Raw genomic sequence first — 53,217 nt, 5'->3', positions numbered from 1 at the left:
AAAATTAGAGGAAGAATATCCAAAGTTACAAATTGCTAAAATTGATGAGATTTTGGCAGAACAACAAAGACAGGCTGAAGAAGCTGCAAGATTGGCAGCAGAGAAGAAAGCATTGGATGAGAAATATGCTTCATTAATTACTTTGGCCAATTCACAATTTGAATCAAAAGATTATAGCTCTGCGAAAACCTCTTATTCGGATGCTTTGAAATTGAAAGCAACGGAGCAATATCCAAAATCACAGATTGTAAAAATTGAAGAGTTGTTGGCAGAACAGCAACGACAGGCTGATGAAGCAGCAAGGTTAGCTGCAGAAAAGAAAGCTTTGGATGAGAAGTATGCTTCATTGATCAGCTTGGCAGATTCTCAATTTGAAACAAAAGATTATAGCTCAGCGAAAACCTCTTATTCAGAAGCTTTGGCATTGAAAGCAACGGAGCAATATCCAAAATCACAGATTGTAAAAATTGAAGAGTTGTTGGCAGAACAGCAAAGGCAGGCTGAAGAAGCAGCAAGGTTAGCTGCAGAAAAGAAAGCTTTGGATGAGAAGTATGCTTCATTGATCAGCTTGGCAGATTCTCAATTCGAATCCAAAGATTATACAGGTGCGAAAACATCATATTCGGATGCTTTGGCATTGAAAGGGGAGGAAGAATATCCAAAGTCGCAGATTGTAAAAATTGATGAGTTGTTGGCAGAACAGCAAAGACAAACAGAAGAAGCTGCAAGATTAGCTGCAGAACAGCAACGACAAGCAGCAGAACAAAAAGCATTGGATGAGAAGTATGCCTCTATCATTTCTATGGCAGATTCTCAGTTCGAATCCAAAGGTTATGCAATTGCGAAAAGTTCTTATTCAGATGCATTGGCATTGAAAGCAGAGGAGCAATATCCAAAATCACAGATTGTAAAAATTGATGATTTGCTGGCGAAACAGAAAAGACAGGAAGAGGAATCTGCACGCTTGGCCGCAGAACAGACAGCCTTTGACGAGAAATATGATTCCGTGATTGCTATGGCAGACTCTCAATTTGAAAATCAGGAATTCAATTTGTCGCGTGAAAGCTATAAAGACGCTCTAAATATGAAACCTGCTGAGCTTTATCCAAGGGAACAATTAAAGAAGATTTCGGAAATATTTACTGAGCAAGAACGAAAAGCAGAAGAGGAGGCGAAATTATTGGCTCAAAAACAATTGAATGAAAACAAGTATCTGAAATTGATTAAATCTGCAGATGAATATTTTGAATCTGAGAAGTGGAATTCTGCATCAAAAGATTATCATGGAGCATTGAAGCTAAAACCAGAAGAGCAATATCCACAAAGTAAAATTGATGAAATTGAAGCAATTTTAGCTGAATTGGAAAGAAAAGCGAATGCAAAATCAGAACTGAAAACTCAGTATGACAAACTAATTGAAATAGCGGATAAGCAATTTACCAATGAGGAATATGATTTTGCAGTATTGAAATATCAGGAGGCTTTAGATTTAATGCCAAAAGAGTCGTATCCAAAAACTCAAATCAAGAGAATTGAAGTGATTCTAGAGCGAAGAGCAATAGCGGAAAGAAAACAACAGGAGTTGAATTTAAGATATAGTGAGGAGTTAGAGAAGGCAGAGGATTTCTTTAAAAAGGAGCAGTTCAGTGTTGCCAGACATCATTACAAAGCAGCATTGGAAATTAAGCCTAAGGAAGAATATCCAAAAGAGAAGTTGGAGGAAATCAATGAAAGATTACAGGCATTAAAAAATGCAGAGCAAGAAGCCATTGCAAACAATCCAACCAACTTTGAGAAGAAACTTTCTATCATCAAAGAAAGAGAATATGCAGATTTGATTCAAAAGGCAGACAATGCTTTTCAAACCTCTCAATACACAGTTTCGAAAGTGATGTATGAAAGAGCCTTGAGCATGTTTGATAGAGAATATCCAAAGAAACAATTGAAGGAAATTGACAAATTAATTCGAGATGGGAAGAATTCTGCTTTATCGGAAGAATACAAACAACTAATTGCAAAAGGAGACAAGGAGTTGTCTGCGAATCATTATTCGGTGGCCAAATTTTATTACAATAAGGCCATAGCTCTGAACAAAAAGGAGAAATATCCTAAAAATCAACTGAAGAAGATTGATGAGTTGTTGAAATCGAATAAAAACCAGAAGTTGAATAAAGAGTATGCTGAAACCATTGAAAAAGCTGATTCTGCCTTTGATAAAGGAAACTTAACGGTAGCTAGATTTTATTACAAGAAAGCACTTCAATTAAAATCAGGTGAAGATTATCCAAAAGAAAGGCTTAAAATGATTCAATCTAAACGAAGCAAAAAGTAATTTTGTATTTTATTCTATTTAAGAACACAGTATGGCATTAAACTATCTCTTTATTTTCTTTTTTCTGATCGCCTTTGTAGTAGGTTTAATCAAGCTTATTTTCTGGGGAGACTTGGATGTATTCCCGGCAATGATCGATTCAACTTTTAGCATGGCTAAAACAGGATTCGATATTTCACTAGGATTAACTGGTGTGTTAACCCTATGGTTAGGAATCATGAAAATAGGGGAGAATGGAGGCATTGTAAGAGTATTTTCCAGATTGATAGGACCATTCTTTAACAAGCTGTTCCCTGAATTGCCTAAAGGTCATCCGGCTCATGGATCAATCATGATGAATTTGGCGGCCAATATGCTGGGTTTGGATAATGCAGCTACACCCCTTGGTTTAAAGGCCATGAAAGAAATGCAAGAAGCTAACCCCGATAAGGACAAGGCTTCTAATGCTCAAATCATGTTCTTGGTTCTTAATACCTCGGGACTGACGATTATTCCAATATCTATCATGGTATATCGTGCTCAATTGGGAGCAGCGAACCCATCGGATATATTTATCCCAATATTACTGGCTACCTATTTTTCTACCATTGCAGGTTTAATCAGTGTATCAATCGTGCAAAAAATCAAATTGTGGGACCGAACCATATTGTCTTATTTGGGAGGATTGACTGCCATCATTATAGGAATCATAGCATATTTCTCTAGTCTGGAAAAAGAACAAATCACAACAGTTTCAACGGTCGTAAGTAATGTGTTCCTGTTTGGGATAATTATTTCATTTATTCTACTGGCAGCTAAAAATAAGGTGAATGTATATGAAAGCTTCATCGATGGTGCCAAAGAGGGATTCAATATTGCAGTGAAGATCATACCGTATTTGATTGCCATATTGGTTGCAATTGGTGTTTTCAGAGCATCAGGAACAATGGACCTTTTGGTGGAAGGCATGAGAAGACTTTGTTTGTTGCTTTCGGTAGATCCTGATTTTGTTGAAGCCCTACCGACGGCCATGATGAAACCATTGAGTGGAAGTGGAGCAAGAGGTATGATGGTGGATGCAATGACCACTCATGGGGCAGACAGCTTTGTGGGAAGATTGGCATCCACTTTGCAGGGAGCAACCGATACAACTTTTTATATTATTGCAGTTTATTTTGGTGCGGTTGGTATCAAGAATACAAGATATGCGGTTACTTGTGGTTTAATTGCTGATTTTGCAGGAATTATTGCAGCCATATTAATTGCTTATTTGTTCTTTCATTAGAAAATGATTTGACTTACTTTTGTTGCTCTAAAAAATAAAAAGCATGATTACATTTAAAATAGATACAGAATACATCGAATTGATTAAGCTTCTAAAAGCAACTCGAGTGAGTGAAAGTGGGGCGCAAGCAAAAATATTTGTAGAAGACGGAATTGTGATGCGAAATGGTGAAGTGGAAACCAGAAAGCGTGCAAAGATTCGTCCTGGAGATAAAATTGAGATATTCGATGAGGTAATTATCGTAGAGTAATATCTCAAACTGATATAAAAAAAAGCGCAAGAACCATTTAAGTTCTTGCGCTTTTTTTTAGCTAAAGGCCTATAGCCAAAAGCTAAAAACCATTAATAGAATTCAAGAAAGTTCTTCACTGAATCCAGATAATATTCCTTCCAACCTTCTACAATCTCTTCATAAGCATCAGCTGGAATATTTGTATGTGTTAATTCAATACGAGTATCTTTTCCTGCTTTTTTCAAGATCATGCTAACAATTGATGGGTTTTCAGTTTCTCCAAAAAACCATTCCTGAACGATCTTATAATCTTTAACCATCTCTAAATTACATCCCGAGATATCTCCTTCCCAAAGAGAAAAAACAGTTCCAACTTTATCATCCATTGTGGCAGGATATCCAGTCCACAATTCAATCTGAAAAGAATTGGTTAAAGCATTATAAACTTCTTCCTGGCTTGCGCTAATATTAAATTGATAGGTAAAATCTTTCATGAGTTTCTGATTTGTGAATGCAAAATTAACTCAAAATGCTAACAATTCCTTTAGTTAATTGTAATTAATTCTAAAGGGCTTAAAAGTCCGGGAATCGGTAGCAAATACAGACTTGTCAGATTTAAAGAGCTTTGCGAATTTATAAAATCAATATGCTGATAAAAAATTGTAATGTAGAGATTACAAAATATTTAATCTTAAACAAGTCTAAATAAGAATAAAATTTTATATTTGTATCGATACATTTAAATATGAGTATAAATATTAAACGATAAGTTATATGTCTAGCTTTGAAATTCTAATGCCCAAGATGGGTGAGAGTGTGCAAGAGGCTACTATCACAAAAATGTTCGTGAAACTAAACGATCAGGTGGAAGAAGATGATGTGCTTTTTGAAATTGCAACAGACAAAGTTGATTCTGAAATACCTTCTCCCGTTGAAGGGAAAATAGTTGAAATTCGCTTCAAAGAGGATGATTTGGTTCCTGTTGGAGAAGTTGTTGCAGTAATTGCAATGGGTGATGCAGATGATGTTGCAGATAGTCCTGTTGAAGAACAAAGTGCCAAGGAAGAGGTTCTTGTCGAAGAAACTGTTGTAGAAGAGGTTGTAGATGATTTTAAATCAGAAAGTGGTCGCTTTTATTCTCCATTGGTGAAGAGTATTGCGAAAAATGAAAATATTTCCATTCAAGAATTAGATTCGATTCAAGGAAAGGGTAAGGATGGTAGAGTACAAAAGCAAGATGTATTAAATTACTTGTCTCAGAGAAATGGATCGGTTACTGCTCCTGTTGAACAAGCGATGCAAGAAGTACAAGCTCCAAAACCAGCGGCACAGCAAATTGAAAAGCCAAAAGTATCCATGTCAGTTGGAGCTCAGGATCAGATTGTGGAGATGGATCGTATGAGAAGAATTATTGCGGATCATATGGTAATGTCGAAGCAAACATCACCACATGTTACTGCCATGGTTGAAGCTGATGTTACCGATATGGTGAATTGGAGAAGTAAAGTAAAAGATGAGTTCTTTAAGAAAGAGAAGACCAAATTGACTTTCATGCCAATTATTATTGAAGCAGTTGCCAAGGCATTAAGAGAGTTCCCAGGAATTAATGCATCGGTGGATGGTTACAATGTAATCCTTAAGAAAGATATAAATATTGGTGTTGCAGTTGCATTGCCAAGTAACAACCTAATTGTGCCGGTAATTAAAAATGCTGATCACAAGAACCTGATTGGTTTGGCAAATGACATGAACCAGCTGGCAGATGATGCAAGAAATAATAATCTAAACCCGGATGACATTCAAGGTGGAACATTCACCATTTCGAACTTTGGATCGTTTAAGAATGTAATGGGTACGCCAATTATTAACCAGCCACAGGTAGCGATACTTGCTGTAGGTACCATTGAAAAGAAACCGGCGGTAATGGAAACTCCGGCAGGAGATGTTATTGTGCCGCGCCAAAAGATGTTCCTGTCTCTATCATACGATCACAGAGTTGTAGATGGAGCTTTAGGAGGAGCATTCCTAAGAAAAATTGCAGACTACCTTGAAGAATTTGATATCAACAGATCTATTTAATTATGGAAACATTAGAATTAACCTCAGTTGAGAAAGAAAAGAATAAGAAGATGACCGAGACGAAAAAATTTAGCATTAAGAACACTTCGAAAGAATTGTTGGGTCGTTGGTATCATTTAATGACTCTAGGTAGAGCATTAGACGAAAAAGCACCTAACTATCTGAAGCAGGCGATTGGATGGTCATATCATGCACCTTATGCAGGACATGATGGAATTCAGTTGGCCATTGGTCAGGTGTTCGACAAAGAAACAGATCATTTGTTCCCTTATTATAGAGATATGCTTACCTCAATTTCAGCTGGATTAACAGCCGAAGAGGTAATCTTTAACGGAATTTCGAAAGATACAGATGTTGCAGGTGGTGGACGACACATGTCGAATCACTTTGCAAAACCAGAGTGGAACATTCACAATGTATCATCATGTACGGGAAACCATACACTGCATGCAGTAGGTGTTGGTCGTGCCATGAAGAAGTACAAGCATGAAGGTGTGGTGTTTAGTTCACAGGGAGAATCATCGGTATCGGAAGGATATGTGTACGAAGCCATTAATGGAGCAACCAATGAGCAATTACCTGTTGTATTTGTTTTCCAGGATAATGGGTATGGAATTTCAGTTCCTAAGAAAGATCAAACTGCAAACCGTAAGGTAGCAGACAACTTCCGAGGAATGAAATACCTGAAAATCATTCACTGTAATGGTAAAGATGTGTTTGATTCGATGAACGCAGTTTTGGAAGCCAAAGAATATGCATTGGCAAATTCAACTCCTGTAATTGTACAGGCCAACTGTGTGAGAATGGGTTCACACTCGAACTCAGATCGTCATGAGCTGTATCGCGATAACGCAGAATTGAACTATGTACAGGAATATGACCCATTGGCTAAGTACCGCAGAATGTTGGTTCGCTACAAGCGATTTACCGAAGAGGAACTTCAGGCCATTGAGGCAGAGGTGAAGCAGGAAGTTAAAAAAGCGCACAAAGCAGGTTTAACTGCACCAGATCCAGATCCGGCATCTATCTATGATTTCGTATTGCCTGAGGCTTATGTGTCAGAAAAGTATCCGGAAGGAACACATGACTTTACAGGAAATGAGAAAAAGCTGATTGAAGGTTTGAACGAAACCCTGAAAGCAGAATTCCGACACAATCCAGACACATACATTTGGGGACAGGATATCGCCAACAAAGACAAAGGTGGAATCTTTAACGTTTCGAAAGGAATGCAGCAGGAGTTTGGTAAGGAAAGAGTATTTAATGCTCCGATTGCCGAAGACTTTATCATGGGAACAGCCAATGGTATGAGCCGTTTCAACGATAAGATCAGAGTTGTAGTTGAAGGTGCTGAGTTTGCGGATTACTTCTGGCCGGCAATGGAACAGTTCGTGGATACGACACACGATTACTGGAGATCGAAAGGTCAGTTCTCGCCAAACATTACCGTTCGTTTGGCATCAGGTGGATACATTGGTGGAGGATTGTATCACTCACAAAATATTGAGGGTGCTTTAACAACTTTCCCTGGTGTTCGAATTGTTTACCCATCTTATGCCGATGATGCAGCAGGATTGCTAAGAACCAGTATGCGTTCGAGAGGTATGACGGTATTCATGGAACCAAAGGCTCTTTACAACGATCCTAAGGCAGCCACTCCGGTACCTGAAGATTTCGAAGTACCTTTTGGTAAGGCACGCATAAGAAGAGATGGTTCTGATTTGACAATCGTTACTTACGGAAACACCACTCACATGTGTGTTGAAGTTGCAGATAAACTGGCAGAAGAATCAGGCAAGCAGGTGGAAGTTATCGATCTTCGTTCCTTAATTCCTTTGGATAAAGAAACGGTATTGAAATCGGTAGGGAAAACCAATAAAGTACTTGTTGTTCACGAAGACAAAGTATTCTCAGGATTTGGAGCAGAAATCTCAGCAATGATTACTGAAGAGGCATTTGAAAAGTTAGATGCGCCAGTAAAACGTGTGGGATCAACATTTACTCCTGTAGGATTTAATAGAATTCTGGAAAGAGCGATTCTTCCAAACAACGATAAGATTTACGCAGCAGTCAAAGATCTGTTGGAATATTAGAAAGTAAAAGAGTAAAAAAGTGAAAGAGTAAAAAAGTCTTCATGAAAAACTCTACGAGTAGAAGCTATTAAATGATTTCACTCTTATTCAATATTATTAATTTACGGAGCTGTATATAGTCTTGAGACTTGCTACTCTGTACTTGATACTTTTAAAGATGAAAAAAATAGGATTATTCTATAGTTTCAATACAATAAAGACAGCGAAGAATGCAGAGAAAATTAAGAATGCATTTGGTGATGCTGCAGATATCGACAATGTAAATGTTGAAGAAATAGACGAGGAAACATTCCTTAGCTACGACAATATGGTATTGGGTGTTCCTACCTGGTTCGATGGAGAATTGCCAAACTATTGGGATGAATTCATGCCAGCCATTGAAGACCTGAAACTGAAAGGCAAAACAGTTGCTTTGTTTGGATTGGGTGATCAGGTTGGGTATCCAGAGAATTTTGTGGATGCGATTGGAATTCTTGCCAATGCTCTGGAAGAAAGAGGAGCCAAAGTGATTGGATTGACATCAACAGAAGGCTTCACATTCGAACGATCAGCAGCTTTGCGTGATGGAAAATTCTTAGGTCTTGCACTGGATATCGAAAATCAGGCAGCATTGAGCAACGATAGAATCAAAGATTGGGTTGAACAATTGAAAGGAGAGTTCAACTAGCAATGAACAATTAAGAATTATCAATTAACAGTGAACGGTAAATAGTTATCAATATTTTGGTGGCTTGATCAGATAAAAAGAGGTGCTTGATGTGCCTCTTTTGTTTTTTATAGCTTGTACCTCATTCCCTTTTAAGGAAACGCTCTTAAGGAGAAGGAATAATAAGAATTAACGACAACTGAAACATTTAGCAGTTGCCAATTCCCTCTCCTAGAGGAGAGGGCTAGGGTGAGGTGCCAGTATGATAAATTAATTAGAATCATTATAAATCCATTACAGTACAAAAAGCAATGGAATCTAGAATGCTGAAAAATTTATAGATTTACCGATACTTATGCACGACATTACAATCATACTACAAAACAGATCGTACAAAGGTCTTTACGAATGCTGGATTTGTTGATACAGCAACACCTCTCCATCTCTACACAGAGATAGATTAGCCTTGTATGGCTAATTCCCAACTTATAGAATATAAAATACAGTGGGTAATCAATAAAATTGCAAACAAGAAGAGTGCTTTTATTATTTATTGCCTAAACGATGCTTTGCTCAAGCCGCATGGCTTTTACTTTCTCCATTGATGAGAAAGTAAACAAAGAATCTAGGGCGTGTAAGCTCAAACTATTTATACTTGAAAACTTTAAGTGCGGCGAGGTGATCTTCGAACAAGTTCTCAGCTTCCTCGTCTTACTAAAAACTTTTCCGCGTCTAATTAGCGTGACCTTCCAATGCCCACAATGGTTACTGGAACAAAGTAAAGATCGATAATGATAAACTTAAAGAATTAGCTATTCTAAATTATACAGAGCCAAAAATAGAAACTAAGACTTACAAAGAATAAAACAGATGAACAAACTAACATTACTATTACTTGCCTTTTTGTGCGTATTTGGTGTGCAGGCACAAAAAAGCTTTCAGTTGGAAGATATCACCAACAAAGGAACATTCTATGCCCGATCGGTTTATGGATTAAGATCGATGAAAAGTGGCGCAAGCTATACGGTATTAAAGCAGGGACAAAAAATTGAGCAATATGCTTATGCTACCGGTGAAATGGAAGAGGTAATTTTCGATTTGAAGGCCTTGAGCAAGGAGGACATCAAAAGAATTGATGGTTACCAATTCTCGGCAGACGAAAGAAAAATCTTGATTACAACGAATCGTGAAGACATCTATCGTCATTCATTCTCGGCAGAGTTTTTTGTGTATGACAGAGACAAGAAAACACTGGAAAAACTATCGGAAGGAAGACAGCAATTGGCAGATTTCTCTCCATCAGGAGAAATGGTGTGTTTCTTTAGAAAGAACAATCTGTTCGTTAAGGATTTGAAATCTGGAAAAGAGACACAGTTTACTTTCGATGGAAAATACAATCACATTATTAATGGTGCGCCAGACTGGGTATACGAAGAGGAGTTCTCGTTTTGGCAGGCATACCAATGGTCGCCTGATGGCAAAAGAATTGCCTACATGCGCTTTGATGAGAGTGAAGTGAAACAGTTTAATATGACTGTGTTTAAGGGGATGAATCCTGAAAAGAAAGCAAACGCACTTTATCCTGAAAACTATACTTTCAAATACCCAAAAGCGGGAGAGAAGAATTCGGTAGTAAGCGTGCATGTTTACGATTTGGAAAGCAAGAAAACCACTACGGTTGATGTGGGAGAAGAAAGCGATCAGTACATTCCAAGAATCAAGTGGACACAAGATCCGAAGGTTTTGAGTTTGGTGAGAATGAATCGTCATCAGAATCATTACGAGTTGTTGCTGGCAAATGCTGATAACGGACAAACCAACTTGTTGTACGAAGAAAAGAACAAGGCTTGGGTTGATGTGAATGATGATTTGACTTTTTTGAAGGACAACAAACACTTTATTGTAACCAGCGAGAAATCGGGATTCAACCACATCTATTTGTACAATATGGATGGTGAATTGGTTCGCCAGGTAACCAAAGGCGATTGGGAAGTGAGCAAGTACCTTGGATATGATGAAGACAAGAAATTGTTCTATTACCAGGCTGCAGCGGTTTCTCCATTGCAAAGAGAAATCTACTCGATAGATATCAAAGGAAAGAAAACCCATAAATTGAGTGAGCAGGAGGGTACAAACTCTGCGAACTTCAGCAAGGGATTCAAATACTTCATCAACTACTATTCGGCCAATGGAGTGCCAACCGTAGTTACACTGCACAATGCCATAGGCAAGTTGATTCGTACCTTGGAAGATAACAAAGATTTGAAAAAGAGGTTGCAGGAGTACGAGATTCCAAAGCGTGAGTTCTTCTCCTTCGAAACATCGGAAGGTGTGAAGTTGAATGCCTGGATGATGAAGCCGGTAGGTTTTGATAAGAACAAGGAATATCCTGCATTGTTGCACTTTTATGGCGGACCAGGATCGCAAAAGGTGTTGGATCGTTACCAGTTCGATTGGTTGGAGTATTTGGCACAGGAAGGTTTTGTGGTTGTGGTAGTGGATAACCGTGGAACTGGCGGACGCGGAGAGGCATTCAAGAAATGTACCTACATGCAGATTCAGAACCTGGAAGCCATCGACTTGATTGAAACCGGAAAGTACATGGCAAAGCAGTCATTCATTGCTGCCGATAAAATTGGTGTGTATGGATGGAGTTTTGGCGGACAAATGTCTTCGCTTTGTATGTTCCGCGGAGCAGATGTGTTTGCAGCAGGAATCGCGGTGGCACCGGTAACTACCTACCGTTATTACGATAGCATTTACTCGGAACGTTACCTGAGAACACCACAGGAAAATCCGGAAGGATACGATGATTATGCACCAATCAATTTTGCAGATCAGTTAAAAGGAAAGTTCCTGTTGATTCACGGAACATCGGATGATAATGTTCATGTACAGAATACTTTGGAATTGTCGGAGGTGTTGGTACAGCACAACAAGAAATTCGAGATGTTCTTGTATACCAATCGTAATCATGGCATTTACGGGGGACAAACCAGATTGCATTTGTTTACCAAGATGGTGGATTTTTTGAAGGAAAACTTGTAACAATTAGCAATTAACAATGATCAATTAAGAATTATCAGTTACCAATATTGGAATTGTTGGTAGATCAGATAAAAGGGGGGAAGGGGCGCTTGATGCGCCTCTTTTTTTTTGTGCTTGTTTCTAGAATGATTACCTCATCCCCCTGTCGGGACCTTCTCCACAAGGAGAAGGAATTTAAAATTTGAGGATAGTATATATATGCAGCAGCCCTTTCCCTCTCCTCAAGGAGAGGATTGAGGTGAGGTGACTTGAAATGGATTATATCGAATTGACCCAATGAACAAAAAATACCTCATTCTATCTTTCTTCCCGATTAATCGGGACAGGCTCTTAAGGAGAAAAGAACACGTGATGTAAAAAAATAGAAATGCATTAGTACAATATAATTAAATTGCCTGAAGGGCATACATCATTCTAGCCCAGGGGAAGGGAGAGAATGCGACCGCCGCCCTGGGTTAATAGCACCGCCATGAAATCGTCGCAACTGCAAATCTTAATAGGTCTGGAATAATAACTGCGACGAAATAAAATTGGGATTTAATTTGTCCTCACTCTAAAAAAAATACTTCCGCCTCTAACCTTCTCCTTAGTTTGAAAACACTAATACCTCGCATAGTTACGAACGGATGTATTTATCTGATAAACAAGCAAAATTAAAATATTACTAACGCTTTTATTTGGAAATTAAAGACATAATTCTCTAAATTAATCTAACAATTCAACCAAGAAACTACTAAAGTAGTAAAGCATAAGTGAAATAGATTCTACTACATACTTTAAATACAGAAAAGACCATCGGGTCGAAGTATTTTACATTTGCTGAATGACTCCCTCGATATCGAATGGCAACGGTACTTTGCAGTTAACAAAACTTAAGCTCCTATTTATTGGACCTGCATGATCTGCACATTGGTGTAAATGCGCAAGAAATAGAAGAATACACTTCCATAGAGCAGGAAAACCAAAAATTACCAGAGGTAAACCCTTCCGGAATGGAAATAGGAAGTCCATAAGTGGAAATAGATCCTCCGAGAACAGAAATAGATCCAACAAAAAAGGAAATAGACTTTACGGAAATGAAAATAAATCGAACCAGAATGGAAGAAAATCAATCCAGAATGGAAGAAAATCAATCCAGAATGGAAGAAAATCGATTCAGAATGAAAGAAAATCGATTCAGAATGAAGGAAAATCAATTCAGAATGAAAGAAAATCGATTGGGAATGGAAGAAAATCCATTGGGATTGAAGGAAAATTGATTGGGAATGGAAGAAAATTGATTGGGAATGAAGGAAATTCGATTGGGATTGAAAGAAATTCGATTGGGATTGAAGGTAATTCGATCGGGATTGAATGAAAATCAATTCAGAATGGAAACTAACCCATTCCGATCATTGGCAAATGGAAGAAGTCAGCTGCTGATTCGAAAAATGTGTAAGGAATTAAAAACGAAACAATTGACTATTGTCTTGCCTAAACTTTAAAGCTGCCAAGTAATTGGTGGCTTTTTGTTTGGGATGTATATAGATGTGAAAGATGGTACGATAAATAGTTTACAAATTTATTAATTATTTATAATGAATCTATGTATTATTAGGATAGATAGATTGATAGGGAATGGTTAAATTAGAGCTTGCTTATTGCTAAGCGTTACATGATTTGTTTCTTGCAAAAAGAAAAATGGAGTTTTATTAGGAAATCCCACATAAAGACCTGTGTGTTAATAATAAAAAGAAATGAGTAGGTAGGGGGTGTAACGTGCATTGTACTTTAGCTATACGTTGTGTGGCATTAGAAAGAACAAAATAGAACAACTAAAAAATAATTATTGAACTATGAGTTGGGAAAACGGATTACCAAAATGGACTACTAATATCTTTGTCAATGGACCGATTGAAGTTGATAAAGAAATATCATTCCGCAGTAGAAAAGATATCGAGTTTGGAGATCCTTTGTATTCCAATGTTAAAATTAAAAAGGATAGAGATGGAATTAAGTTATCTGTTAACTCATTTGCACCAGATATTGAATTTGGAAAAAAAGCTGCATTAATATTTAGTGGATTAGCTCTTGATGTTTTAAGTGTAAAAACGAAATGTCCACTTTATGTAAGTATTCATGAGCAAAGACCAAGATACAGCTTCAATGAATATGAAATTCTAAGGACAGTAACTGAAGAAGAATGGAAGTTTGCCTTCCAAGAAGCGAGACTTCTGACATTAACAGAATCGACATTTTTAAGAGCTTTAGGCTGGTATAGAAAAGGCTTGAATAGTGATGATCCTTTTGATAAGTTTCTTGCATTTTGGAATTCAATAGAAGTCGTTGCAGGTAAGTATCATACACCTACTGAAAGAACAACTCAAGGAGTTAAAAATCAGATTTGGCAATGTTTTTTAGACCTTTGGGGAGAATGTGAAAATTGGAAAATTATTGCAGGACAAACAGATTGGATCGATAAAAATTACGAAGACCGTAAAAATGTAGCGCATGGAATTATTTCAATTGATGTTGCCTCAATAGAAGAAGTATCGAATAAGCTAAATGTAATTGAAAAACTTGCAAATATATTCTTAGTTGAATGGAGAATTAACAAACTTAATCCAGAGAGTCAGATAACAGAAGAAATTCAAGGGAAACTTGACGAACGGGATTGGATTAAAATAGAATAACGCCACACAACAATGGTTCATAAAGCATAGCTTGCCGCAGGCACAACACAAGCTACGCTTCATAGTCTCGAATATTAGCAACAAGGCAACGAACGATATTACAACATAAATAAGTAATGGAAAACAAAAGAATAAAATTCACAGAAAATCAAAAGTTGCATTTATTTGCGGAAGTGAATGCTGTATGTCCACTTTGCCCAAGCTTATTAATGTATGAGAAAAAGGGCAAAAAGGAAAAGGAATTTGAAATAGCTCATATTTATCCTTTAAACCCAAAGCCTGATGAGAAAATTTTACTAGAAAATGAAGAAAAGTTAAGTACCGACCCAAATCATCTTGATAATCTAATTTGTTTATGTGTTAGTTGTCATACAAAATTTGATAAACCAAGAACGGTTGAAGAATACAGGGATTTGATATTAGTTAAGAAAAAACTGATTTCTCAGTTTAATGAAAAAGAACTTTGGAAAAATTCAAAAGTTGAAGATGAGATATACCAAATAATTAATTTTTTATCGGAAAATGATTTGAATTTAATGGATAACATTGAACTAAATTACGACCCTAAGAAAATTGATGATAAAACGGATGATTCAATAACTTTCCTTACTAAAAGATTAATCAAACTTAATGTTCAGGATTATTATCATTTAATCAAGGAGAAGTTTTCTGAAATTGATTTAGAAATACCGTTAACTACAGAAACAATTTCATCACAAATAAAATCTCATTATCTGACTCTTAGAAAACAAAATGTTAATTCCACTCAAAAGATGATTTTTGATGGTATGGTTTCCTGGTTATATAAAATGACCAATCAAACTTCATTTGCTGCATCAGAGATTATAATATCCTATTTTGTACAAAACTGCGAGGTATTCGAATGATTTATCCAAATAAACATATTAGGCTTGAAGATTCAATCATATTCAAGATGATTGAAATACTTGAAACAGGCAGCGAAAAAGAAATTGGAATACATGAATTGTATTCAAAGACAAAAAAGAAATTTAAAAACATTGATGAATTCATTTTTTCCCTAGATGTTTTATATATCATGGATATGATAACTATGGATTTTGACAACGAAATTATCAAATATGCTAAAAGAGATTAAATGTGATAAGTTCATTGAAAGCCCTATTATATTTGGTAAGGGATTGAATGTAGTTTTAGGAGATAACTTTTCTACGAATTCAATAGGGAAATCAATGTTTCTTATGATTACAGACTTTGTATTCGGTGGGAATAGTTATTCTACAATTGATTCAGGTGCTCAAAAGAATATCGGTCATCAAACATTTTATTTTAAATTTGAGTTTAAGCATGATTCGAAATATTATTCACGCAACACAGAAAATCCAGAAATAATAACGGTATGCGACAAGGATTATAATGCTCTTTCAGAAATTGATAAAGCAGAATATACATCTCAATTAAAAATGGATTATGAGATTGATTGCAGTCTTTCTTTTCGGCAAATAGTAAATCCCTTTTCTCGAATATGGGGAAAAGAGAATTACAATGTTAATGAGCCTTTGCGCAATTCTATAAAAGAATCTCCTTCTGCACCTGTTGTGAATATTATTAAATTATTTAAGTTATATCAAACGCTTGAAGAGTTAAATAATGAAATAAAAACTAAAGTAGAATCAAAAAGGATTCTGAATGGTGCCCAAAAAAAGGAATACATTGCTAAAACAACAAAAACGGAATTCAAAAAGAACGCCCTAGAGATTGAACGTATTAATCAAGAAATCGCTGACATCAAAAATAATCTTCTAAAATATACGGTTAATATAGAAGAGTTGACTAGCAAAGAATTGATAGAGCTTAAAACTCAAAAAAGTAGATTATTAAAGAGTCAAAGCTTAATTCTAAATAAGATTAAAAGGCTTGATTTAAACTTGAGTAGTAAGAGTGTTAAAAGTAAATATTTCACAAAGCTTTCTACCTTTTTTGAGAACCCTAATGAGGAGAAAATAAATGAAATTGAAAGTTTTCACAATAAAATTTCTAAAATATTGGAAAGGGAACTTTTGGCAGCAAAGGCAGTTTTAGTTACAGAAAATGAGGGTTTTCAAGCTGAACTAAAAAAACTAGATTTAAAAATAGCGGCATTACTTGAAAATGTAAATAGTCCAAAGTTTATCGTTGATAAGATTTATGAACTTACAATAGAAGCCAGCAAATTAAATACAGCAAATAAGTTCTATGAAGAGAAACAGGGTGTTGCAAAGAGTATAAAAGACTTAAATGAAAACCTTGATGATACTATTGCTGACATCCTTAAAGAAATTGAAGAAAAGATTAATGGAGAGCTAATTAGAATAAACAACGAAATTCATCCTGGAAAAAAGAAAATACCTGTTTTTAAGTTAAATCGTAAATCATATTCATTTGACCACTCGGGCAATACGGGGACAGGTAAGTCATTTGCCGACTTGATAGAATTTGATTTATCAATACTCAAGCTAACTGAATTGCCATTTGTAATTCATGATAGTGTGCTATTTAAAAACATTGAGGACATGTCAATTGATAAAATCATAGAACAATATCAAATCTTCGATAAACAGATATTTATGGCATTAGATGGTATTAATAAATTTGATGACGCGACACAAAGCATATTGAAGGATAAAGCTGTGTTAAGTTTAACTGAAGAAAGAAAACTATTTAATAAAGACTGGAGATAAAGGCCCCCGCTAGCGCGAGCTTTGCAGCTCGTGCTTTGTGAAAGCAAAAACTAGCAATTACAACGAAAGATTGTAAACATGAGAATTCTATCACAATTCATACTCCTATTGATCCTAAGTTTATTATTCTCTTGTCAGAATAAAGCAAGTCAGGAAAAGGAAGCAGAACCCATGCCCAAATTAATTGACTTTCAGCTTGACAAGTATGAGAGTATCATTGATGAAAAAGTTAGTCAGTATAAGAGTCAATCAAGGGTTAAAGAAAATCCACTGATTGTGTTGGATGGTAAGCCGTATCGATATGATGATTTGAAAAAAGAAAAGACACTTAAAGTGTACGCAGATACAATAGTAAGCATTGGTTCTTTGCCATGGGAAACGGGTAAGGCTTTGTATGGTAATCGTGCTGAAGATGGGGTGATCATCATATCAACAACAAGGTGAAAATTTAATGAGTATTACAGCAAGTAGTTATATGTTAAACATGTGTATGGTTCCGCTAGGTGGCAACACTTGATGCTCTCACTCAAAGTGAGGGTATCAATATATAATGAATGAGAGCCTCACTTGAAGTGAGATCCTCATGGTACATGCAAGATGAATCTCTCTGCTGGTGCGAGTATTTTATTTGAGTCCTATTGAAGAGTTTCTAAAATTAAAACAAAAAGAATGGAATTAGTAACGTACAAAAAATTTAAAACAGAGGAAGAAGCAATTCCATTGCTTGAAATTTTAAAATTGAATGTGATTCCCTATGAGACCGAAAATATTGCATCGGCTGTAGATATTACGTTTACAGGGGGAACGGAACTGGAAGATAAAATTGCAATAAAACTGAAAGTGGCGGACTTTGAAAGAGTAGATGCATTGTTTCATAAAATAGCCGTTGACAACCTGAATTTGGTAGACAAAGAACATTACCTGTTTGACTTTACAAATGAGGAGCTTTATGACGTTTTGGAAAACTACAACGAATGGAGCAAGACGGATTTTTTATTGGCACAAAAACTTCTAAATGATAGAGGGCAAGCAGTTTCGAATGAGGAAGTTCAAGAATTAAGAAACAAAAAGATAGAGAAGCTACGACAAGCAGAAAAAGGTCATAGAGGGTGGTTGATATTTGGTTTCATTAGTGCAGTTTTCGGTGGGATTCTAGGTATTTTTATTGGTTATCATCATTTTAAATTCAAGAAAACCATTCCAACTGGAGAAAGAGTGTATGCTTACGACGTACAAACAAGAAAAAAAGGACTTCAGATTTTCTATGTTGGTGTTGTAGCATTTGTTTTTTGGCTATTTGTTTGGTTTTTGGATTTGAAATAGAGCTATCTGCAATCCTTATGAGATGAATGTTTTGGTTTCGCTAAATGGAAACACTTGATGCTCTCACTCAAAGTGAGGGTATCAATATATAATGAATGAGAGCCTCACTTGAAGTGAGACCCTCATGGTACATGCAGGATGAATCCCTCTGCTGGAAATTTCTAAAATAAAACCACACGAGAGGACTTGTGTAGTAGCGAGGAGTAACTGTAGTTTAAGTGAACGAATATAACTATGAACTAAATATGAATTCAAAAATCACAAGTTATGAAGTATACAATCATATTATTGATAGTCATTTTAGTAATAGGCTGTGGCGATTATTATAAAAATAGAGTTGAACCACTTGAGATTAATGGAGTTGTTTTAGAAAAGTATCGTGATAAGAATAGGGATTATCCACGTTTGATAATAAATAACAATAATAGTGAGATTTTGTTGACTTTATATGATTACGAAACAAGTGGCTTATGGAATTATTTACAAAAGGGTGATAGTATATACAAAAGTAAAGGAGAACTGGTGTTTTTTGTGAGTAGGAATGGAACAAAGAAGAAATTTACTTTGCAATATTAGTTGTATTTACCCCCCCGCTAGCGCAAACTTGCAGCTCGTGCTTTGCGAAAGCAAAAGGGATCACATGAAAGCATCTAAACCAAGAATAGAAAAGTTTTAATTACTGCCAAGGCAGAGTACGAGTTGCAAACTCGCATTAGCAAGAGATGTTTTACATTGGGCAAGTTCAGAATTGCAAACTAGAACCAGCTAGGATAAATGAATAAAAATTAAATAATCAGTACACAATGGAAAAGAAGGTATTCTTAGCATTTATTGGAATTATTTTATCATTTGCAGGCATCAGGGCGCAAAGCACTGCTGATTTGTATAGCAAAGACATCAAGGCTAAAAACTTGAAAGAGCATGTTTACATTTTAGCATCGGATTCGTGTGCTGGTAGAGATGTCGGAACATTGGGAATTAAAATTGCTCGAGACTATATTGTTTCTCAGTGGGAAGAGAATGCCGTGCTTCGAAGCTATTTTGAAGAGACTTGGCTACAAGCTTTCCCCTTGCTCACATTTGAAGAGAGAACACCTCGATTGCAAAGCAAGAATACAAAGTTTTTCTCAGATCAAGACTTTATGTATTCAGGCATGCTTGATCGCTTCGATAAAGAACTTCCGCTGGTATTTGCCGGATATGGAAGAGAGGAAGACTACAAAAACCTAGATGTAAAAGGAAAGGCGGTATTTACATTGAGTGGTAACCTGAGGGCAGCAGTGAGAAATGCCAGAATCGCTAAAGAAAATGGTGCTGAACTAACATTAGTAGCCAATCCGAAAAGCAGCAATCAATTTGAAAGCATTGTCTTGCAATTCGAAGATTTTAGCAAATTCAAGAACTACAGATTGGTTAATGAAGTTGCCATAGATAGTTTTATGGTAGATATGCCAAGCTACAGGTATATGACCCTTAGCTCGAAAAGTGTAAAGAAACTAACAGGTAAAAACTTACAGTATTGGAAGAATAAAGCCATAGAAGGAAATGAGCCGATAGGGGAAATCAAATTTGTGGTTGAACCATTGAAAGCGGATACCATTATTGAGAATAATGTTGTGGCTTATATACCGGGAAGCAATGCAAATGAGTCGATTGTTGTTGGTGCTCACTATGATCATTTGGGCACGGTAGATGGTAAAATATACAATGGTGCTGATGACAATGCTTCGGGGGTATCAGCATTGATAGAACTTTCGAAAGCATTTGCGAAAGCTTATCAGGATGGGTACAAGCCTGAGAAGAATATCATATTTGCGGCATTCTCGGCAGAAGAAGGTGGGATATGGGGCTCGAAGTATTTTGCGGATCAGCTTGAAAACAAAGAGCAGGTAAAGCTGATGATCAATATCGATATGATCGGACGTGCGGATTATCATCATGAGAATGATCCGGGCTACTTCTATTTTATTGGGAAACATTTGGCAGATTCTCTTTATACCCAAGAGAAGCAGCTAAGTAAAAAGTACAAGCTAACTTCTAACTATTCAGCAATTACCGATTATTCGGATAATAAATCATTCTCGGACATCGGAATCCCAAGCATTTTCTTTTTCGATGGTAAAAATCATGACTTGCACAAGCCAACGGATACAGCCAATAAGGTCAATTACAAAAGGATGGAGAAAATCAGCAGAATGATTTTTGAAACCATATGGCGAAATGCGGCTGTTGGTAAGAATTAGAATACAAATGTTTTGATGCTCTTAATCAGAGTGAGGGTAACCATATATAATGAATGAGAGCCTCACTTGAAGTGAGACCCTCATGTTACATGCAGGATGAATCCTCCTGCTGGTGCGTGATTCTATCGCGTTCCATTTAATAGAACCACACGAGAGGACTCGTGCGGTAGTGATGACAAAATGAATGAAGTTATGGATAGTGAAAAAATAGCCTTGTTTGATATGGACGGAACCATTTGTGACTATGTTGGTTCTATGAATTTGGAGTTGGAAAAATTGAGAGCACCCAATGAGCCAATTGTAGATCCGTTTATGGTGGGTGATGCACCCGAATATCAGTATCTATGGGATAGGATGGAGTTGATCAAATCGGATGAGAAGTGGTGGGCCAATTTGCCTAAATACCAATTGGGCTTTGATATTTTTAAGCTGACCAAAGAGTTGGGCTATCACAATGAAATCTTGACCCAGGCACCAAAGAAGAATCCGGCAGCCTTGGCGGGTAAGCTACAATGGATCATCAACAACATAGATGGAGAAATAGAGTTTACCATGACCCGAAATAAAAGCAGGCATTATGGAAAAATATTGGTGGATGACTATCCTGGTTACATCATACCATGGCTAAAGCACCGCCCAAGAGGGCTGGTTGTAATGCCTTTGAATGAATACAACAAGGGATTCACCCATGAGAATGTGGTGGTGTATGATGGCAGCAATATTGATGAGGTGAAGGAGATTATATTGGAGCGAATTGGGTGATTGCTGTTGGGAAATAAATAAAAACTACATATGAGAAGAATAATTGCTTTAAGCATTTTGCTGATTACATCTTGCTTTGTGAAAGCACAGCATGTTGATGTGCCTGCATCGTTCAAATATTTAAAATACATAGAGGTGGATGATGGAATGGGGAATTGTGGTTGGGATCATAACCCAATGTTGTTCTACAATGAGAACATTACCCATTTGATACAAAAACAAGTATTGAAAGGGCATCCATTGTACTACGAAAACGCTGAATATTTTTTCATAACCGATGTAGCAAGAAGCAAGATTGATTACAAGAAGGATGAGTATTTCAGAATTGTTTATGATGGAGGTCCAAGTTGTGATCCAGTGTATTCGATTTATAAGGAAGTGGGTGATAGTTTGATTCGGATTGGAAGCATTCCCTGTTTGGATTTATTTGTTCCTGGCAATGGATATCTGTATTGCAGAGGGCATGCCAATACAACCTATAACAAGCGAAAGAAATACAAGTTGGTAGGCGATCAACTGGAAGAGGTAAAACAACCCTATTATCATGTTGGGATACGAAGTGAGATTGTAGAAAGTATAGTTTTGTATACGGATAAAACACTAAAGGAAGAATTGGCAAAATTGCCAAAAGGAGCAGAGGTTGAGGTGCTATTGAATGAGGATGAAATGTTCCTGGTGAAAACTTCATTTGGTTTGGTTGGCTGGTGGAAACCTGAATCGCTTTATCCTAAAAGTCCGGTGCCTGGTTTGTATTTTCGTGGGGATTAGGAAGTTGAAGTGTTGAATAAAGATTCAATTATCAGTTAAGATTGGATGTTGTGTTCCTACCTCATCCCCCTATTAGGACAGGCTCTCAAGGAGAAGGAAATGGTGAGGTCTTTACATGATGGAATCTAGAAAATTAAAATTCAAGAGTAATTACTGAATGAGTAGAAGTTTAGAAAATATATTAAGAAAGAATCTGGTTAAAGGAAGAGTTTCGAAGGGGAATAAAAAGCTTGATAACCTTATTGTATTCCTGTTTATTCTGGGGATTGCTCTGCTAACCTGCGAAATATACATTTACAGAAAGACATTGATTGAATTGAAAATTCCTTTGATGATTTGGTTAACACCTGGAATTGTTCTAACACCGATATTTTACAACAAGCTGAATGATATCGATGGAATGAAAGCACATTGGAGTCTTCACTACATTTTACATAGCTGCATGACAGGTGCATTCGTATTATTTAGCTTTATGGCAGTGAACTATTTCTTTGCCGATGAGGAAGTTGTAAGCAAGGAGTTTAAAGTGCAAGAAACCGGGAGTTTAGCTGGTGGAAAAGGAAATAGAAACAAAAGATCGCCATACGTAGTCATAAACTATGAAGGAATGGAAAAGCAACTTGTCTTTTCAAATTCGCAAATGGATAAGGTAATGAACTCAAAGTCGGCAGTGCTTAAAGTAAGGAAAGGAAGGTTAGGATTTGATGTGTTGGAAAACTACACGGTGAAATAGGTTGATACAGAATGGTGCAAGTGCTTGGTTGGTGTTTTTACAGAGTTAGAATAGATTTAGTATGTAAATTGAAAATAATTAATAGATGATATGGAATTTAGACAAGAAAATTTTATAACATTTATAAAGAATACAAAGTTGCCTTTTGTGTTTAACTGGCCTTTAAATATTGGATTCCTTATAATTCTTATGATACTCATATTTCAAATTTCTGCAACAAATTTAGCTCAAGATTTGGTCGCAATTTTATTTGTAACCATAGGGTTTGTTGGTATGAAAGTGTTTGTATATGGAATGAATTATAAAATGTTTTCAGCTGGAGGAAAAGCCATAAAACAGCTTAAGGAAAATGAAAACATACTTCTTCAAGATGTGGCTGTATATATCAGGAATTTTGATTTTTACAGCCAGAATAACAAGATGGATATCAGGATTAATAAAGTCATTTATGATTTTAATAGTTCAGATATCGTACTGACAGAAAATACAATAATATTGATGGGGAAAGGATTTGGGATTGGTTTTGTGGGGTATGCGTATCCTGTTGAACTGGTAGTGAATCAATCATTAACTAGTTTGCCACAGGCAAAAATTATTAACTATTTTGAAAGAGGTTCCAGAGTTGAGGTTCATATTAAAGATCGAACCTATAAGAAAATTATAAAAATAGAATTTAAAGAGAAGGTTGAAGTATTAAGCCAATGGCTTTCAAATTTTAAAGATATTATTGGTGATAATGCTAGCTAGTTTAAGTTGAGCAGGTAACTATAAATGGAATAGATTACGTTTTTATATTGGGTAAGTCTGTATTTTTGATACGCTAAGCATGTTTAGCTATCCTTTAAACTTAATCAATGGTAAAGGGAAGTGAATAACATCATCCTGTTTTTTGTGCTATCTTGTAGATAAAGAATCAAACCTAAGATCAAATGCACATTCCCAAACAAATCATATCAGGAGGTCAAACCGGGGTTGATCGTGGAGCTTTATTGGCAGCGAAGGAATTGGGTATTTCCATTGGAGGATGGTGTTCGCCCAATCGGGAAGCGGAAGATGGAAAGATTCCATTGGAATTTGATTTGAAGGAAAGTCCATACGAACGCAGCAATGCAGCAAGTCATGTAGCACGTTCTCTGCGAACCGAATGGAATGTACGTGATTCGGATGCCACACTGATTTTGATGCCCGAAACACATCATCTTGATCCAGGAACGAAGTGGACCATTGATTGTTGTATTGCAATGAACAAGGCTTATTTGATTTGTGATCCGCACGAAAAGGAGAGCAAGTACAATATTCAAAACTGGCTGAAAGAACATGGGCCATCTATACTGAATGTAGCAGGGCCGAGTGAGTCTAATGCTCCGGGAATTCAGAATGCCACAAAGGAACTCTTGAAATTAATTCTTTCTGAGTAAACCAAAACTTAAAATAGATTTCACAATAAGCAAACATCATCAAACTGAAGAAAATAGATATTTGCAATGTACTTATGTCTGATTGAAACAGATAAATCATTAATTAGGTTATTGTTGTTGTAGGAGCTCTCGTTGGGGGCTCTTTTTTTGAGTCGAATAGTTCAACAGTTCAACAGTTCAACAGTCAAAGAGTCGAACAGTCGAATAGTCTAAATAGGGGAATGATTGAAGAGTTTGGGGAGGAGTGTAAAAACCTGTGTTGGAATATCAAAAGTGCTGAAAACCGTACAGTTTAGTGTTCGTTGGTGAACATGTTTGGAGTGATGATTGGAAGGCTGTATTTTACAAATTGTTGATATTTAATGCTAAGTGAAGGCTGGTGTGGTATTTGATAAGAATTACGAATCAAAAACCAAACTTATGATACGAAACTATTTCCTGATTGCCTGGCGCAATTTGCTTAAGCACCGTGCGTTCTCTGTGGTAAATATACTTGGACTTGCCATTGGTATAGCCGCTTGTTTGTTTATTTCCTTGTATGTGAATTATCACAGCAGCTACGACAACTTCTATGATAATGTGGATGACATCTACCGCGTAAGATGGGAACGACACTCTCAGAAAGGTGATGAGATTCGTTTTGCATCTGCTTGTCCTGCTGTAGGAGAAACTTTTCAGGAGGCATTTCCAGAGATTGAATCCGTTGCGCACTGTTACAATGCTCATGGTATTTTTAGCTATAAGGATAAGGTATTTCAGGAAGACAGAGCATATTGGGTAGACAATGAATACCTGAACCTATTTTCCTTTGAGTTTGTAAAGGGAGACAGAGCGAAAGCATTAACTACAGAAAATGCAGTGGTGATTTCGGAAAGTACTGCACGAAAGTATTTTCAAAGAGAGGATCCTGTTGGTAAACTTCTGAAGATGAACAAAGATTTGGCTTTGGAAGTGAAAGGGGTATTTAAGGATAGACCTTCGAATGTACACTGTAAAACCGATGTTTTGATTTCTTACGCAACTTTGTCTCGTCATTATGGTCCGAGGGTTATGAAATCGTGGTTGTACAGTGGTTTCTATACTTACGTAAGATTAAAAAAAGGAAGCGATCCGAAGCTCATCGAGGAAAAGGTGCCGGCACTGCTCGAGAATAAAATCAGTGAAGTGCTGAAGCGATTCCAATTGGAAATGTTTTTTTACTTGCAACCAGTTAAGGACATTCACCTGACCTCTCACTACATGCAGGAGCTGGAAACCAATGGAGATAAAAAGACAGTAAGTTTTCTATACATCATTGCTTACTTCATCATACTGATTGCCTGGGTAAACTTCCTAAACTTGTCAACCATATCCTACATCGGAAGAGCCAAGGAGGTAGGTCTCCGAAAAGTAGTTGGAGCTTCAAGAAGCAAGGTGATCCTGCAGTTTTTATTGGAGTCTTTGCTCATCAATTTGATTGCAGTAGGTCTGGCTGTGATCTTCATAGAGTCGTTCATGTCTGGATTTAAAAACCTAACTGCCATTCCTGTAAAATATAGCATTTGGAATCAAAGCTGGTTTTACTGGAACTTACTGTCCATGCTCTTTATTGGGGTATTCATATCAGGAATGTATCCGGTTTGGGGATTGAACTTTACGGATATGAATAAGATGCTGAAGGGAGAATACCAGGGAAGCAAGTCTGGATTGGTACTTCGAAAAGGACTGGTATTGTTGCAATTTGTGATTTCGATTGTATTGATTGCCGGTACCTTTAGTGTGATGATGCAGTTGAACCACATGCACAAGTTAGATCCGGGTTTCAATAAGGATGATATCATTGTATTAAGTACGCCAATGGTTGGCGATTCCACTTTAATTCACCGAAGAGATGCCTTTCGCGAAGAGTTGAGTCGTCATCCACAGATTAAGTCAGTTTCCTATTCTTCTTATGTACCGGGTGAGGATATCAAATCGAACTTGGGAAGTATTTACCGCGAAGGGGATGAACCAACAGCTAGTAAAAACTACAGGTTGATACAGGTAAACGAGGAGTTCCTGGATTTGTACGAAATGAAAATGCTAAAAGGGAGAAACTTCTCTAAGCTTCATCTTTCGGACAACAAGGCCGTAGTGATAAATGAGAAAGCGGCTTATCATTTGGGATACAAAGATCCAGCGGATGCTGTTGGAGACAATATATTCCTGAGCAGAGAAAAGAAAAAAGTGATTGGTGTGATCAGGGATTATGCACATCAAACTCCAAAGGAAGAACATGAACCTATTATTTTCCATACCCAACCTGGTTTGTTGGGAAGCCTGTCTGTAAAACTGGAAAGTCCGGTTTCCAAGAAACTGATCCATTTTATTGAGGAGAAGTACCAGGATTTATTTGATGGGAACCCTTTTAACTACTATGTGTTGAATGAAGCTTACGAAGCACAATATCAGGATGATATCAGGTTTGGGAAAGTGTTTGGAATATTTGCCTTACTGGGGATCATCATTACTACTTTGGGATTGTTAAGCTTGTCAGCCTTTACAGCCAACCAACGCAAAAAAGAGATCGGAGTTCGTAAGGTTTTAGGCGCAAGTGTTAAAACCATACTGCTGATGCTATCGAAGGAATATTTTAGACTCCTGATTATTGCAACAGTGGTAATGTTGCCATTGTTCTACTTTGGCATCAGCTATTGGTTGAATGGCTTTGCTTCACAAATGGAAATATCAGTATTGCTGTTTGTAGTACCTGTGTTTATTGTGGGAATTATTGCCATTTTAACAGTAAGCTACCAGTCCTACAGAACAGCCAATCTAAATCCGGTTGATTCGATTAAATATGAATGAACAGTCGAATAGTCGAATAGTCGAATAGTCGAATAGTCAAAAGGTAGAATAGTAGCAAGGTAATGTGGTGCAGAAAGCTATTCTCAATCTGTAAAATACAAATAGCAAGCACATAAGTTTGCACGCTTATTATTGTTTTGTACTTTTGAGGCTTGAAATGAGTATATTCTCATTTTGTAGTAGTTAATCAAAAGAAAATAAACGAATGAAGATTGCAGTACCAGTTACCAGTAGCAAACAAGTTGATGGCCATTTCGGACATTGTGAGTTTTATAATATCTATACAATTTCTGAGCAGAACGAGATTGTAGGAAGTGAAATCATGGATTCGCCACAAGGTTGTGGTTGTAAGTCGAACATTGCTCCATTATTGGCAGAAGCTGGCGTTAAGGTAATGCTTGCTGGAGGAATTGGTCAAGGTGCCATTAATGTACTTTACAACAATGGAATTGAGGTAGTTCGCGGATGTTCGGGTAATGCTGATGAATTGGTACAACAATTTATTTCAGGATTGGTACAAGATAGCGGAGAAACATGCAACCACCAGCATGGAGCTGATGGACATTCATGTAATCACTAAAAGAATAAAAGCGAAAATTTGAAGTGTTAATATGTTCGAATCGAACATTGGAAACATGAAAAAATAGTAGTGAATTGCTCCTTTTTTATTCATTTTGTATGAAAAATCATCAGCGCAAAGCTTTGCGAAAAATAAGTTTTGCACGATAAAATTGAATTGAAGCTTACATTTTCATAAAAAACCTGTAAAAATAATAGTGTCAGAAAATCAAGGTGTTATGAAAGTTGTTTAGAATTTAAATTTCGTAAAAACAGGAATTGGGAATCGTAGGATTTGGAAAAAAAAGATTTTTTCACATACATTTGTCGCATAGATTTGTCAGCGTAATCAGATCGAAAGAAAGATTGTAAATGTTCGTTGACAAAATTAAAAACAAACAAAAAAAATTACAACATGCGTTTAAGCACAGTCATTATTATTAACGTCATTATTCTTGTCCTTCTAGGACACAGAACGGGGCTTTGCATGTTTAAGTAAACGAATTTAATTGTTACAAAATATCTAAAGCCTCTTCAAAACGAAGGGGCTTTTTTTTGATCAGGTTATTGTATGTTATCATTTAACGTAGTCATTATCGTCATTATTATTTCTATCGTCATTATTAGAATGAGGATCAGGGAAGACGTGCACACACAATAACTTCGAAGCAAACGAATTTATGAGCGCTCTTCCCAAAAGGAAGGGCGTTTTTTTTTGCTTCGACTGCGCTCAGCACAAGTTTGAAAGCGCTACAAGCAAGAGATTAAGTGAGAACAAACACAAGATAAACGATTTAACTATTAACCGAAATGTATAAGAAACCGTTACGAAGTAATCAAACCACACAGGGCCGAAGAATGGCAGGAGCCAGAAGCCTTTGGCGTGCCAACGGAATGAAAGAAGAGATGTTTGGCAAACCTGTTATTGCTGTAGTAAACTCTTTTACACAATTTGTTCCCGGACACGTTCATTTAAAGGATGTTGGGCAAATGGTAAAGCAGGAGATTGAGAAGTCGGGCTGCTTTGCTGCTGAGTTTAACACCATAGCCATCGACGATGGGATTGCCATGGGACATGACGGCATGTTGTATTCACTTCCATCAAGAGAAGTTATTGCTGATAGTGTGGAGTATGTGTGTAATGCGCACAAGGTAGATGCCATGATCTGTATCTCGAATTGTGATAAAATTACGCCAGGAATGATGATGGCTGCAATGAGGCTGAACATTCCAACTGTGTTTGTATCAGGAGGTCCAATGGAAGCTGGTGAATCGAAAGGTGAAAAGCTTGATTTGGTTGACGCCATGGTAAAAGCCGGAGACGACAGCGTAAGCGATGAGAGATTGCAAGAGATTGAAGAATCTGCTTGTCCAACTTGTGGATCGTGCTCGGGAATGTTCACAGCCAATTCGATGAACTGTTTGAACGAAGCATTGGGATTGGCATTGCCAGGAAACGGAACTGTTTTGGCAACTCATGTGAATCGCAAGCGCCTGTTTATGGATGCTGCAAAGTGTGTTGTTGAGATTACAAATGCCTACTACAAGGATGGAGATGAGAGTGTTTTGCCTAGATCAATCGCAACATTTGAAGCCTTTAAGAATGCGATGACTTTGGATATTGCAATGGGTGGATCAACCAATACAGTTCTTCACTTGTTGGCAATTGCAAGCGAGGCAGAGGTTGAGTTTACCATGAAGCACATGGATGAGCTATCGCGTAAGACACCAAACCTTTGTAAGGTAGCACCAAACTCGGATAAATACTACATCGAAGATGTGAATCGCGCTGGTGGAATCATGAGTATTCTTGGTGAATTGGCAGATGGTGGATTGTTGAATACCAGTGTTGGTAGAGTGGATTACCCGACATTACAGGAAGCCTTGAATGATTACAATCTAAACTCGAAAACGGTTAGCGATAAAGCATTGTCGACTTATCATTCAAGCCCAGGTAGAAAGGGAAGAAACTTGAGTTTTGCATCTCAGGATGAATTCTATACCGATTTGGACGACGACAGAGAAAATGGATGTATTCGAAGCATGGAACATGCTTACACCAAGGATGGTGGACTGGCTGTATTGTTTGGAAATATTGCACCTGACGGTTGTGTTGTGAAGACAGCAGGTGTTGCCGAAGAGGTATTCAATTTTACTGGAACGGCAAAAGTTTTTCAATCGCAAAGAGATGCATGTGAGGCAATTCTTACTAAAAAGATAAATGCTGGAGATGTAGTGGTGATTCGATATGAAGGGCCATCGGGAGGACCAGGTATGCAAGAGATGCTGTACCCAACGTCCTATTTAAAATCCATGGGATTGGGAGCCAAATGTGCACTCATTACCGATGGAAGGTTTTCAGGAGGAACCTCAGGCTTATCCATTGGGCATGTTTCTCCGGAAGCAGCAGCGGGAGGAGCTATCGCACTCATTAAAGATGGAGATCAAATTGAAATCAGTATCCCAAACAGAAGTATCAATGTTTGTATTTCGGATAAGGAACTGCAAGAAAGAAGAGCCGAAGAGGAAGCATTCGGAAAAGAGGCTTATCAGCCAAGAGGCCGAGGCCGAGTTGTTTCGAAAGCACTGCAGGCTTATTCAAAACTAGTCTCCTCGGCAGACAAAGGAGCGATACGACAACTATAAGTTTAAAGGTAAAAGGTAAAAATAAAAGGTAAAAGAATAAAGGAGAATGTCAATCGCATCAGATTCTCCCTTTTAGGGGAGATGTCCGATAGGACAGAGGGGTGTTTTTGGATAAAATAAATACTTTTTATTAAAAGCAAGCAATATGGAAACAGCAGCAAAAGCAGAAAATATCAAGGAGATGAATAATACAGGTGAAACCTTATCTGGGGCAGAAATATTGGTTCGTAGTTTAATACAAGAAGGTGTTGATACCATGTTTGGATACATAGGTGGCGCCATCATGCCTGTTTACGATGCTCTATACGATTATCAGAAAGAACTAAAACATTATATGTCGCGCCATGAGCAAGGAGCAACTCACAGTGCACAAGCTTATGCCAGATTGACTAAAAAACCAGGTGTTTGTTTTACCACTTCGGGACCGGGAGCAACAAATCTTTTGACTGGTTTGGCTGATGCTTATTTGGATTCAACTCCAATGGTTGTAATTACAGGACAGGTTCATAGTGGTTTATTGGGATCGGATGCATTCCAGGAAACCAATATGGTTGGACTTTCGATGCCAGTTACCAAATGGAATTTCCAAATCACAAAAGTGGAAGAGATTGCAGAGGTAATGGCAAAAGCCTTTTACATTGCACGCACAGGACGTCCAGGACCTGTATTGATTGATATCACTAAGGATGCACAGGTTCAGAAAACTGAATACAAGTATGAAAGATGTAAAGGGATTCGTTCGTATCAGCCGGTACCAAAGCTAAATATGGATGAGATATCAGCGGCAGCTGAGTTGATTAATTCTGCCAAGAAACCAATGATACTTGCAGGGCAAGGAATTTTATTGTCGGGAGCAGAGCAGGAGTTGATGGAGTTTGCTGAAAAGACACAAACACCTGTTGCCTGTACCTTATTGGGTTTGTCATCATTCCCTACTGATCATCCATTGTATGTGGGAATGTTGGGAATGCACGGGAACTACGGTCCTAATATGAATACCAATCAATGTGATGTTTTGATTGCCATTGGGATGCGTTTCGATGATCGTGTAACTGGAGATACCTCGAAATATGCCAAGCAGGCAAAAATTGTTCATATCGATATTGATAGATCTGAGCACAACAAAAATATAAGTGTTGATATTCCGGTATTGGCAGACGCCAAGCAGGCATTAACGGAATTGAATAAAGTGGTAAGTGGTTCGGAACGTGAAGAGTGGATGCAGACCTTCAAAGATTATTACCAATTGGAGTATGAAAAGGTAATTGAAAAGCAAACGCACTCCTCTCGTGAGAGAATTAATATGGCTGAGGTAATTGATTGCCTGTCTGAAAAAACCAATGGTGAGGCAGTACTTTGTACAGATGTAGGGCAGCACCAAATGACAAGTGCAAGGTATTACAAGTTCAAGAATCCGAATACACAGGTTACCTCTGGTGGATTGGGTACCATGGGTTTTGGAATGCCAGCAGCAATTGGAGCTCAAATTGCAGATCCAAATGCAACCGTTGTTTCGGTTTCGGGTGATGGAGGTTTCCAGATGACCATTCAGGAATTGGCAGTAATTCGCCAGTACAAATTGCCGGTGAAGTCGATTGTATTGAACAACTCGTTCCTTGGAATGGTACGCCAGTGGCAAGATTTATTCTTTGAACAGCGATTCTCATACACTGAGATGGACAATCCTGATTTTGTGAAAATTGTAGAAGGATATGGAATTAAGGCAAAAAGAGTTAGCAAGCGTGAAGAGTTGCAGGATGCGATTCAGGAGATGCTTGACTTCCCAGGAGCTTTCTTCCTTGAAGTGGTTGTAGAAACAGAAAGTAATGTATTGCCAATGATCGCTCCAGGAGCTGCGGTATCTGAAATGAGACTGGAATAATTAGTAATTAAGAATTAATAATGAGTAATAAAAGAGTGATTATACATCCAACTATTTAATACTAGTTACTAAATGCTAAAGAAAATGAAAGAATATACAATAACGGTTTTTTCCGAAAATAATATAGGATTGTTGAATGAGGTAACCATAGTTTTCTCTCGTCGCAAAATAAATATTGAAAGTCTTACGGTTTCAGAATCTGAAGTTAAGGGAGTGTCTCGATATACCATCGTTGTTTTTTCTGATGAAAAGAAAATTGAGAATGTGGTTCGACAACTGGAAAAAATTATAGGCGTATTTAAGGCGCTTTATTTCGAAGCGGAAGAAATCGTTCATCAGGAAGTGGCACTATTCAAGATTGCCAATTCTCCAAAGTTGAATGGAAATCTTGAAGCTTTGATCAGAAGACAAAATGCAAAGATACTTACAGTAAATCCTGACTTTTTAGTAATCGAGCGAGTTGGATACAAAGCAGAGAATCAGGAATTGTTCAATGAGTTGGAACAATATGGCGTACTGCAGTTTGCAAGATCAGGAAGAGTAGCAGTTTCTTGTCAGAAAAAAGAGTTTACAAGTTATTTGAAAGAGTTATCACACTAATTAAAGCAGGTATAAACCCCTGTAGCATATAGAATATCTAATATTATTTAACCAGAATAAAAAATTAAAAAAATGGCAACAATTAATTTTGGCGGCACAGAAGAACAAGTAGTAACTCGTGAAGAATTTCCATTGGAAAAAGCTCGCGAAGTATTAAAAGAGGAAACCATTGCAATTATTGGTTATGGTGTACAAGGGCCAGGTCAGTCATTAAACCTAAAAGATAACGGCTTTAATGTAATCATTGGTCAGCGTAAAGAATCAAAAACTTGGGATAAGGCCGTAGCCGACGGTTGGGTTCCAGGTGAAACGCTTTTCGAAATTGAGGAAGCTTTAGAGAAGGCAACTATCATTCAATATTTACTATCGGATGCTGGTCAGATTGCTGTTTGGCCAACTGTTAAGAAATATTTGACTCCAGGGAAAGCATTGTATTTCTCGCACGGATTTGGAATCACATATAAAGAACGTACAGGAATTGTTCCTCCTGCAGATGTTGATGTAATCTTGGTTGCACCAAAAGGTTCAGGAACCAGTTTGAGAAGAATGTTCCTGGAAGGTAGAGGTTTGAATTCATCTTATGCAATTTTCCAGGATGCAACAGGAAAAGCTTTCGATAGAGTTGTTGCTTTGGGTATTGGTGTTGGTTCAGGTTACCTGTTCGAGACTACATTCAAAAGAGAGGTGTACTCAGATCTTACGGGTGAGCGTGGTACTTTGATGGGATGTATTCAGGGTATTTTTGCTGCTCAGTATGAAGTTCTTCGTGCCAATGGTCACTCTCCATCTGAAGCTTTCAATGAAACGGTTGAGGAATTGACTCAAAGTTTGATGCCATTGGTTGCAGAGAACGGTATGGACTGGATGTATGCAAATACTTCAACTACAGCACAACGTGGAGCATTGGATTGGTGGAAGCCTTTCCGTGATGCTACCAAGCCAGTTTTCGAAAAACTATACAAAGAAGTTGCTGCTGGTAACGAGGCTCAACGTTCTATCGACTCTAATAGTGAAGAAAACTATCGTGTGAAGTTGGAAGAAGAATTGAAGGAATTACGCGAAAGTGAAATGTGGCAAGCAGGAACTGCTGTTCGTAAACTTCGCCCAGAAAATAATTAGTACAGTTAGTTAGGTAAAGTAGTTATTGTGTGAATGGGAGGGTAAAATGAATTGTTTTTTTACTTTTTCCATTCACATGATCACTCAAAACCAACTCTTTAAAACAGCTTGAAGATCCCATATTTAGACTTGTTGAAATAAGGTTTAATTTAAAGTAAATGAGATGGATATGACTGAAGGTTTAGCGAAAAAAATAAAATTGGATCGCTTTGAATATCGTAGCTTGTTGAGATAAATTGTTTTCTCTCATTCTTATAAGTTCTTAGGTTTGTTGCAGAATAAAAACAACAACTAAAACATTAACACAGAAACAAAAAGATGATGTACGCAAGTTCATTAATTATTGGTTTAATTCTCATTCTTGATCTCATTATTATTAAAAGATCGAGTAGGAAGACTGTGTTATAATCTGAGAAAAATAAAATGATCATAATGCAAAGTTCTTCCAAGATGGAGGAACTTTTTTTTTACAACAAAAACTAACGAAACGGGTGAAAGATTATTGATAGAATAATTTTTTAACAGTTTCACTATTAACCAAGTTATCAAAACACGAAAGAAATGAGTGATAAGTTATTTATTTTCGACACAACATTGCGCGATGGTGAGCAAGTGCCAGGTTGCCAATTGAATACTATTGAAAAGATTGAAGTGGCAAAAACACTTGAGGCATTGGGTGTTGATGTAATCGAAGCTGGCTTTCCGGTTTCAAGTCCTGGGGATTTTCAGTCGGTCGTCGAGATCGCTAAAGCAGTAAGTAATCCAACCATTTGTGCATTAACACGTGCGGTTGAAAAAGATATAGATGTTGCTGCTGAGGCGCTCAAGTTTGCAAAAAGAGGAAGAATCCACACAGGAATTGGAACTTCACCATATCATATCAAATCAAAATTAAATTCGAATCCAGATGAAATCCTTGAACGTGCAGTTCGTGCGGTAAAATACGCAAAGCGATATGTTGAGGATGTTGAGTTCTATGCAGAAGATGCAGGTAGATCGGACAATGAGTATTTGGCAAGAGTGGTTGAGGCAGTAATTGCTGCTGGAGCTACGGTAATTAATATACCAGATACTACGGGCTACTGTTTGCCAGCTGAATATGGAGCCAAAATCAAATACTTGATGGAGAATGTGTCTAACGTTCACAAGGCGATTTTATCAACTCACTGTCACAACGATTTGGGAATGGCAACAGCCAATTCATTGAGTGGTGTAATTAATGGAGCTCGACAGGTTGAGGTAACCATCAACGGTATTGGTGAACGTGCTGGAAATACTTCTTTGGAAGAAGTTGTGATGGCTGTAAAAACACATCATGATTTGCCACTGCATACCGAGATCAATACCAAAGAGATTTATGGAGCAAGTCGTTTGGTATCCTCATTAATGAACATGCCAGTACAGGCCAACAAGGCCATTGTAGGCAGAAATGCTTTTGCTCACTCTTCAGGAATCCACCAGGATGGTGTTTTGAAAAACAGGGAGAACTACGAAATTATTGATCCCGTTGAAGTGGGGATTCAGGAATCAGCAATTGTATTGACAGCTCGTAGTGGTCGTGCAGCTTTGAACCACCACTTGGAGCAAATGGGTTACAATTTGTCGAAGGAAGAATTGGATGATGCCTACTCAAGATTCTTGAACATGGCTGACCAGCGCAAGAATTTGAGTGAGAAAGATCTTGCTGAATTGATGGGCGAGAAGGAGAACCTGGATAAAACGGTAGAGTTGGAATTGTTGCAGGTGGTTTCTGGTAAATCTACTATTCCAATGGCAACGGTTCACCTTAAAATTAAGGGAGAAAGTTGTGCAGCTACTGCCGAAGGAAATGGACCAATCGATGCTTGTTTCAATGCAGTGAAGAAGTTGATCAAACAAAAATTTACACTAGGAGAGTTCTTGGTGCAGGCATTGACTCGTGGAAGTGATGACCTTGGAAAAGTTCACGTTCAGTTGGAACACAATGGTAGGGTAGTATACGGTTTTGGTGCCAATGTAGACATCATTACAGCTTCGGTTGAGGCCTTGGTAGATGCACTTTCGAAAGTGGTATACTAAATCAAATTTCCATGAGATTCCCACTTGAAGTGAGGCTCTCATTAAATAATTTATTAAGCAATGATGAATTAGGAGTATTGCTATCGAGATGAGCTTTTCCCTTTGTAAGGGAACCGGAGCGAAGCGGAGTTCGTGAACACAATTTTAAATTGAGTTTAAGGTGAACAAAATGCCGATAGGCAAAAGGGTGAGTTGTAAAAGCACCCCTCTGACTGTCGCCATCTCCCCTAGAAGGGGAGAAGTCCCAAATCGAACTATTACTATTTGATTCTGTTGTTTTAGAAAATATTAGACAATTGGCAATCTCACCTAAAGTGAGAATACCAAACCCAGAATGAAAAAATAAAATAATAAGCCAATAGCAATCCCGATTACTATCGGGAGCTAAAGGCTAAGAGCTAAAAAGAAATGGAACCAAAAACATTATTTGATAAAGTTTGGGATGCTCACGTGGTTGAGAAGATCGATGGAGGTCCTAGTGTATTGTATATCGATAAACACCTGATACATGAGGTAACAAGTCCGCAGGCATTTGCTGGTCTTGAGGCTCGAGGATTAAAGGTTTTTCGACCAGAAAAAACTGTAGCTACTCCTGATCACAATATTCCAACGGTTAATCAGCACTTGAAAATCGAGGACGACTTATCGAGAAATCAGATAGAAACTTTAACTGCAAACTGTAAGAAGAATGACATTACCCTTTACGGATTGAATCATCCGAAGAATGGTATTGTTCACGTGGTTGGTCCTGAATTGGGGCACACGCAGCCAGGTATGACCATGGTTTGTGGAGATAGCCATACTTCTACACACGGTGCTTTTGGAGCTGTTGCCTTTGGTATTGGTACTTCGGAAGTTGAAATGGTTTTGGCTACCCAGTGTATTCTTCAGCCTAAACCTAAGAAAATGCGCATTACCATTGATGGTGAATTACAAAAAGGTGTTACTGCTAAAGATCTGACCCTATATGTGATTGCTCAATTGGGAACAGGTGGAGCAACCGGATATTTTGTGGAGTATGCAGGATCTGCAGTGCGCAACTTGACTATGGAAGGTAGAATGACGGTTTGTAACATGAGTATTGAAATGGGTGCTCGTGGTGGAATGATTGCACCAGATGAAACCACTTTCGAATATGTAAAAGGTCGTGAGTTTGCCCCTAAAGGTGAAGATTGGGACAAAGCCGTTGCCAAATGGAAAGAATTGAAATCCGATGAAGGTGCTGTATTCGATAAGGAATACACATACAAAGCAGAGGATATTGAACCAATGCTGACTTACGGTACAAATCCAGGAATGGGAACAGGAATCTCTGGTAACATTCCAACAGCAGATGAAGTTGAAGCATCGGAATTGCCTACGTTCAAAAAATCATTGGAATACATGGGCTTTGGATTGGGTGATAAGCTGCTAGGTAAAAAGGTAGACTACGTATTTGTTGGAAGTTGTACCAATGGTAGAATCGAAGATTTAAGAATGTTGGCATCTCTTGTTAAAGGCAAGAAAAAAGCTGATTCGGTAATCGCATGGATTGTTCCGGGTTCTAAGCAAGTGGAAAAGCAAGCTCAGGAAGAAGGATTGGTTGAAGTATTGGAAGAAGCTGGATTTGAATTGCGTCAGCCAGGATGCTCGGCATGTTTGGCCATGAACGATGATAAGATTCCTGCAGGAAAATACAGTGTTTCTACATCGAACAGAAATTTTGAGGGAAGACAAGGCCCGGGATCAAGAACTCTTTTGGCGAGTCCGCTAACAGCGGCAGCAGCTGCAGTTACAGGTGTAATCACCGATCCTAGAGAATTGTTTTAATAAAATATTTACAAATATTTTTTAGCTGAAGGCTTGTGGCTGGAAGCTAATCGCTTAAAAGATAAAAAAATGCCAATAGATAAATTTACCGTATTAGAGTCGACATATGTACCTCTTCCAATCGAGAATGTAGATACGGATCAGATTATTCCTGCACGATTTCTTAAAGCAACCAGCCGTGAAGGATTTGGAGAAAACTTGTTTAGAGACTGGAGATTTAATCCTGATGGATCAGCAAATGAGGATTTTGTTCTAAACGATTCAAAATACTCAGGTCAGATCCTTGTAGCAGGTAAAAACTTCGGAAGTGGTTCTTCAAGAGAACACGCAGCCTGGGCTGTTCACGATTATGGATTCAAGGTAGTAGTTAGCAGTTTTTTTGCTGACATTTTTAGAAACAATGCACTAAACAATGGAGTGTTGCCAGTAGTGGTATCTCCTGAGTTTTTAAGCAAAGTGTTTGCAGCAGTTGAAGCAGACAACGGTCAGAAACTGGTGGTAGATCTTGAAGAACAAAGTATATCACTTAATGGTGAGAAAGAGGAATTTGAAATTAATCCTTACAAGAAAAACTGCTTGCTAAATGGATTCGATGACATCGATTACCTCTTAAATAAAAAAGAAAACATAGAAGAATTTGAACAAGAGTAATTGGCCAAAGGCTGATTGCTCATCAAATAGAATACACAATCACAGATAAAATGAACGAACTGCGTAGCTTAGAGATAATGGATACCACCCTTAGGGATGGTGAGCAGACTTCGGGAGTTAGTTTCAATGCCGACGAAAAGTTGGGCGTGGCTAAGCTCTTGCTGCAATCCGTTAAAGTAGATCGATTGGAAGTTGCTTCCGCGAGAGTATCAGAAGGAGAATTTCAGGCGGTAAAACGAATTACCAAATGGGCCGAAGAACATGGTATGATTGATAAAATCGAGGTGCTTGGATTTATTGATGGGAAAGCTTCGCTGGATTGGATTTATAAGAGTGGTGCACGTGTAGTGAACTTGCTGTCGAAAGGCTCATTGAAGCATTTGCAGGGGCAGTTGCGAAAAACTCCTGGGCAGCATGTTCAGGATGTAAAGGATGCCGTTGCTTACGCAGAGAAACTAGGCATAAAGGTGAATCTTTACCTGGAAGACTGGTCGAATGGGATGCTGACTTCCAGAGATTACGTTTGGTACCTTTTGGATGAATTGCAAAATGAGAACATACAAAGATTCATGTTGCCTGATACTTTGGGAGTAATGAACCAGGTTCAGGCTTTCGATTTTTGCTATGCTTGTCGCGAAAGGTATCCAAAACTACATTTCGATTTTCATGCTCATAACGATTATGATTTGGCTCTGGCTAATGTTTACTCATCAGTGCTTGCTGGGGTAAATGGTATACATACAACTGTTAATGGATTAGGAGAAAGAGCAGGAAATGCTCCTTTGGCCTCTGTTGTTGGTGTGATAAAAGATCACTTGTCACGACAAATCAATGTTAATGAGGAAAAGATCAATACGGTAAGTCGTATTGTTGAAACTTTTTCAGGAGTAAGAATTCCGGCCAACAAACCATTGGTTGGAGAGAATGTATTTACTCAAACCTGTGGTGTTCATGCCGATGGTGACTCCAAAGACGACTTGTACTTTAACCGATTAATGCCAGAGCGTTTTGGTCGCGAACGAAAGTATGCTTTGGGGAAAACATCAGGTAAGGCGAATATCAAGAAAAACCTGGAAGAGCTTGGGATGACACTGGAAGAGGAAACCATGAAAAAGGTGACTCAGAAAGTAATTGAGCTTGGTGATAAGAAGGAAACCGTTACCACAGAGGATCTTCCTTACATTGTTTCTGATGTTTTGAATCAGAGCATGGAAGAAATGCCAATCGTAATCAAGCATTATTCCTTGTCTTTATCGAAAGGAATGAGGCCTTTTGCATCTGTGAACCTTGAAATTAACGGACAAATGCACGAAGGAACCGCATCGGGCGATGGACAGTACGATGCTTTCATGAATGCAATTTGGTCTGTGTATGAACAGTTGGGAAAAGATAGACCGGTACTGAAGGATTATTTCGTGAGGATTCCTCCTGGAGGTAAAACCGATGCACTGGTAGAAACTTTAATTACCTGGGATTTTAATGGAAGAGAGTTTAAAACTCGTGGATTGGATCCCGATCAGGTTGAGGCAGCGATTAAAGCTACAGCTAGAATGTTGAACCTTTTGGAACAGCAATACAGTAAAGTGAACGAGAAAGATGCTTGTTAAAATGCATTCTTGAGTACCCTTAGTTTGATGTTAAGAAGGGTTCAAACAAGCTTGCAAGAAGCCATCTTACAATCATGGAAGCCTCTAGCGGATATGTGTATTGTCTTCCGAAGATTGTGGAGAGTTCATGCAAATGTGTTAGATGTCTTTTAAAGATAACGGAGGCTTCAAACAGGCGTGTGGATTACCTAAAAAAGATTAAGGAATGAGCAAACAAGAGTGCGAGGCATCTCCTGAAGAACAAAGATAGAGCAAACATGTATGCGAGATGTCTCTTGAAGAGCAAGGGAGGAGTAAACAAGTATGCGAGATGCTTACCGAAGATCACGAAGGGAATAAACAAGCATGCGAGATGCTTCTTGAAGATCACGGAAGGAGGAAACAAGCTTGCGAGAATCTTCTTGAAGATCACGAACAGAACAAACAAGTATGCAGGATATCATCCAGCAAACAATGAATAAGAAAATAATAAAAACAGAATAACTTAATAACAATGGCTTACAAAATAGCAGTATTACCCGGAGATGGAATTGGTCCTGAAATTGTAGCGCAGGCAAAGAAAGTGTGTGATGCAATTACAAAAAAGTTTGGACACGAATTTGAATATACCGAGGCTTTGGTAGGAGCTACGGCAATCGATCAGGTGGGAGATCCTTATCCTGCCGATACTCATGAATTGTGTATGAATTCAGACGCGGTACTTTTTGGTGCAATCGGTCATCCAAAGTTCGATAACGATCCTTCGGCTAAGGTTCGTCCGGAGCAGGGGTTGTTGAAAATGAGAAAGACCTTGGGCTTGTATGCGAATCTTCGTCCGGTGAATACTTTCAAATCATTAATTCACAAATCACCATTGAAAACCGAGTTGGTTGATGGTGCTGATTTTATGTGCATTCGTGAGTTGACAGGTGGAATTTACTTTGGTCGTCCACAAGGAAGAAGCGAAGATGGACAAACTGCTTACGATTCTTGCGTGTATACAGCAGAAGAAATTGAAAGAATTATTCGTTTAGGTTTCGAATACGCTGGTAAAAGAAGAAAAAAACTAACCATTGTTGATAAGGCAAATGTATTGGCTACCTCAAGACTTTGGAGAGAGATAGGGCAGAAGGTTGCTCCTGATTATCCGGATATCGAAGTAGAATACATGTTTGTTGATAATGCTGCCATGCAGATTATTACCTGGCCAAAGCGTTTTGATGTGATGGTTACCGAAAATATGTTTGGAGATATTCTTACCGATGAAGCAAGTGTAATCTCAGGTTCTATGGGAATGTTGCCATCCGCTTCAATTGGTGTTCACACATCTGTGTTCGAGCCAATTCACGGATCTTATCCACAGGCAGCAGGAAAGAACATTGCCAATCCATGTGCAACTGTACTTTCAGCAGCCATGATGTTCGAATATGCATTTGGCATGATGAAGGAAGGAGCTTTGATTCGTGAAGCTGTTGATCAGTCGCTAGAAGCAGGTGTAGTTACCGAAGACATTGCCGATGGTAAGAAAGCCTACTCAACATCAGAAGTAGGTGATTGGTTGGCAGAATATATTGAAAAAGCATAAAATAGCTTCAAGCTGCAAGTTACAAGTTTCAAGTAATCTTGTAGCTTGTAACTTGAGACTTGAAACTGATTAATTTAATTAAGGTTGAAGAAGTCTTATAGAAGATTCTTTAGGTCCATACAATCGAATTAAAAAATCAAAGGGGGAAAAGTGACAACAAAAACAAAACATTATTATCCAAAAATGGCAGATATTGTAAAGGCCGGTCGAACGGTGCAGGAAGTGGTAGAAAGCACCCCTGTATTGAAAAATATGAACCTGTCTGTAAAATATGATGCCAATATCCGCTTAAAGCGTGAAGATCTTCAAATGGTAAGGTCTTACAAAATAAGAGGAGCTTACAATAAGATTGCAGGCTTGAGCAAGGAACAACTCCAGAAAGGGATTGTTTGTGCCAGTGCTGGTAATCATGCACAAGGAGTGGCTTATTCTTGCAAGAAATTAGGCTGTTCAGGTGTAATTTACATGCCTGAAACCACGCCTCGCCAAAAAATCAAACAGGTAAAAATGTTTGGTGGCGAGTATGTCGAGGTAATCTTAACAGGTGATACTTTCGATGATGCATCAAACAAAGCTTTAGCTGATGCAGAGGAACATGGCAAAACCTTTATTCATCCTTTCGACGATCCTAAAATTATTGAAGGACAGGGAACCATCGGTCTGGAGATTCTGCAAGACTGTCCCGATCCTATTGATTACATTATTGTTCCCATAGGTGGAGGAGGTTTGGCTTCAGGGCTTGGGGCATGGATAAAGGAATTTAGTCCACAAACCAAAATTATTGGTGTTGAACCTGAGGGTGCTCCATCGATGAAAACGGCATTCGAGAAAAAGGAGAATGTTTCCTTGGAATGTATCGATCGCTTTGTAGATGGTGCAGCTGTACAGAAAGTGGGAGACTTAACCTGGCGCATTTGCGAAAAGGTATTGGATGATGTTGTCGTGATTCCTGAAGGATTGATTTGTTCTACAATTTTAAGATTGTACAACGAAGATGCGATAGTAGCAGAACCAGCAGGAGCATTGTCGATTGCTGCTTTGGAATTGATATCGGATCAGATAAAGGGAAAGAATGTGGTGTGCATACTAAGTGGTAGCAATAATGATATCACTAGAATGGAGGAAATCAAGGAACGAAGTTTATTATACGAAGGTTTGAAACACTATTTCATTGTTCGTTTCCCTCAACGATCAGGTGCTTTAAAGGAGTTTGTTAATGATGTATTGGATCAGGGTGATGATATTACACACTTTGAGTATTATAAAAAGCACAGTAGGGAAAAAGGCCCTGCAGTAATTGGAATTGAAGTCCGTCAACCGGAAGACTTAATGAGATTACAAGAACGAATGACTGAACGAAATTTTGTATTTGAGTACCTGAATGATAAAACTGATTTGTTTCAGTTCATAGTTTAATATTCAATGTTTATAACGATCTAAAAAGCGATATCTGATTTACAGATATCGCTTTTTTAATGCTCCTGCAAAGGTATTTTGATTTTGATTTTATTATGACAAGAAAAAGTGTTAACTTTTGTCTGCCAGAAAAATCAAAGAAAACCCAAACCCTAAAAAAACAGTTATATGAAGAATGAATTTTCAAGAAGGGAGTTTATCCGAACAGGATCGGTCTCTCTTGCAGGAATGGCAATTTTACCCTCATTTTTAAGTATGGGATGTAGCCCTCTAACCGAACAATCAGGTTTGGATGAATATCTTGCTCACTTTAATGTGGATAAAGAAACACTTCAAAAGGTAATGGCTGAAGCTTTGTCCAGAGGTGGGGATTATTGCGACTTGTACTTCGAACATTCTCTTTCAAACTATGTAGGACTTCAGGATAATGATGTGAATCGTGCTGGTTCTAACATTGATTATGGTGTAGGTGTTCGTGTTCTGAAAGGTGACCAGACAGGTTATGCTTTTTCTGAGGAGGTTTCTTTGGAAGCCATGAAAAAAGTAGCTAAAACTGCAGCCAGCATTGCAAACGAAAGTAAAGATTTTCCTTCTATTAATCTGAATGAAAGAGTTCATCCGGAATTCTGCAAGGTAGGTACTTCTTGGGAAGATGTTTCAATCAAACAAAAAATCCCATATCTGCAAAAGCTGAATGATAAGATCTTTAGTTTGGATGATAAGGTTGCTAAAGTTCAGATCTATTTAGATGATAATTCGTCATACATTCTATTTGCAAACTCAGAAGGTGTAATTAGCTATGACTATAGACCTATGGTAAGTTTTATTGCCGTATGTGTTATGGAAAAAGGAGATCAGCGTGAAGATTTCTATGCTTCCCGTTCCATGAGAATAGGTTATGAATATTTAACTGAGGATTTGTTGGATGGAATTGCAACAGAAGTAATCGAAGGTGCCAATAAACAATTTGAAGCTGTAAAACCAAAAGCCGGACAAATGGAAGTGGTTTTGGCTTCTGGCGGATCAGGTATTCTTTTACATGAAGCTATGGGACACGCATTCGAAGCTGATTTCAATAGAAAAGAAACCTCAATTTTTAGCGATAAAATGGGTAAGAAGGTTGGTGAAGATTTCGTAACGATAATTGACGACGGAACAAATCCAAATTATAGAGGAACTCTGAATATTGACGATGAGGGAATTCTAACCCAAAAAACAAAAATGGTTGAAAATGGAGTACTAACAAGCTATCTGCACGATAGAATTAGTGCCAAACATTATAATGTGGATCCAACAGGTAATGGACGACGTCAGTCTTTCCGTTATGCTCCACTTCCTCGTATGAGAAATACATATATGGAGAATGGTCCTCACTCTAAGGATGATATCATCTCTAGTGTTAAGGATGGAATTTATGTAGATACATTCACAAATGGTCAGGTGCAAATTGGAGCAGGTGACTTTACTTTCTACGTAAAATCGGGCTATTTAATTGAAAATGGTAAACTAACTAAACCAATTAAGGATGTCAATTTAATTGGTAATGGACCGGAAGCACTTAGTCAAATTTCAATGGTAGGAAATGATTTGAAGATTGATTGTGGTACAGGGACTTGTGGTAAAGGTGGACAAGGAGTTCCAGTGTCAATGGGCTTACCAACTGTCAAGGTAAATCAACTTACAGTTGGTGGAGTTAATGCGTAATGCGCATTCTTAGTTTACATTTTATCAAATTAAAAAGCAATTTAAATGAAAGACAATAAAAAAATGGAATTGGCTCAGTGGGCTTCCGAATATGCAAGCAAAAATGGAGCTAAAGAAGTTTCAGTTTCAGTTTATGATTCCAAAGAATCAGAAGTTGAAGTTAGAAAGCAAAAAATAGAAAAAATACAGGAATCTATCGAAAGTGGATTAAGTATAAAGCTCTATGTGAATGGAAAATACTCAACTCATTCTACCAATCGATTAAAGAAAAGTGAATTAGAGAAATTTATAAATGAAGCGATACTTGGGACAAATTACTTGGCTGAGGATAAATATCGTTCATTACCAGATCGTCACTTGTGTTATGATGGTGAAGAGAAGGATCTTAAGTTGTTTGATTCGAATTACGATTCTATTGATCCTCGTCAGAAGATTGACTTAGCCATGGCAGTTGAGGCCGAAACATTAGATATGGACGATAGAATTATTTCTGTTTCCGGATCCTATGGAGATGGTATGTATCGAAGCTATATGGTTTTAAGTAATGGTGTTGAGGGGTATAAAGAATCAACTTCTTACTCAGTTAGTGGAAGTGCATCTATAAATGGAGGCGATAGTCGCCCAAGTGATTATCATTATAATTCAGCCAGATTTTGGAATCAATTATCTGGAGAAGGAGTTGGTAAATATGCTGTAGAGAGAGCCCTTCAAAAAATTGGAGCAAAGACCATAAAATCAGGAAAAATGGAGATGTTGATAGAGAACAGATCTGTTGGGCGTGTATTTGGATCTCTTATGCAGCCATTGTATGGTCGTAATATTCAGCAAAAAAGATCATTTTTAGATGGTAAGATTGGTCATAAAATTGCTTCCGATTTGTTGAGTATTACTGATAATCCATTTATTGAATCAGGACGTAACTCTCGTTTATATGACAGAGACGGATTAGCTGCTCGCAAAATGACAGTGATAGAGAATGGTGTTTTACGTTCTTATTACATTGGTGATTACTACGGCAAAAAGTTGGATATGCAACCAACAACAAGTTCTCCTTCAAACTTGATCTTCGGCAAAGGATCGAAAGATATTAATGGATTAACAAGGGATATGAAGGAAGGTATTTTGGTTACAGGTTTCAATGGAGGAAACTCTAATCCTGCTACTGGTGACTTTTCTGTTGGTGTAGAAGGCTTTTACGTAAAGAATGGAGAAGTTCTTCATCCAATAGTAGGGATGAATGTTTCCGGAAATCACAAGGTTATTTGGAATCAACTTATCGCATTAGGAAATGATCCATTAACCGATCGTTCATGGCAAACACCAAGTATGCTATTTGAGGGAATTGATTTTAGTGGATTATAGATTCTCAGCTACGGATAATAAATAATGACCCCATCGATTTGATGGGGTTTTTTCTTATTAATCCTAATCGTATCTATATTTTGGTTATAGTTGTTGGTTGGTAATTGTCAGTAAATCAGATGTGAAAGTTTGTGGTGAGTGTGGGGTAGTTTATATTAGATCTAGGAATTTATTTATTGAATAAGCATTGTTCTTAATTAGACAATTCAAAATAATGTTTAATTAATGAATATAAAAATGAGATTACTTTTGCTTATAATCAGTTTAATTGCATTTACTGCAAATGCACAGGAGAATTTAAATGGTAAATGGTTGGTAGAAAACATTGCAGCTGCTTCCTTAAAAAAAAATGCACTTGGTTATGTGCCAGATAAACAGGTTGGAGTGTATTTGCCGCCTTCATATTTCAGTTCCAAGAAGAATTACCCGGTAGTGTATTTCCTTGAAGGATATGGAGGAAGAATAGATGAAAGTGCATATGTTGCAACTTTAGTTGATTCTTTAATTAAGAAAAATCAGATTCCTGAAATGATCTTTATTCAAATTAGTGGTGATTACAGTTTTAGAGGTAGCTTTTATGTGAATTCACCTGTGACAGGAAACTGGGAAGATTTTGTAGTAAAGGATGTTACTAATTTTGTGGATACTCATTATAGAACTATATCTGATTCAGAGTCCAGGGCTATCGTAGGAATGTCGATGGGAGGATTTGGAGTATTAAATTTAGCAATGCTTCATCCAGATATTTATGCTTTGGCTTATGCAATGAGTCCAGGATTATTTGATGAAGAAGGCTTAGCCAATTGTCAGATTTTTAGAGATGGTGGAACCATTGATCCAATATTATCGCTTATTACTAAGTTGGATAAATTATCAACAGAAGAGGCCCACAAAGAATATTTGAAGTATGTTGGAGAAATTAAAGATTGGAACATTGAATTCACATTGGCATATGGGATGGCGTTTGCTCCCAATACAAAAAAGGCTCCTTATTTCGATTATCCTGTAAGTATTGTAAATGGTGATACTATTGTGGAGAAAGATAAATGGGAAAAGTGGGAAAGAGGTTTCGGAGGACTTGAAGAGGAATTGACTAGTTATAAGAACAATCTAAATAAATTGAAACTTTTAAGTATTGATTGCGGTTACAATGACGTATTTAAATGGATTGTTGATGGTTCTGTTTTTTATGCAAATTTATTAAGGGATAATAAAATTTCACATAGCTTTGAACTCAATCAGGGAGATCATGGTAGTATGTTTGTTTATCAGATGTATCATAAAGTACTTCCAACTGTAGCGGCTGGTTTTAAATATGAGAATGAATGAAATATAGAGTGAGAATATTTCCAATTAAAACAATCCTAATTCAAGTAATGCTTTTATTTCTTGTAGGAACAGATCTTCGTGCTCAAGAATCCATGGGAGAAAGAATATATCAAGAGAGAATGTTTGCCTTTCCCAATGGTAAAATGAAAGCCTTGATTCTGAGTTATGACGATGGTTTGTTACAGGATTCAATAATGGTTTCTATTCTCAATAAATACAAGTTAAAAGGAAGCTTTAATTTAAATTCAGCATACTTTGGTGATGATGCATTGTGGTTAAAGTCTTTAGCAGATAAGACAGGTAAGTATTTAAACAAAGCTCAAGTAAAGAGGATATATAAAGAACATGAAATTGCTGCTCACACTAGAACACATCCTCATTTACCAGAATTAACAGAAGAGGAAATAAAAGAAGAAATCAGAGTCAATATTGAAGAATTGTCCGCATTAAGTGAAAATCCTATAACAAGTTTTGCATATCCTTTTGGTGAGTTTAATAAACAAATAGTTGAAATTTTGAAATCAACTGGAATTACGAATGCTAGAACTGTGAATGATACAAAAACCTTTAACTTGCCTGATGATTTTTTTATTTGGAATCCGACTTGTCATCATACACAGGTCACAAGTCTATTAACGGAATTTGTTTCTAAATCAGTGGAGAAACCAATATTGTTTCATATTTGGGGACACAGTTGGGAATTCGATAGAAATCAAGAAAATAACAACTGGAAATACTTTGATAATATTTGCCAAAGGTTAAGTTCTATTAAGAATATTTGGTCTGTTAGTGCGGGAGAATTTATTGAGTATTTAAATGCAGTTAAAGCTATTTCAGGAGAAAAGGTTTTAACAAATAATTCAAACCTAATGTTATGGCTGATTATAAAAGGAAAGCTTGTGCAGTTAAAACCAAAGGGGACAATTTCAATAGAGTGAATAACTAAACGTATTTATAGAGCTAAGGCACGATTTGTAAAGCAAATTGTGCCTTTTGTACATTAAATTTGTATTTATGAACCAAAATGGATGTTTATTCTCTGTGGAGTAAATATTTATTTTATTTTTACTTGTTCTTTTGTAAACCAATTTTTAATCAAGAATGCGAAGATTCTTTATTCTTTCAATCCTAATTCAATTATTAATTGTTCATGATTCATCAGCACAAAGAGACTCTTTGGAAAACCTGTTTGTTGAAGCTGAGCATTATCTTGAATTAAGAGACAGTATAATTGATGCAAGGAAAATCAGACTAGCCATTTTTACCGATTCATTAAAAAAATACGAGGAAGAGAAAAATTATAATGAGGAATATCGTCTGGCTAATATACTAACAAAAGAATATGAGTCATTTGTATACGATTCAGCATTTTATTATGCGACAAGATCAATCAAACTAGCCTATAAATTAAAGAGTAAACCTAAAATAGCAGAGGCAAAAAGTAACCTTTCATTAATATTATTACTTAAAGGCTTGTTTAAAGAGACAATTGATACCCTGGAAACAATTAATTACAAATTTCTTGAAGGAGAAGATAGAATTAGATATTATTCTGTCGCGTACAGGTCTTATTATGACTTATCAAATTCTCGCTGGGGATATTATCAACCAAAATACAGAGAATTAGGACACCAATATTGTGAGAAAATTTTTCAAGAAGGAGATCCAAGTTCATTTGATTACTTATTGGCAAAGGCATTGAGCAGTTTAATTTCAGACAAGAATAATGAGGCGATTTCTTACTATACCCAATTGGTAAATGAACATGATTTGAATGATCATGAGCAGGCAATATGCAATTGTGGATTAGGAATTGCTTACTCAAGATTTTTTGAAAATGAGAAAGCGCAATATTATTTGTTGAAAGCAACCATAAACGATATCAAATCCGCAACTACAGAAACCGTTGCAGCAAAGGTGCTTGCCGAGTTATTGTATTACGATGGTAGTGTTGAGAGGGCCTATCAATTTATTGAACATGCTCAGAATGATGCCAACTTCTTTGGCAGTAATGCCAGAAGGCTTGAGATTTCTTACATAAAGCCTGATATTGAAGCAGCTATGCTCAGTAAAGTAGAAAAGCAAAAAGATTTCATGTTTTATGTTTCGATAGTGGTACTGGGCTTTGCAGTACTTATTATTTTATTCGGTGCTATTGTTTTCAGACAATTAAGAGAAATTAAAAAAGCCCGAAAAGAGGCTTTAATAGCAAATAAGAATCTACAGGAAGTTAATGATATGCTTCGCGAGGTAAGTCGAATAAAAGAAGAGTATGTGGGATACTATTTTAACTTTAGTTCCCAGTTTATCGAGAAACTTGAGGCATTTAAAAAGGCCATATCCCGACAACTTCTAACAAAGCAGTATGATGCCATTGAAATGGAATTGAAAAATTATAATTCCAAGAAAGAGCGTCAGAATTTATTCGAAGATTTTGATAGAATATTCCTAAAGCTGTTTCCTGATTTTGTAAATCGATTCAATATGCTGTTCAAAGATGAGGATAAGGTTTGCTTAAAGGATTCGAATAGTTTGAATACTGATTTGAGAATTTTTGCTTTGATCAGACTAGGAGTAAATGATAACGAAAAAATAGCAAGTATTCTCAACTTTTCTGTCAATACAATTTATACCTACAAAACTAAAATCAAGAATCGATCAATTGTACCGAACGATGAATTTGATAACAAAATAATGGAAATAAAGTCTGTTTAGACATCTTTTTCATCAATATCCTGTCTATATTTTCCATTTTAGCGTAAAATGTTAAAGGGCATTAAAACAGCTCATTAAGAGTTTAGGTGCCCTTTTTTTATCTATATTCTTTATAGGTATTTAGTATTTCATTCGCACCCTAGGTTTCTTTGATCTGCGAAATTATAAAATCATTGTCTGCAGCATGATTTTGATTTCGGCCGGATTTGGGAAGTCGGTTTTGAATAAATGAAATTTTGCTTCTGAATGAAGCTGACGCGTTGAAGTACTAACTCTATTAAAAAGAATTATGAAAAAATTATTATTGTTGTTTTGGGCAATGTTTCTTACCATTGGAATATTTGCTCAAACTCAGGAAATAAAAGGAAAGGTTTTGGATGCTTCCAATGGAGAACCTTTACCAGGAGTTTCCGTTGTTGTTAAGGGTACCACTACTGGTGCAGCAACAGACTTTGACGGAGTATTTTCTCTAAAAGCCGATCAGGGCCAAATCTTGGTATTTTCTTTTGTAGGATATATTAACCAGGAAATTGAGGTGCAAACAATCGAAAACGTTGAAGTATTGTTGCAGCCAGATGTTATGAATTTGGAACAGGTTGTAGTAGTAGGCTATGGTGTACAAAGAAAGAAGGACAAAACTGGTGCAGTAATGAATGTCGGTGCAGACGACCTTCAGCAAGGAGTTTTACAAGATCCTGTTCAGGGAATCATGGGTAAAGTTGCTGGTGTTAATATTACAAAAAAGGGTGGTGATCCAAATGCTGGTTTTAATGTTCAAATTCGTGGTACAGCTGGTTTTTTCTCAGGAACATCTCCATTGTATGTTGTTGATGGTGTTCCAGGTGTTGATCCTACGACCATTGCAGTTGAAGATATTGAATCATTCAACGTGTTAAAAGATGCTTCTTCTGCTGCCATTTATGGTTCACGTGGGGCAACTGGTGTTATTATTATTACTACCAAACAAGGAAAAAGAAACCAGAAAGGTAAAATCTCATATTCAGGATACATTTCTTCTGATGTTGTCGCAAACGAATTAGATTTACTGAGTGCATCAGAAATTCGCCAATATGCTACAGAAAATGGATTAACTCTTGATGATGGTGGTGCTGATACAGACTGGCAGGATGAAGTATTCAGAACAGGTATGTCTCAATCACACAATGTTTCCATGAGTGGAGGTGGTGAAGATCATACTTATCGTGCGAGTATTGGCTATACTAATTTTGATGGTGTGGTAAAAGGTACAGATAGAGAAAGAGCTATTGTAAGATTAAATGCCATGCAAAAAGGTTTGAATGACAAACTGACATTAAGTGTGAACTTGTCAGGTACTTTTGAAAACAACAACTACGTTCAAACAAGTGGAAATAATGGTGAAGCTGTATTGTTTCAGACTTTTTCAAGAAATCCAACCTATCCTGTTTATAAGGAAGATGGAACTTATTTTGAAGTAAATGATTTTGAGAATTCAAATCCATTGGCTTTGATCAACCAGATCCAGAATGAGAGAGATGCAAAAAGATATTTGGCAAATGCAAAAGCTGATCTTGAAATTATTGATGGATTAGAGGCTGGAGTGAATATTAGTTATCGTAAAGATGATGATGAAACATGGTTCCACCGTCCTTCATACCAAATCACATCAAGTGATGGTGGTTTTGCAAGAAGAGGATACAATAACAGCGATACCAAAATGCTTGAAGCAACGCTTAAATACAACAAGGTATTTAAGGAGAAGCACAATGTGAATTTGTTAGGAGGATATTCATGGCAAGAAGATAATAGAACAAGCTTTGCTGCTCAGGGCAGAGATCTTTTATCTGATAAGGTTGGAGCTGATAATTTAAGATTCGCAAATGATGTACTTCCACAGGATATTGAATCATGGAAAGAAAGAAATCGTTTGATCTCTTTTATCGGTAGAGCTGTATATAACTATGACTCGAAATATTATTTCACAGCTACCATTCGTCGCGATGGATCTTCAAGATTTGGTGATAATAATGAGTGGGGATGGTTTCCATCATTCTCAACAGCTTGGGATATCTCAAGTGAGAAATTCATGGATAATGCAAACTGGATTGATCAATTAAAATTCAGAGTTGGTTTTGGTGTTACAGGTAATCAGGAAATTGGTAACTACCACGATATTGCAAGAATAAGCACTGGAGGAAGAACCTTAGATCCTACAACTGGAGAAGAAACACTTGTAATTCAGCAATCGAGTAACGCGAATCAAGATTTGAAATGGGAAGAAAACAGAGAATGGAACTTTGGTTTAGACTTCGCCTTATTCAACAACAAATTAACAGGTTCGATTGATGTTTATGACAAAACAACTGATGATTTGTTGGCTGAGTATGCAGTTCCTGTTCCTCCAAACAGATACGATAGAATTTATGCGAATGCTGGTGAAATTTCAAACAAAGGTTTAGAGATTAACTTGACTGCAAATCCTATTCGCACTCGTGATTTTACTTGGAAATCAACATACTCATTTTCTACAAACAAGCAAGAGGTAGTTTCCTTATCTGATGATACTTATTCGCTTGATAATATGAAAACTTCATGGATTAGTGGTAGAGGTATGGTTGGAGTATGGACTCAGTTAATTGAACCAGGACGTGAATTAGGAACATTCTATGGTTGGAAGAATGCTGGTATTGATCAGAATGGACAATGGTTGTTCTACGATAAAGATGGAAACATCACTAAAGATCAAAAGGATGAAGATCGTCAGGTAATTGGAAATGCATTACCAGACTTTACAATGAGCTGGACCAACAATCTAACCTATAAAAATTGGGATTTAAACTTCACATTACGTGCAGTAGTTGGAGGTGATGTTCTTAATGTTACAAGAATGATTCTTGGAAATCCAAATATGCTACCTAATAGAAATGCATTGAAAGATGCTATACAGCTAGCACCAATTCTATCGGATTCACCTAAATTCTCAGATTACTATATCGAGGATGGTTCTTTCCTACGTTTAGACAATGTAACACTTGGATACAATGTAAACGTTGATAAAATCAAATGGTTGAGCAATTGTA

The 53,217-nt window shown here is 37.3% G+C and carries 42 protein-coding genes (1 of these 42 cut by a window edge); 41 read left to right on the top strand and 1 reads right to left on the bottom strand.

What is annotated here, in order from left to right; genetic code table 11:
- The 3 genes from DF185_RS23660 to DF185_RS22325 all read left to right on the top strand — a co-directional run.
- The coding region (locus DF185_RS23660) for a hypothetical protein (protein ID WP_207784729.1) at positions 1-2,332 on the top strand (2,332 nt) is incomplete at its 5' end.
- Positions 2,333-2,363: 31 nt separating this feature from the next.
- Complete coding sequence (locus DF185_RS22330; RefSeq protein ID WP_110363873.1) at positions 2,364-3,596, top strand: nucleoside recognition domain-containing protein; 1,233 nt, start codon at positions 2,364-2,366, stop codon at positions 3,594-3,596.
- Positions 3,597-3,639: 43 nt separating this feature from the next.
- A complete protein-coding gene (locus tag DF185_RS22325; protein WP_110363871.1) occupies positions 3,640-3,846 on the top strand; it encodes an RNA-binding S4 domain-containing protein in 207 nt (68 codons plus the stop codon).
- Positions 3,847-3,938: 92 nt separating this feature from the next.
- Here the strand turns inward: DF185_RS22325 and DF185_RS22320 are convergent, their stop codons facing one another.
- Entirely contained in the window at positions 3,939-4,322 is a 384-nt protein-coding gene (locus DF185_RS22320; protein WP_110363869.1) for an SRPBCC domain-containing protein, read from the bottom strand.
- Between the two features lie 280 nt (positions 4,323-4,602).
- Between DF185_RS22320 and DF185_RS22315 the strand changes: the two genes are divergently transcribed.
- The 38 genes from DF185_RS22315 to DF185_RS22125 form a co-directional block, all read left to right on the top strand.
- Positions 4,603-5,907, top strand: coding sequence for a dihydrolipoamide acetyltransferase family protein (locus tag DF185_RS22315; RefSeq protein ID WP_110363867.1), 1,305 nt, complete (start codon positions 4,603-4,605; stop codon positions 5,905-5,907).
- Positions 5,908-5,909: 2 nt separating this feature from the next.
- Entirely contained in the window at positions 5,910-8,000 is a 2,091-nt protein-coding gene (locus tag DF185_RS22310) for an alpha-ketoacid dehydrogenase subunit alpha/beta (RefSeq protein WP_243421816.1), read from the top strand.
- 157 nt (positions 8,001-8,157) lie between these two features.
- Positions 8,158-8,667, top strand: a complete 510-nt coding sequence (locus DF185_RS22305; RefSeq protein ID WP_110363865.1) for a flavodoxin — start codon at positions 8,158-8,160, stop codon at positions 8,665-8,667.
- An 849-nt stretch (positions 8,668-9,516) separates the two neighbouring features.
- Complete coding sequence (locus tag DF185_RS22295) at positions 9,517-11,694, top strand: S9 family peptidase (RefSeq protein WP_110363861.1); 2,178 nt, start codon at positions 9,517-9,519, stop codon at positions 11,692-11,694.
- A gap of 887 nt (positions 11,695-12,581) precedes the next feature.
- Positions 12,582-12,707 (top strand): hypothetical protein, encoded by a 126-nt coding sequence (locus DF185_RS24090; protein ID WP_262510000.1) that lies wholly within the window; start codon positions 12,582-12,584, stop codon positions 12,705-12,707.
- A gap of 63 nt (positions 12,708-12,770) precedes the next feature.
- Complete coding sequence (locus DF185_RS22290) at positions 12,771-12,953, top strand: hypothetical protein (protein WP_133250129.1); 183 nt, start codon at positions 12,771-12,773, stop codon at positions 12,951-12,953.
- 27 nt (positions 12,954-12,980) lie between these two features.
- The gene (locus tag DF185_RS22285) at positions 12,981-13,178 is read left to right on the top strand and encodes a hypothetical protein (protein ID WP_110363857.1); all 198 of its coding nucleotides are present in this window, start codon (positions 12,981-12,983) and stop codon (positions 13,176-13,178) included.
- A gap of 351 nt (positions 13,179-13,529) precedes the next feature.
- Positions 13,530-14,366, top strand: a complete 837-nt coding sequence (gene mauJ, locus DF185_RS22280) for a methylamine utilization protein MauJ (RefSeq protein ID WP_110363855.1) — start codon at positions 13,530-13,532, stop codon at positions 14,364-14,366.
- A 116-nt stretch (positions 14,367-14,482) separates the two neighbouring features.
- A complete protein-coding gene (locus DF185_RS22275) occupies positions 14,483-15,253 on the top strand; it encodes an ABC-three component system protein (RefSeq protein ID WP_110363853.1) in 771 nt (256 codons plus the stop codon).
- Positions 15,250-15,483, top strand: a complete 234-nt coding sequence (locus tag DF185_RS22270) for an ABC-three component system middle component 7 (RefSeq protein WP_110363851.1) — start codon at positions 15,250-15,252, stop codon at positions 15,481-15,483. Before DF185_RS22275 ends, DF185_RS22270 begins: the two co-directional genes overlap by 4 nt.
- Positions 15,467-17,065, top strand: a complete 1,599-nt coding sequence (locus DF185_RS22265; protein WP_110363849.1) for a DUF2326 domain-containing protein — start codon at positions 15,467-15,469, stop codon at positions 17,063-17,065. Before DF185_RS22270 ends, DF185_RS22265 begins: the two co-directional genes overlap by 17 nt.
- A gap of 78 nt (positions 17,066-17,143) precedes the next feature.
- Positions 17,144-17,509, top strand: a complete 366-nt coding sequence (locus tag DF185_RS22260; RefSeq protein WP_110363847.1) for a hypothetical protein — start codon at positions 17,144-17,146, stop codon at positions 17,507-17,509.
- A 225-nt stretch (positions 17,510-17,734) separates the two neighbouring features.
- Positions 17,735-18,388 (top strand): hypothetical protein, encoded by a 654-nt coding sequence (locus DF185_RS22255; protein WP_110363845.1) that lies wholly within the window; start codon positions 17,735-17,737, stop codon positions 18,386-18,388.
- A gap of 267 nt (positions 18,389-18,655) precedes the next feature.
- Entirely contained in the window at positions 18,656-18,964 is a 309-nt protein-coding gene (locus tag DF185_RS22250) for a hypothetical protein (RefSeq protein ID WP_110363843.1), read from the top strand.
- Positions 18,965-19,191: 227 nt separating this feature from the next.
- Positions 19,192-20,631, top strand: a complete 1,440-nt coding sequence (locus DF185_RS22245; RefSeq protein ID WP_110363841.1) for a M20/M25/M40 family metallo-hydrolase — start codon at positions 19,192-19,194, stop codon at positions 20,629-20,631.
- A gap of 192 nt (positions 20,632-20,823) precedes the next feature.
- Positions 20,824-21,393 (top strand): hypothetical protein, encoded by a 570-nt coding sequence (locus tag DF185_RS22240; protein WP_133250128.1) that lies wholly within the window; start codon positions 20,824-20,826, stop codon positions 21,391-21,393.
- A gap of 30 nt (positions 21,394-21,423) precedes the next feature.
- Complete coding sequence (locus tag DF185_RS22235; RefSeq protein ID WP_110363837.1) at positions 21,424-22,161, top strand: hypothetical protein; 738 nt, start codon at positions 21,424-21,426, stop codon at positions 22,159-22,161.
- A 157-nt stretch (positions 22,162-22,318) separates the two neighbouring features.
- Complete coding sequence (locus DF185_RS22230; protein WP_110363835.1) at positions 22,319-22,894, top strand: hypothetical protein; 576 nt, start codon at positions 22,319-22,321, stop codon at positions 22,892-22,894.
- Positions 22,895-22,984: 90 nt separating this feature from the next.
- Entirely contained in the window at positions 22,985-23,641 is a 657-nt protein-coding gene (locus DF185_RS22225) for a hypothetical protein (protein WP_110363833.1), read from the top strand.
- A gap of 182 nt (positions 23,642-23,823) precedes the next feature.
- Positions 23,824-24,312, top strand: coding sequence for a putative molybdenum carrier protein (locus tag DF185_RS22220; RefSeq protein ID WP_110363831.1), 489 nt, complete (start codon positions 23,824-23,826; stop codon positions 24,310-24,312).
- A 420-nt stretch (positions 24,313-24,732) separates the two neighbouring features.
- A complete protein-coding gene (locus tag DF185_RS22215) occupies positions 24,733-27,138 on the top strand; it encodes an ABC transporter permease (RefSeq protein ID WP_133250127.1) in 2,406 nt (801 codons plus the stop codon).
- Positions 27,139-27,343: 205 nt separating this feature from the next.
- Positions 27,344-27,718, top strand: coding sequence for a NifB/NifX family molybdenum-iron cluster-binding protein (locus DF185_RS22210; protein WP_110363827.1), 375 nt, complete (start codon positions 27,344-27,346; stop codon positions 27,716-27,718).
- A gap of 788 nt (positions 27,719-28,506) precedes the next feature.
- A complete protein-coding gene (gene ilvD, locus DF185_RS22205) occupies positions 28,507-30,342 on the top strand; it encodes a dihydroxy-acid dehydratase (protein ID WP_110363825.1) in 1,836 nt (611 codons plus the stop codon).
- Positions 30,343-30,487: 145 nt separating this feature from the next.
- A complete protein-coding gene (gene ilvB, locus DF185_RS22200) occupies positions 30,488-32,224 on the top strand; it encodes a biosynthetic-type acetolactate synthase large subunit (protein ID WP_110363823.1) in 1,737 nt (578 codons plus the stop codon).
- A gap of 84 nt (positions 32,225-32,308) precedes the next feature.
- Positions 32,309-32,824 (top strand): acetolactate synthase small subunit, encoded by a 516-nt coding sequence (ilvN, locus tag DF185_RS22195; protein WP_243421815.1) that lies wholly within the window; start codon positions 32,309-32,311, stop codon positions 32,822-32,824.
- A 72-nt stretch (positions 32,825-32,896) separates the two neighbouring features.
- Positions 32,897-33,943, top strand: a complete 1,047-nt coding sequence (gene ilvC / locus DF185_RS22190; RefSeq protein ID WP_110363819.1) for a ketol-acid reductoisomerase — start codon at positions 32,897-32,899, stop codon at positions 33,941-33,943.
- 561 nt (positions 33,944-34,504) lie between these two features.
- A complete protein-coding gene (locus DF185_RS22185) occupies positions 34,505-36,001 on the top strand; it encodes a 2-isopropylmalate synthase (RefSeq protein ID WP_110363817.1) in 1,497 nt (498 codons plus the stop codon).
- Positions 36,002-36,409: 408 nt separating this feature from the next.
- Complete coding sequence (gene leuC / locus DF185_RS22180) at positions 36,410-37,810, top strand: 3-isopropylmalate dehydratase large subunit (protein WP_110363815.1); 1,401 nt, start codon at positions 36,410-36,412, stop codon at positions 37,808-37,810.
- 69 nt (positions 37,811-37,879) lie between these two features.
- Positions 37,880-38,461, top strand: a complete 582-nt coding sequence (gene leuD, locus DF185_RS22175; protein WP_207784728.1) for a 3-isopropylmalate dehydratase small subunit — start codon at positions 37,880-37,882, stop codon at positions 38,459-38,461.
- A gap of 50 nt (positions 38,462-38,511) precedes the next feature.
- Positions 38,512-40,068, top strand: coding sequence for a hydroxymethylglutaryl-CoA lyase-like TIM-barrel protein (locus tag DF185_RS22170; protein ID WP_243421814.1), 1,557 nt, complete (start codon positions 38,512-38,514; stop codon positions 40,066-40,068).
- 493 nt (positions 40,069-40,561) lie between these two features.
- The gene (gene leuB, locus DF185_RS22160) at positions 40,562-41,632 is read left to right on the top strand and encodes a 3-isopropylmalate dehydrogenase (protein ID WP_110363811.1); all 1,071 of its coding nucleotides are present in this window, start codon (positions 40,562-40,564) and stop codon (positions 41,630-41,632) included.
- Between the two features lie 183 nt (positions 41,633-41,815).
- Complete coding sequence (ilvA, locus tag DF185_RS22155) at positions 41,816-43,048, top strand: threonine ammonia-lyase (RefSeq protein WP_110363809.1); 1,233 nt, start codon at positions 41,816-41,818, stop codon at positions 43,046-43,048.
- A gap of 168 nt (positions 43,049-43,216) precedes the next feature.
- On the top strand, positions 43,217-44,752 hold the full coding sequence (locus DF185_RS22150) for a TldD/PmbA family protein (RefSeq protein WP_110363807.1): 1,536 nt from the start codon (positions 43,217-43,219) through the stop codon (positions 44,750-44,752).
- Between the two features lie 45 nt (positions 44,753-44,797).
- Positions 44,798-46,114: a TldD/PmbA family protein gene (locus tag DF185_RS22145; protein WP_110363805.1), complete on the top strand. Its 1,317-nt coding sequence runs from the start codon at positions 44,798-44,800 to the stop codon at positions 46,112-46,114.
- 237 nt (positions 46,115-46,351) lie between these two features.
- The gene (locus DF185_RS22140) at positions 46,352-47,443 is read left to right on the top strand and encodes an alpha/beta hydrolase (RefSeq protein ID WP_165836103.1); all 1,092 of its coding nucleotides are present in this window, start codon (positions 46,352-46,354) and stop codon (positions 47,441-47,443) included.
- A complete protein-coding gene (locus DF185_RS22135) occupies positions 47,440-48,381 on the top strand; it encodes a polysaccharide deacetylase family protein (RefSeq protein WP_110363801.1) in 942 nt (313 codons plus the stop codon). Before DF185_RS22140 ends, DF185_RS22135 begins: the two co-directional genes overlap by 4 nt.
- Before the next feature lie 163 nt (positions 48,382-48,544).
- On the top strand, positions 48,545-50,158 hold the full coding sequence (gene susR, locus DF185_RS22130) for a SusR family glycan utilization regulator (protein WP_110363799.1): 1,614 nt from the start codon (positions 48,545-48,547) through the stop codon (positions 50,156-50,158).
- 289 nt (positions 50,159-50,447) lie between these two features.
- Positions 50,448-53,217: the 5' portion of a SusC/RagA family TonB-linked outer membrane protein gene (locus DF185_RS22125; RefSeq protein ID WP_110363797.1), read on the top strand. 158 nt of this gene lie beyond the right edge of the window; only the first 2,770 of its 2,928 coding nucleotides appear in the window; the start codon lies at positions 50,448-50,450; the stop codon falls past the right edge of the window.

This window comes from Marinifilum breve, from assembly GCF_003202155.1.
In the GTDB taxonomy this organism is placed as follows: domain Bacteria; phylum Bacteroidota; class Bacteroidia; order Bacteroidales; family Marinifilaceae; genus Marinifilum; species Marinifilum breve.
This window is presented reverse-complemented; position numbering and strand designations above follow the sequence as displayed.

Excerpts from the sequence above, each read along its gene's own strand:
- DF185_RS22140 (WP_165836103.1), top strand. The coding sequence starts at position 46,352 with ATGAGATTACTTTTGCTTATAATCAGTTTAATTGCATTTACTGCAAAT.
- DF185_RS22210 (WP_110363827.1), top strand. The coding sequence starts at position 27,344 with ATGAAGATTGCAGTACCAGTTACCAGTAGCAAACAAGTTGATGGCCAT.
- DF185_RS22330 (WP_110363873.1), top strand. The coding sequence starts at position 2,364 with ATGGCATTAAACTATCTCTTTATTTTCTTTTTTCTGATCGCCTTTGTA.
- DF185_RS22220 (WP_110363831.1), top strand. The coding sequence starts at position 23,824 with ATGCACATTCCCAAACAAATCATATCAGGAGGTCAAACCGGGGTTGAT.
- DF185_RS22240 (WP_133250128.1), top strand. The coding sequence starts at position 20,824 with ATGGATAGTGAAAAAATAGCCTTGTTTGATATGGACGGAACCATTTGT.
- leuB (WP_110363811.1), top strand. The coding sequence starts at position 40,562 with ATGGCTTACAAAATAGCAGTATTACCCGGAGATGGAATTGGTCCTGAA.
- mauJ (WP_110363855.1), top strand. The coding sequence starts at position 13,530 with ATGAGTTGGGAAAACGGATTACCAAAATGGACTACTAATATCTTTGTC.
- DF185_RS22290 (WP_133250129.1), top strand. The coding sequence starts at position 12,771 with ATGAAAATAAATCGAACCAGAATGGAAGAAAATCAATCCAGAATGGAA.
- DF185_RS22270 (WP_110363851.1), top strand. The coding sequence starts at position 15,250 with ATGATTTATCCAAATAAACATATTAGGCTTGAAGATTCAATCATATTC.
- DF185_RS22185 (WP_110363817.1), top strand. The coding sequence starts at position 34,505 with ATGAGTGATAAGTTATTTATTTTCGACACAACATTGCGCGATGGTGAG.
- ilvC (WP_110363819.1), top strand. The coding sequence starts at position 32,897 with ATGGCAACAATTAATTTTGGCGGCACAGAAGAACAAGTAGTAACTCGT.
- DF185_RS22145 (WP_110363805.1), top strand. The coding sequence starts at position 44,798 with ATGAAAGACAATAAAAAAATGGAATTGGCTCAGTGGGCTTCCGAATAT.
- ilvA (WP_110363809.1), top strand. The coding sequence starts at position 41,816 with ATGGCAGATATTGTAAAGGCCGGTCGAACGGTGCAGGAAGTGGTAGAA.
- DF185_RS22230 (WP_110363835.1), top strand. The coding sequence starts at position 22,319 with ATGAGTAGAAGTTTAGAAAATATATTAAGAAAGAATCTGGTTAAAGGA.
- DF185_RS22245 (WP_110363841.1), top strand. The coding sequence starts at position 19,192 with ATGGAAAAGAAGGTATTCTTAGCATTTATTGGAATTATTTTATCATTT.
- DF185_RS22285 (WP_110363857.1), top strand. The coding sequence starts at position 12,981 with ATGAAGGAAATTCGATTGGGATTGAAAGAAATTCGATTGGGATTGAAG.
- DF185_RS22260 (WP_110363847.1), top strand. The coding sequence starts at position 17,144 with ATGAGAATTCTATCACAATTCATACTCCTATTGATCCTAAGTTTATTA.
- DF185_RS22250 (WP_110363843.1), top strand. The coding sequence starts at position 18,656 with ATGAAGTATACAATCATATTATTGATAGTCATTTTAGTAATAGGCTGT.
- DF185_RS22305 (WP_110363865.1), top strand. The coding sequence starts at position 8,158 with ATGAAAAAAATAGGATTATTCTATAGTTTCAATACAATAAAGACAGCG.
- ilvB (WP_110363823.1), top strand. The coding sequence starts at position 30,488 with ATGGAAACAGCAGCAAAAGCAGAAAATATCAAGGAGATGAATAATACA.
- DF185_RS22315 (WP_110363867.1), top strand. The coding sequence starts at position 4,603 with ATGTCTAGCTTTGAAATTCTAATGCCCAAGATGGGTGAGAGTGTGCAA.
- DF185_RS22235 (WP_110363837.1), top strand. The coding sequence starts at position 21,424 with ATGAGAAGAATAATTGCTTTAAGCATTTTGCTGATTACATCTTGCTTT.
- leuD (WP_207784728.1), top strand. The coding sequence starts at position 37,880 with ATGCCAATAGATAAATTTACCGTATTAGAGTCGACATATGTACCTCTT.
- susR (WP_110363799.1), top strand. The coding sequence starts at position 48,545 with ATGCGAAGATTCTTTATTCTTTCAATCCTAATTCAATTATTAATTGTT.
- DF185_RS22320 (WP_110363869.1), bottom strand. The coding sequence starts at position 4,322 with ATGAAAGATTTTACCTATCAATTTAATATTAGCGCAAGCCAGGAAGAA.
- ilvN (WP_243421815.1), top strand. The coding sequence starts at position 32,309 with ATGAAAGAATATACAATAACGGTTTTTTCCGAAAATAATATAGGATTG.
- ilvD (WP_110363825.1), top strand. The coding sequence starts at position 28,507 with ATGTATAAGAAACCGTTACGAAGTAATCAAACCACACAGGGCCGAAGA.
- leuC (WP_110363815.1), top strand. The coding sequence starts at position 36,410 with ATGGAACCAAAAACATTATTTGATAAAGTTTGGGATGCTCACGTGGTT.
- DF185_RS22325 (WP_110363871.1), top strand. The coding sequence starts at position 3,640 with ATGATTACATTTAAAATAGATACAGAATACATCGAATTGATTAAGCTT.
- DF185_RS22170 (WP_243421814.1), top strand. The coding sequence starts at position 38,512 with ATGAACGAACTGCGTAGCTTAGAGATAATGGATACCACCCTTAGGGAT.
- DF185_RS22225 (WP_110363833.1), top strand. The coding sequence starts at position 22,985 with ATGGAATTTAGACAAGAAAATTTTATAACATTTATAAAGAATACAAAG.
- DF185_RS22265 (WP_110363849.1), top strand. The coding sequence starts at position 15,467 with ATGCTAAAAGAGATTAAATGTGATAAGTTCATTGAAAGCCCTATTATA.
- DF185_RS22215 (WP_133250127.1), top strand. The coding sequence starts at position 24,733 with ATGATACGAAACTATTTCCTGATTGCCTGGCGCAATTTGCTTAAGCAC.
- DF185_RS22255 (WP_110363845.1), top strand. The coding sequence starts at position 17,735 with ATGGAATTAGTAACGTACAAAAAATTTAAAACAGAGGAAGAAGCAATT.
- DF185_RS22310 (WP_243421816.1), top strand. The coding sequence starts at position 5,910 with ATGGAAACATTAGAATTAACCTCAGTTGAGAAAGAAAAGAATAAGAAG.
- DF185_RS22295 (WP_110363861.1), top strand. The coding sequence starts at position 9,517 with ATGAACAAACTAACATTACTATTACTTGCCTTTTTGTGCGTATTTGGT.
- DF185_RS22135 (WP_110363801.1), top strand. The coding sequence starts at position 47,440 with ATGAAATATAGAGTGAGAATATTTCCAATTAAAACAATCCTAATTCAA.
- DF185_RS22275 (WP_110363853.1), top strand. The coding sequence starts at position 14,483 with ATGGAAAACAAAAGAATAAAATTCACAGAAAATCAAAAGTTGCATTTA.
- DF185_RS22150 (WP_110363807.1), top strand. The coding sequence starts at position 43,217 with ATGAAGAATGAATTTTCAAGAAGGGAGTTTATCCGAACAGGATCGGTC.